The sequence below is a fragment of the Paracoccus angustae genome (genome assembly GCF_042648745.1).
Lineage (GTDB): Bacteria > Pseudomonadota > Alphaproteobacteria > Rhodobacterales > Rhodobacteraceae > Paracoccus > Paracoccus angustae.
Genome location: NZ_JBHRXY010000006.1, coordinates 110,309 through 164,148, shown reverse-complemented (window position 1 = coordinate 164,148; position 53,840 = coordinate 110,309). Strand labels below are relative to the sequence as shown.

Below are 53,840 nucleotides of genomic sequence, written 5' to 3'. Positions count from 1 at the left end.
GCGGCTTTCACCTCGGTCATGGTCTTTCTCCTCATCGCGATGATCGGGGATGCCGCCTGTCTTGGCTGCCCCTGCCTTCAGACCGCCGCAGCGATCCAAACCCTTGGGGTGGGATTCCGCCCCCACCCTTGAACCTCAAACCCGCAAGGCTTCCGCAGCCGCCACGAACAGGGCCGCCACCTCGCGCAGGTCGTCCGCCTCCTTGCGGCCCACCTTGGCCTCGGGCAGCATCGGGAACGTCACCAGCGACACCTCCCACAGCTCGACCTCGGCCAGCACCCGAAGGCCCTGCCTGTCGCGCTCCGCCCGGATCGTGCGATAGCCGATGGACAGCCCGTCGATGGCGCCCGCCCCAATCAGCGCCGCGGCCTCGCGCGCCTGCGCCACCTCGGGCAGCAGCCGCCCCTTGACCCACAAGCCCTTCTCGTCCTCGCGGATCTCGTCCCAGACGCCGATGGGCTTTGCCGGATCGTGCTGCCACAGCATTCGCACCTTGTCGCCCTTGGCCGCCAGCCGCGCCAGGGATGCCGCAAAGGCCCCCGGCGCCACCGCGTCACCGCCCTGGTCGGTCAGGCCGAACAGGCTGGCATAGCCCTCGATCGCCTGCCCGTCGGTCAGGACCGGCGCCCCGCCCGCGAATTTCACCTCAAGTCCCGGAACCATCCGTCAGCCTCCTTTCGGCGCGAATTCCAAAATGCCCTGCACCGCCTGCGTCAGGATCACCGCCACGACGCCGTAAACGGTCATCCACAGCCGCCGCTCCAGCCCCTCGATCAGCGCCTCGATCCGCTCCAGCCGCTTTTCCACGGTGCCGAATTGCAGCGCCATGATCCGTTCCTGGGCCTCGAACCGCTGGTCGTGCCAGCCGAAGCTGTCCTTGACGAAACGCGACCCCTCCATGGGATCACGCCTCGGCCAGAGGCGGCAGGCCCAGCAGCGCCCGCTTTTCCGCATCCGTCAGGAACAGCGCCTCGCCGACCCGCCTCCACTGCTGGTCCCTTTCCTCGGCAAGCGCCGGAATGCGGTCGGGATCGGGGCGCAGCTCGATCTCGGCGCCCAGATGCTCTGACAGCCACCAGGCGACCGAGGCCGCAACCCGCGTCGCCAGCGGCAGCACCGTCAGGCGATAGAACGCCCGATGCGCTTCGGCATAGTTGGCATAGGTCGCGTCCCCCGGGATCCCCAGCAGCATCGGCGGCACGCCGAAAGCCAGCGCGATCTCCCGCGCCGCGGCCATCTTCGTCTCGTGGAACTCCATGTCCGAGGGAGAGAACCCCATCGGCTTCCAGTCCAAGCCCCCTTCCAGCAGCATCGGACGCCCGGCGTTGCGCGCGCCCTGGTGGTTCATCTCGATCTCGCCCACCAGCCGGTCGTATTGCTCGGGCGACAGCACCCCCTGCCCGTCCACGCCCTTGTAGACGATCGCGCCCGAAGGCCGCGCCGCATTGTCCAGCAGCGCCTTCGACCAGGCCGAGGCGCTGTTGTGCACATCCAGCGCCACCGCCGCCGCCTGCATGGGCGACAGACCGTAATGGTCATCCTGCGGATGAAAGGATTTCACATGGCAGATCGGATCGGGACTGCCCGTCATGTCGAAGCGATGCTTGCGCCCCCCGACCGAATAATCGTAGGCCACGGGCCAGCCATCCGAGCCCGGCACGATGCTCATCCGGTCGGACCGCAGCACGTGCAGCTCCTCGGGCAACCCCTGGGCACCCAGGCCCGCCGCCTCGACATAGCCGTTCCCCGACAACAGCATCTGCCCGAACAGCGCCTCGAACAGCTCGGCCCGGCCCTGCCCCGGATTGGGCCGGCGCAGCAGATCCAGCACCGGGTGGATGTCGTAACGCCGCTCGCGATCCTCGCAGACCAGCGGCACCGCCGCCGCCGCCTCGGCGATCAGCTTGACGCAACGAAAGCCCACCGGATTGCCCACGAACCCGCCCCGCGTCAGGCTGGCGGTGTCCCGCGACGACCAGACCGCGCGGCCCGCGCCGCTGGCAAGGGCCACGACCCGGCCGGTCGCGCTGGCCTTCCTCTCTGGCGGGGGCGCGTCCTTGCCCTCCCGCGAAAACAACCGAAACGCCATTTCTCGCCTCCATGCCCATGAAAAAGGGCCGGCCCTCAGGCCAGCCCCCTTCATCTTCGTCCAAATATCCCGCGGGGGTCTGGGGGCGCGAAGCCCCCAGCCTCACAACCGACGCATCTGCGGACGACGCCAGCTCGCCCCCGGCTCGATCACCAGCTCGTGGATCGCCCAGACCAGCGCATCCAGCCGGTCGGGCGATCCCCGCCCCTCGAACCCGCGCACCGTCATCTGGCACATCTGGTCCTCCAGCGCGCCCAGCCCGCGCAGGTGCCTGACCCGCCCCTGCTCATAAAGCGCCGCCACCGGCTCCGCCCGCAGCCCCTTGCCCCGCCCGGCGCGCAGCGCCCGGAACGGCACCAGGGGATCCACCTGCCGCACCACCGTCTCGACCAGATCGCCGCCCTGGTTCACCTCGGCCACCAGCCGCTCGGCCCCATGCCGGTCCATCGCGGCGATGGCGGCACGCGCCCAGTCCAGCGGCCCGCCCTTCACGGTCGCGTCCTCCAGCACATAGGCGCGCCAGTCTCCCGGCTCGCCCTCGGCCACGACGCCCGCGACCACGATGCCGCATTCGTCGCTGGCCTTGCCCGCCGTCACCGCCGGATCGACCGCCACCACGACGCGCGACAGCTTCGGCGCGCGGTCCACCCGGCAGCCCTCCAGCATCGCCGTGGTCCACAGCGCGCCTTCCACGTCGTCCAGCAGCACGCCGTCCAGTTCCTGCCGCCCCAGCCGCGTCCCCCCATACCGAGACGCCACCTCCGCCAGAAAGCTTTCGGCCAGATAGGCGCGGTTCGCATCCGTCGGCGCATGGGTCGTGACGGTCGAGGCATTGCCCAGGATCCGCTTCAGCACGCCGACGTTGCGCGGCGTGGTCGTGACCACCTGCTGCGGATGCTCGCCCAGGCGCAGCGCGAATTGCAGCATGTCCCAGACATCCTCGGCCTTCTTCCATTTCGCCAGCTCGTCCGCCCAGGCCGCGTCGAACTGCGGCCCGCGCAAGGCCTCGGGCTCATGCGCGGAATAAACGGTCGCCGTCGCGCCATTGGCCCAGACCAGCCGCTTGCGCCCGGCCTCCCAGACCGGCCGCCGGTCCGGGGGCGAGCAGGCGAGGATCCCGCTTTCCCCGAACACCATCACCTCGCGCACCTGGTCGAAGGTCTCCCCCACCAGGGCCACGCGATGACAGCGCCCGGGTGCGGCGGCACTCGGTCCCTCGACCATCCGCCGCACCCATTCGGACCCGGCGCGGGTCTTGCCCGCGCCGCGCCCGCCCATGATCACCCAGGTCTTCCAACAGCCCTCGGGGGGCAACTGGTGGTCCAGGGCCCAGAATTCGAACAGCCAGGGCAACGCCATCAGCGCGTTTTCCGACAGCCCGCCCAGGAACGCGTCAACTTCCTCCGGCGCGGCGGAGGCAAGCCAGGCGGCGCCCGATTTCATCTCGTGCCGCGTCAAGGTCGAGGCCGCCGCCTCCGATCCCGCCGGCGATATCCTTGCGTAACTTGTCAACCCTGTTCCTTTCCGCCATCAGAAGACCGACCGCCTCGCGGACGACCTTCGCGGTTTGCATGGCTTCCTTCAGTTCGGCGGGATCGACGGCCCCGCTCTGCCGGGCCTCCAACGCGGCCTCGTGACGCTTGAGATCCTTGACATAGGACCAGAACAACCCTTCAGCGACCGCGATGGCCTCGCTGGGATCCATCGCCGCCTCCGCACTCGCAACCGGCTTCACGCCCGTCCGGGCCGGGTGATCCCCGGCCGCGAACGGTCCTTCGGGATCAGCGATCCCGCGCCATTCCATATCGTTCATGCAAACTGTCCCGCCTCGTGTCCTGTCCGCACGAGCCGAAAACTGAAAAAGCGGCCCCAAGGGTCGCCCCCCGGCCGCTTGCCCACTTTTCCCAGCATGTGAATGTTCTACTTCAGGGCGTTCGGTAAGTCAATCGCTAAACCGCAGGGCGCACGGTCAACCAGGGATAAATCATTTCGGACAATCACTTGACCTGCGCAACACCCCACGCAACACCTGCCGGAACCGGCCCGGCAGGCGCAACGGGATCCGCCGCTCACACGTCCTTGGTGCCCTTGCTCTTGCCCCGCGCCTCGGTCGCGGCGGCAATGGCGTTGGCCGCCTCGTCCTGCATCTTCTGCGCGAATCCCACCATCTGCGCGGCATAGGCCTCGGCCCATTCGGGGAAATGCCCCGACTTCATGGCCTGCGCGCGCATTTCCTCGCCCTTTTCGCGCATCTTCTGGAACTGGTCCTCCCAGGTGGACTGCATGACCTGCCACTGGTTGCGGACGTTTTCGCCCGCTTCCTCGAAATAGCCACGGATCTGGCGGTTCATCTCGTCCTGGCGCTGCATGGCGGTCTCCTGCCACTTGCGCGCGCTGGCCAGCATCTCGTCGTTGCGGGCGGTCATCTGGTCCTGCCACTCGGCCACGCGCTGTTCATAGGTGCGGGCGTTCTCGGCCAGGGTGGAAAACATATCGGACAGTTTCATGGCGCATCCTCCTGAAAGGCGACGGCCCGGCGCGGTTCACGCCATGAAAAAGCCCGCCCCTTGCCCGTCAGCCTGCGCAAGGGAACGGGCTTTGTCAAACCCCTTGAACCGCTTGCGCCTATCCGTCGCCCTGCACGGGGCTGGTCGGATCGCCGCCCTGCTGCCGCTCGATCTCGCGCCAGCGCGCCACGGCGGCGTTGTGTTCCTGAAGCGTGCGGGAAAAGGTATGCCCGCCGGTCCCGTCGGCCACGAAGAACAGGTAATCCGTGCTGTCCGGGTTCAGCGCCGCCCGGATCGCCGCGCGCCCGGGATTGGCGATCGGCGTCGGCGGCAGGCCCTCGATCCGATAGGTGTTATAGGGCGTGGGCGCCGCCAGTTCCGACCGGCGCAAGCCGCGGTCCAGAACCCCCCGGCCATTGGTGACGCCATAGATCACCGTCGGGTCGGTCTCCAGCCGCATCCCCTGCTCCAGCCGGTTGACGAAGACGCTGGCGACCTGAGGCCGCTCCTCCGGCAACCCCGTCTCCTTTTCCACGATCGAGGCCATGATCAGCGCCTCCTCGGGCGTTTCATAGGGCAGGCCGAAGGGACGCGCTTCCCATTCGGCGGCCAGGATCTCGGATTGCCGCTGCGCCATCTCGGCCAGCAGGGCGGTGCGGCTGCCGCCCTTCTCGACCTCGTAGGTGTCGGGGGCAAGGCTGCCCTCGGCCGGGATGTCCTCGACCTCGCCGGTCAGGAAGGACGCGGCCTTCAGCGCCTCGACCACCTGCCAGCTGGTCACGCCCTCGGCCATGGCCACCCGCAGCCGCGCGCCCGGCTTGTCCACGGCGGCCGCGATCGCCTCGGGCTGGTCCTCGGTCGCGGGGTTGTAGCGCGCCATTTCCTCGAAGGCGCCCGTTTCGGGGTTCATGTCGCGCAGCAGCACGGTGTTTTCCCGCACCCCCACGCGCACCAGAACCTCGGTCCCGCAGGTGGACGGCCCGCCCGCCGTGATCACGTCGACGATCTGGCTCATGCTGGCGTGCGGCGGCACCAGATAGCTGCCGAACTTCAGATCCCGCGCGCGGTCCAGGTAATCCGTCCCCGCCCGAAAGACATATGAATTGCTGATCGCGCCCTGTTCGACCAGTTGCTGGCTGACCGCGTTCAGGCTGGCGCCGGGCGCCACCTGCACGCATTGCGCCACCGCGCTCGGCCCCGGCCCGCTGAACTGGTGCTTGGCCCAGGCCACCGCCGCCGCCGCCGCGATCAGCAGAACGATCAGCAGCGTCAGGAAATTGGACGCGATGTTGCGCCAGATCATTCCCGGACCGCTCCCAACACCAGCGACGCGTTGGTGCCGCCAAAACCGAAGCTGTTCGACAGCGCCACATCCACCTTGCGCCGCACCGCCGCGTTGGCGGCCAGATCCAGTTTCGGCTCGACCGCCGGGTTGTCCAGATTGATCGTCGGCGGGCAGATCTGGTCGCGCACCGCCAGCACGCAGAAGATCGCCTCGACCGCGCCCGCCGCCCCCAGCAGATGCCCGATGCTCGATTTGGTGGACGACATCACGACATTGTTCGCATGGTCGCCCAGCAGCCGCTCGACCGCGCCCAGTTCGATGGTGTCGGCCATGGTGCTGGTGCCATGCGCGTTGATGTAATCAATCGCCGAAGGCTCCAGCCCGGCGTTCTTCAGCGCGTTCCGCATGGCCCGGAACCCGCCATCGCCATCCTCGGAAGGCGCGGTGATGTGATAGGCATCCCCCGACAAGCCGTAACCCAGCACCTCGGCATAGATCTTCGCGCCCCGCGCCTTGGCGTGCCCGTATTCCTCCAGCACCAGGCAACCCGCGCCCTCTCCCATCACGAACCCGTCGCGGTCCGCGTCATAAGGGCGGCTGGCCGCCTGCGGATCGTTGTCGCGCTTGGTGGACAAGGCCTTGCAGGCGTTGAAGCCCGCGATGCCGATCTCGCTGATCGGGCTTTCGGCCCCGCCCGCGATCATCACGTCGGCATCGCCCAGCATGATCAGCCGCGCCGCGTCCCCGATGGCGTGCGCGCCGGTAGAACAGGCCGTCACGACCGCATGGTTCGGCCCCTTGAAGCCGAACCGGATCGACACCTGCCCGGACACCAGATTGATCAGCGCGCCGGGAATGAAGAAGGGCGAAACCCGCTTGGGCCCGCGCTCCTTGATCAGCACCGCCGTTTCCGCGATCGAGGTCAGCCCGCCGATCCCCGACCCGATCATCACGCCGGTCCGCTCGCGGTCTTCCTCGGTCTGCGGCTCCCAGCCGGAATCCTTCACCGCCTGTTCGGCCGCGGCCATGCCGTACAGGATGAAATCGTCGACCTTGCGCCGGTCCTTCGGCTCCATCCAGTCGTCGGGGTTGAAGGTGCCGTCGTGGCCGTCGCCGAAAGGGATCTCGCAGGCGTATTTCGTCACCACGTCCTTGGGATCGAAGCGCGTGATCCGCCCGGCGCCGGACTGCCCGGCCAGCAGCCGCTCCCATGTGGCCTCGACGCCACAGGCCAGCGGCGTGACCATCCCCAACCCGGTGACAACAACCCTGCGCATCCGCGATGTCCTTCAAGCTGCCAATTCGTTCCGGCCCTGATACACGCGGCGCAAGAGCCGCGCAACGCCAGCGGAACCAAACCGGCAGGCATTCACCTTTGCCGAAATACCCTCGGGGGGTCCGGGGGGCGAAGCGCCCCCGGCCTTCGCGGGACGCAAAACTCAGATCAGCCCTTCGGCCCGGAAATCCGCCCGCAGATCCCGCTCCGGCCGGGGCCCGACATGGCCGATCACCTCGGCGGCCGCGATGCAGCCCATCCGGCCCGCCACCGCCAGCGGCACGCCCAAGGCCAGCCCATAGATCAGCCCCGCCGCGAACTGGTCCCCCGCCCCCGTCGCATCCACCGGCACGACGCGATGAACCGGCGCCGTCACCCGCTCGCCGTCGCGGATCAAGATCGCGTCATCGCCCGACCGCGTGCAGATCACGGTTCCGCAATCGGCGGACGCCAGACGCAGCGCCTCCTCCAGATCGGCGACCTGGTACAGCGACTGCCATTCATGGACATTGCCGATCACGTAGTCCATCGGACCGGCCACCAGCCGCCGGAAATCCGCGCGGTGCCGGTCCACGCAAAACGGATCGGACAGCGCGATCCCCGCCTGCCCGCCCGCTTCGTGACAGGACCGGGCGGCCTTCAGGAAAGCCTCTTTCCCTTTGGGCTTGTCGAACAGGTATCCTTCAAGAAACAGCCAGCCAGCCCCCTGGAAAACGGCGGGATTCACGTCGTCCGGCCCCAGTTCGGCGGAAATCCCCAGATAGGTGCTCATCGACCGCTCGCCATCGGGCGTGACCAGGATGATGCTGCGCGAGGTCGGCAGCTGGTCGCCCGCCACCGGAGGGTTGACGAAAACCGTTCCCGCCGCCTCGGTCTGCTCGGCATAGGACAGGCCCAGCGGATCGTCGGCGACCCGGCCGATGAAGGCGGTCCGCAGTCCCAGCATCCCGATCCCGGCCAGTGTGTTCGCCACCGACCCGCCCGGCACCAGCTTCGACCGCGCGCGCCCCGGCCCGTGGTCGTCCGCCTGCGCGGCCATCAGGTATTCCGACCGTTCCCGCTCGATCAGCTGCATGATCCCCTTCCGCACCCCCAACGCTTCCAGCCGTGCGTCGTCCGTGGGCGAGATCACGTCCATCACCGCATTGCCGATGCCGATCACATAGGGGGTGGTCATGCGGTCTTCTCCTCGTAGGGGCACAAGTCGTGGATGGGACACACCGCGCAGCGCGGGCGGCGGGCCTGGCAGATATAGCGGCCGTGCAGGATCAGCCAGTGATGGGCGTTCTGCTGAAAGCGCGCGGGCACGTTGTCCTCGATGGCGCGTTCCACCTCGTCCACGTCGCGGCCGGGCGCGACGCGGGTGCGGTTGCCCACGCGGAAGATATGCGTGTCGACCGCCTGCGCGGGATGGCCGAAGGCCGTGTTCAGCACCACGTTCGCCGTCTTGCGCCCCACCCCCGGCAGCGACATCAGCGCCGCGCGGCTGTCGGGAACCTCGCCGCCGAACTCCTCGACCAGGATGCGCGACAGGGCGATCACGTTCTTGGCCTTCTGGCGGAACAGGCCGATGGTCCTGATATGCCCGGTCACGCCCTCAAGCCCCAGGTCCAGCATCTTCTGCGGCGTGTCGGCCACCGCGAACAAGCCCCTGGTGGCCTTGTTCACCCCCACATCCGTGGCCTGCGCCGACAAGGCGACCGCCACAACCAGCGTGAACGGGTTGCTGAACTCAAGCTCGGTCTCGGGCTTCGGGTTCGCCTCCGCCAGGCGCGAGAAGATCGCGGCTTGCTGGACAAAGGGCAAGGGCTGCGGCAGGCGGCGGATCTGAACCATGGCCCCGTGCTTTTGACCGCCCCCGCCCGCCAATGCAAGCCCCGCCCCGGATGCGGGGTTTGTTCCGCCGGTCCAAGGACTTCCCCAAAGGCGCGGCTTCCCTTTCGCCCGAAACTGGCCCACCGTGGCGGCGTTGACCGGCGGCCGCAGAATCGCGGCCGCCACCAAGGCAAGGGGCCAAGCGCCCGCCGCAAGACCGGAAAGGACGATCCCATGAATCTTCGCGTCACCACCATCCTTGCCGCCACGGGCCTCGTGGCGCTTGGCGCCTGCGCCCCCACCACCGGCATGGACGGCACCACCACCGGCATGAGCCGCACGCAGCAGGGCGCCCTGGCCGGGGCCGCCGTCGGCGCCGTTCTTGCGGGCACGCGCGACAGCGACCGCAACAACCAGGGCCGGGACGCCGCGCGCGGCGCGATCCTGGGCGCGGCGGCGGGCGCCATCGCCGGCAATATCCTCGACCGTCAGGCGCAGGCGCTGCAACAATCCGTCAGCAGCAATGTCCAGGTCGTCAACCGCGGCGACCACCTGCAAGTGATCCTGCCCGAAGGGATCCTGTTCGCCACCGACTCGGCCGCCGTTACCGGACAGGCGCAAAGCGATCTTTACGCCGTCGCGCGCAACCTGAACCAGTATCCCAACAGCCGCGTGCAGGTCGTGGGCCACACCGACAACACCGGCTCGCAGGCCTACAACATGGATCTGTCGCAGCGCCGCGCCCAGTCCGTGGCCAGCATCTTGACCGCCGCGGGCGTGGCCCCCGCCCGGCTGGTCGCGACCGGCCAGGGCATGAACCAGCCGATCGCCTCGAACGGCACCGCCCAGGGCCGCGCCCAGAACCGCCGGGTCGAGATCCTGATCTTTCCGACCCGCTGATCGCCCGGTCGCGCCAAGCGAAACCCCCGGTCTTTCGACCGGGGGTTTTTTCTGACCACTGTCCGCCCGATGTCAGTTCAACCGGCGCGCCACGTCTTCGATGGCGTCGTCGATCCCGGCGGACCGCTGTCCGGCCGCCACCTGCTGCGCCAGCAGGGCCGAGGCCGCAGCCACCGCCGCCTGCACGGCCCGGTCGCGCACCGCGCGCACGGCATCGCTTTCGGCGCTGGCGATCTGGTCCTCGGCAGCCTTCAGGCGGCGCTCGATCGAGGTCTTGAGGTCGGCCTTCGCCTTGGCGGCCTGCGCCTCGGCCTCGCGCTTGGCATTGGCCACGATCTGCTCGGCCTGGCCCGCCACCTCGCGCTGGCGGCGTTCGAAGCTGGCATAGATCTCCTGCGCGTCCTCGCGCAGGCGCTTGGCCTCGTCCAGGTCGCGGCGGATGCCGTGGGCGCGCTGGTCCAGCAGGGCGCCGATCCGGCTGGGCACCTTGAAGTACAGCAGGATGCCCACGAAAACCAGGAACGAAACCAGGACGATGAAGTCCGTGTTCCCCAGAGAGAAGAACGGACCCGTCGCGGCGAAGGCCGGGCTCGCGGTCAGGCCGGCGGCAAGAACGGCAAGCTTCTTCATTGCAGGGCTCCCTTCATGCGGCTGTCCACCGCCCCGTCCACCGCAGCCTGATCGACCACGCCGCCAAAGGCGCGGACCAGTTCGGCGGTGACATCGCGGGCAACCTCGCGGGCGTCGTTGACGGCCGAATCGCGGATCTGCCGGATGCGCTGTTCGGATTCCGCGAGGCGCGCGGCGATCTCGGCATCGGCATGGGCGATGGCGGCGTCCAGTTCCTTCTGGATTTCCGCGCGGTTCGCCGCGACGATCTTGCCCGCCTCGGCGCGCGCGTCGGCCAAGGCCTTGTCATAGGCGGCTTCGGCCTCTTTCGCCTTCAGCTTGAATTCTTCGGCCGCCATCAGGTCGCCGGTGATGGCGCCCTGGCGGTCGGACAGGACGGCGCCGATGCGCGGCAGCGCGACCTTGGCGACGACCCAGTAAAGAACGACCATGGCGATGACCAGCCAGAAGATCTGGTTCCCGAAGGAGGTCAGATCCAGCTGGGGCAAGCCCGTGGCCGTCTCGGTCTCGCCATGCGCGACAGACGACGCCACGCTTTCGGTATGTTCGGCCGCGGTGCTGGCGGCCTCTTGCAACAGGCTGATCATATGCCAAACCCCTGGCCTTGAAAGTCACGAAGGGGCGGGGCGAAACCCCACCCCGCCGCAAGGATGGCTTGGGATCAGACCGCGAACATCAGCAGAAGCGCGACCAGGAACGAGAAGATCCCCAGGGCTTCGGCGAAAGCCATGCCGATGAACAGCGTGGCGGTCTGGCCGGCGGCGGCCGACGGATTGCGGAGCGCGCCCGCCAGGAAGTTGCCGGCGACGTTGCCCACACCGATGGCGGCCCCGCCCATGCCGATGGCGGTCAGGCCGACGCCGATGTACTGGCCCAGTTCTCCGATATTGCCTTCCATGATGATGCTCCTTGCGGTTGGAAGTGGTGAAATCAGGGTGAAGGCGGCGCGGGTCGGCGCCGCCAGGAATGCTGCGCGCCGGTTCAGTGCGACGGGTGCAGCGCGTCCTTGAGGTAAACGCAGGTCAGAATGGTGAACACGTATGCCTGGATGAAGGCCACCAGGACTTCAAAGGCATACATCCCCACAACCGCGATGATCGAGATGGGCGCCACGGCGGCAATGGCCGCGAAGCCGGCGAAGACCTTGATCACGGCGTGGCCCGCGATCATGTTGCCCGCAAGTCGGATGGAATGGCTGACGGGACGCACGAAATAGCTGATCACCTCGATCACGGCCAGCACCGGGCGGATCGCCAGGGGCGCCGAGCGGACCCAGAACAGATCCAGGAAATGCGCGCCGTTCTTGGCGAAGCCGATGGCCGTCACGGTCAGAAACACCGCCAGCGCCAGAACCCCCGTCACCGCGATATGCGAGGTCACCGTGAAGGCCATGGGCAGCAGGCCCAGGAAGTTGGCGAAAACCACGAACATGAACAGCGTCATGATGTAGGGAAAGTATTTCAGCCCGTCCTTGCCCGCGATGTCGCCCACCATTTTGTGGATCATGCCATAAGCCATCTCGGCGATGGACTGGCTGCGGTTCGGCACGATGGCGCGGCCGCGGGTGCCCAGCACCAGCAGGGCCAGGGTGGCCAGCACCACGGCGAACAGCCACAGCGTCACGTTGGTGGGCGTGTACCAGTGGACATCACCGTCGCTGAACAGCGGGCGCACGATGAACTGGTCCATCGGATGGAAAGACAGGCCGGTTGCCTCGCCTTGCGCTTCTGTCGCCACGATCAGTCCCTCTCGTCGGTGCCCGGCGGCTTGCCGGACGTGCTGCCAAGCTCGGCCGCCGTGCGCATCATCACCTTGATGCCGGCCACGAAGCCGAGAAGTATGAACAGGATCAGCATGACCGGCAACGTGCCGAACAGCCAATCCAACCCGTATCCGATCCCGGCGCCCAGCACGATGCCGGCGACGATCTCGGTGACCATGCGCCAGGCGACATGCGCCTTGTCATAGCCCGCCATCGGCGTGTCCGCCTCCGGCCTCGAGGTCATTCTGGACAGCCGCTCCTCCAGTTCGCGCAGGCGGGCGGCATCGGCCGCCTTGTCCGCGTCGTTCCGGGGCTTCTCGGCCATCTGTCACGCCCCCGTGTCGGTTGGGGGGGTGTCTAGGTTGGAACACGCCCCGAGTCAAGCAACTGAGATCGTCCGCCAAGCCTTTGTGCTGAAACGATATTCCAAAATCCGCCCTTTGCGGACCGCGGCTTGCAATCCCCGGCCCGGCTCGACATTATTCAACCGCATAGTTGACCATTCCGGCCCGCGGCGGCCCAAGGACACGGATGACCACCCCCTTGCCCGACCGGCTGGACATGATCTTCGCGGCCCTGGCCGATCCCACCCGGCGGCGCGTCCTGTCCATGCTGCTGGAGGACGACATGGCCGTCAGCGACGTGGCCGCGCCCTTCGCCATGAGCCTTGCCGCCATCTCGAAGCACCTCGCGGTGCTTGCGGCGGCGGGGCTGATCCGGCAGGAACGCCGGGGGCGGATCACCTGGTGCAAGCTGGACCCCGACGGGATGCGCGCGGCCTCGGTCTGGATGGGGGGCTTCGGGCAGTTCGATCCGGTGGACCTCGACGATTTCGAACGCTTTCTGGAAGCCGAGATGCAAAGCTGGACAGAGGAATGACCGCCCGCCCCGACATCCTGTGCATCGGCGCGATGCTGTGGGACGTGATCGGCCGCGCGCCGCACCGGATGGCGCCGGGGGCCGACGTGCCGGGCCGCATCCGCCACATTCCCGGCGGCGTGGCGCTGAACGTGGCCGTGGCGCTCGCCCGCCGGGGACTGCGCCCCGCCGTCCTGTCCGCCGTCGGCCGCGACCCGGAAGGCTGCGCCCTTGTGGCCGAGGCCGAACGGCTGGGCGTTATCACCGCGCATCTGGCCCGCGACACCGGGCTGCCCACCGACACCTATATGGGCATCGAGGACAGCGAGGGCCTGATCGCCGCCATTGCCGATGTCCACAGCCTTGAGAACGCGGGCACGGCGATCCTGACGCCGCTGGACGCCGCGCTGTCGGGCTGGACCGCCCCGGTCGTCCTGGACGGCAACCTAACCGCCGATCTGCTGGACGCCGTTGCCCGCGACCCCCGCCTTGCCGGGGCCGACCTGCGCGTGGTTCCCGCCAGCCCCGGCAAGGCCGAGCGGCTGGAGTCCCTGATCGCCGCCCGCCGCGGCTGCTTCTATCTCAACCGGCTCGAGGCCGAGATCCTCGCGGGCCGCGCCTGTTCCGACGCCGCCACCGCCGCGCAGGCCGTGGTGGCGCGCGGCGCGGCGCGCGTGCTTGTGACCGACGGTCCCCGCCCCGCGGCCGAGGCGATGGCTGGCGCGCCCGCCCTGACCTGCCCCCCGCCGCCCGTCGCCGTGGCCCGCGTGACCGGGGCCGGAGACTGTTTCCTTGCGGCCCATCTGGCCGCCGAACTGGCGGGCCGGCCGCGCGACGCGGCCCTGCGCCAGGCCGTCGAGGCCGCCGCCGCCCATGTTTCTGGAAAGGACGTCCCATGACCGCCCCCCTCACCCTTTCGCCCGAAGTCGGGGACGCGCTTGCCGCCGGCCGTCCGGTCGTGGCCCTGGAATCGACGATCATCACCCACGGTATGCCCTATCCGCAGAACCTGGACATGGCGCGCCAGGTAGAGCAGGCGATCCGCGACGGCGGCGCGGTGCCCGCCACCGTCGCCGTGATGGGCGGGCAGATCCATGCGGGGCTGACGGACGGCGCCTTGCAGGCCCTGGCGCAGACGCCCTCGGACCAGGCCATGAAGCTGTCGCGCGCCGATCTGGCCGTCTGCCTGGCGAATGGCCGCACCGGCGCCACCACTGTCGCCGCAACGATGATCTGCGCGCGTCTGGCGGGCATCCGCGTGTTTGCCACCGGCGGCATCGGCGGCGTGCATCGCGGGGCGGAAACCAGCTTCGACATTTCCGCCGACCTGCGGGAACTGGCGCAAACGCCGGTCACGGTGGTGGCTGCGGGCGCCAAGGCGATCCTGGACCTGCCCAAGACCTTGGAGGTGCTGGAAACCCTGGGCGTCCCGGTGATCGCCTATGGTCAGGACGAGCTGCCCGCCTTTTGGTCGCGGTCCAGCGGCATCAGGGCGCCCCTGCGCATGGACAGCGCGGACCAGATCGCCGCCGCCGCCGCCATGCGCGCGCGCCTTGGCCTGAAAGGCGGGCAACTGGTCGCCAACCCCATCCCGCCGGAGGCCGAGATCCCCGCCGACGTGATCGGCCCTTTCATCGAGCAGGCCCTGTCCGAGGCCGAAGCCCGGCGCATCGCCGCCAAGGAGGTCACGCCCTTTCTTCTGCAACGCATCTTCGAACTGACCGAGGGGCGGTCTCTCGCCTCCAACATCGCCCTTGTCCTGAACAACGCCCGCCTTGCGGCGCGGATCGCCGCCGCGATGACCCGTTGACCGCCCCGCCCGTCCCGGCGTAAGGCTGGGCGTGTGCGCGGCTGGCGGAATTGGTAGACGCAGTTGGTTTAGGTCCAACCGCTCCGGCGTGGGGGTTCGAGTCCCTCGCCGCGCACCAGAAATCCCCGGTGCCCAGGTCGCAGGCCGCGCCAAGCGCAGCCCGGTCCCCGTCGTGCTTCAGCGGCAGTCCAGCGTCACCTCGACCGGGTTTGGCACCAAGTCCAGCATCGCGCCGCTGCTGGCGTCCACGCCCGCGCCGATAATTCCGCCGACGAACACGTTGCCCGCCATCGCGGCGCTGCCGCCGGGGGCCACCCGGTTCGTGACGCGGATCTGCTGGTGCTTGCAGCCCTCTTTCGTGACCAGCACGTTGAGTTCGGACTTGCGCGGCACCTTGAACGAACAGGGCGTGTTGTTGCAGGTCTGCCCGTCGCTCATTTTCACCTGCGCCCCGGTGGGGGTCGAGTTGACGACAAGCGTGTCGTTCGATCCGCGCGTAATGGTTGCGCAGCCCGCCATCGACAGGATGGCGCAGGCGGCAATGATCGGTTTGAACATGAGAACCCTCAAGGATGAAACAAGCCCTGTCTGCAGAAAAGCGCCTGTTCCATCAACACCTGATATCCAGATGATTTTATGAAACTTTTTAGTCGGTCTTCAGGACTCCGGCCCTTTCCTCAGGCTGCTTTCCCGTCTTGACTTTTGACCGTCCGGTCAGCAAACTTCCCCGGTACCTATCTATCGACAGGCAGCAGGAGGGGTTATGAACATCGACCTTTCGCGCCGCGGCTTCTTACGGCTGGCGGGTGCGGGGGTTGCGGCGACGTCGCTGGGGGCCATGGGCTTCGGCGAGGCCGAGGCGGCGGAACAGGCGCATGTGCGCGCCTTCAAGCTGGCCACGACCACGGAAACGCGCAACACCTGCCCCTACTGCTCGGTCGCCTGCGGGATCATCATGTATTCCAAGGGTGACGTGAAGGCGGGCGAAACCGCCGAGCTGATCCATATCGAGGGCGACGCGGACCACCCGACGAACCGCGGCACGCTCTGCCCCAAGGGCGCGGCGCTGAAGGATTTCGTCCATGCGCCGACGCGCCTGACCAAGCCGCGCTATCGCGCCGCGGGGGCCGGCGAATTCCAGGACATCACCTGGGACGAGGCGCTGGACAAGATCGCCCGCGCGATAAAGACCGACCGCGACGCCAACTTCATCCAGACCAACGAGGCGGGCGTGCCCGTCAACCGCTGGACGACGACCGGCTTTCTGGCGGCATCGGCAACGACAAACGAAACCGCATGGCTGACCTACAAGACGGTCCGGTCCATGGGGATCGTCGGATTCGACAACCAGGCGCGCGTCTGACACGGCCCCACGGTGTCCAGTTTGGGCCCGACATTTGGCCGTGGAGCGATGACCAACTCCTGGACCGACATCAAGAACACCGACCTCGTGGTCGTCATGGGCGGCAACGCCGCCGAAGCGCATCCCTGCGGCTTCAAGTGGGTGACCGAGGCCAAGGCGCATCGCGGCGCCAAGCTGATCGTGGTCGATCCGCGCTATACCCGCACGGCCTCCGTGTCGGACTATTATGCGCCGATCCGTCCGGGCAGCGACATCGTGTTCCTGATGGGCGTGATCCGCTGGTGCATCGAAAACGACAAGGTGCAGTGGGAATACGTCCGCAACTACACCAACGCCTCGTTCCTGGTGAAGGACGAGTTCGGCTGGTCCGACGGGCTTTTCACCGGCTATGACGAGGAAAAGCGCGACTACGACAAGTCCTCCTGGGACTACAAGCTGGGACCGGACGGCTTTGTGCAGACCGACCCCACGCTTCGGGATCCCCGCTGCGTCTGGAACCTGCTCAAGGCGCATGTGGACGCCTACACCCCCGAATTCGTGGAGCGCATCTGCGGCACGCCGCGCGACAAGTTCCTCGACATCTGCGGCATGATCGGCGAATGCTCGACGCCGACGAAAAACATGACCTCGATGTATGCGCTTGGCTGGACCCAGCATTCCAAGGGCGCGCAGAACATCCGCGGCATGGCGATGCTGCAACTGATCCTGGGCAACATCGGCGTCCAGGGCGGCGGCATGAACGCGCTGCGGGGCCATTCCAATATCCAGGGCCTGACTGACATCGGGCTGATGTCGAACCTGATCCCGGGATACCTCAACATCCCGACGGAAAAGGAAGCGGACTGGGCGACCTACATGTCCACCCGCGGCTTCAAGCCGATCCTGCCGGGCCAGACCAGCTATTGGCAGAACTACAGCAAGTTCATGGTCAGCTTCATGAAGGCCATGTGGGGCGATGCCGCCACGGCCGAAAACGACTGGGCTTATCACTATCTGCCGAAGCTCGACGTGCCCGCCTATGACGGGATGCGCATGTTCGAGCTGATGGCGAACGGCAAGGTGAACCTGTATTTCTGCCAGGGCTTCAACCCGATCCTGTCCTTCCCCAACCGCGGCAAGCTGACCGAGGCCTTTTCCAAGCTGAAGATGCTGGTGGTCATGGATCCGCTGGCCACCGAAACCTCGCATTTCTGGGAAAACCACGGCGTCCACAACGACGTGGACACCGCGTCCATCCAGACCGAGGTTCTGGAACTGCCCACCACCTGCTTCGCCGAGGACGAGGGCGCGCTGGTCAACTCGGGCCGCTGGCTGCAATGGCACTGGGCGGGCGCGACCCCGCCGGGCGAGGCCAAGCACGACACCTGGATCATGGCCAACATCTTCCAGCGGGTGAGAAAGCTTTACCAGGAGGAAGGCGGGGTTTTCCCCGACCCGATCCTGAACCTGACCTGGGACTATGCCGACCCGAACGAGCCGATGCCCGACGAGTTGGCCAAGGAAATGAACGGCCGCGCGCTGGCGACCGTTTACGACACCGCCGATCCCGCCAAGGTCGTGGCCGAGGCCGGGCAGCAGCTTGCCAGCTTCGGGCATTACCGCGACGACGGCACCACCATGGGCGGCTGCTGGATCTATGCCGGCAGCTGGACCGAGGCCGGCAACATGATGGCGCGGCGGGACAACTCGGACCCCGGCGACACCGGCGCCTTTCTCAACTGGTCCTTTTCGTGGCCCGCGAACCGTCGGATCCTGTACAACCGCGCGTCCTGCGATCCGCAGGGCAGGCCCTGGGATCCGTCGCGCAAGATCATCGAATGGACGGGCGAGAAATGGGAAGGCTATGACGTGCCGGACATCCCGGTCACGGCCAAGCCGGGCGAGGTCCATCCCTTTATCATGAACCCCGAAGGCGTTTCGCGCCTGTTCAGCCGGGGCATGATGCGGGACGGCCCCTTCCCCACGCATATGGAGCCTTTCGAGGCCCCCATCGCCAACCCGTTCAACGCGCGGATGCGGGGCAACCCCGTGGCGCGGGTCTTCGAATCCGATGCCGAGAAGTTCGCGGCCATCGGGGATCCCGAATTCCCCTGCGTCGCGACCTCGTACCGCCTGACCGAGCATTTCCACTACTGGACCAAGCACAACCCGGTGAACGCCGCGTTGCAGCCCGAGTTCTTCGTGGAGATCAGCGAGGAGCTGGCGGCCGAGCGGGGCATCGAGCGGGGCGGCCGCGTCCGCGTCTGGAGCAAGCGGGGCGAGGTCTGGGCCAAGGCTCTCGTGACCAAGCGGATCCGGCCGATGCAGATCGACGGCAAGACCGTTCACGTGATCGGCATCCCGCTGCACTGGGGCTTCATGGGCGCGGCGCGCAAGGGCTTCGGCCCGAACAGCCTGTCTTCGCAGGTCGGCGACGCGAACGTGGAAACGCCTGAATTCAAGGCCTTCATGGTCAATATCGAACCCTCAGCCGAGGAGCCGGTGGCATGAGCGAAACCGCGCCCCAACCCAGAACGGCGGTTTCCAACCCGCCGGTTCAGCCCGTCGGGTCGAACCTGCTGCCTTCCGACGTGGTCCGCATCTCGGCCACCAAGGACGTGCCGCAGCCCGAACGGCAGCTGACAAAGGTCGCCAAGCTGATCGACGTGTCCAAATGCATCGGCTGCAAGGCCTGCCAGTCGGCCTGCATCGAGTGGAACGACACAAGGCCCGAGGTCGAGGAGAACGTGGGGATTTACGAGAACCCCCACGACCTGACGCCCGACATGTTCACCCTGATGCGCTTCACCGAATGGGTGAACCCGGAAACCGACAACCTGGAATGGCTGATCCGCAAGGACGGCTGCATGCATTGCGAGGATCCGGGCTGCCTCAAGGCCTGCCCGGCGCCCGGCGCCATCGTGCAGTATTCCAATGGCATCGTCGATTTCATCCACGAGAACTGCATCGGCTGCGGCTATTGCGTGACCGGCTGCCCCTTCGACATCCCCCGCATCAGCAAGGTCGATCACAAGAGCTACAAATGCACCTTGTGTTCCGACCGCGTGGCCGTGGGCCAGGGCCCGGCCTGCGCCAAGGCCTGCCCCACGCAGGCGATCGTCTTCGGCACCAAGGACGACATGATCGCGCACGCCAACGAACGGGTCGAGGATCTGAAGTCCCGCGGCTACGACAATGCCGGGATCTACGATCCCCCCGGCGTCGGCGGCACGCATGTCTTTTATGTGCTGCACCATGCGGACAAACCCTCGATCTATGACGGGCTGCCGGACAATCCGCGCATCTCGCCGGTGGTGGAAGGCTGGAAGGGGATCACCAAGACCGCCGGTCTGGCGGTGATGGGGGTGGCTGCGGTCGGCGCCGCGATCCACGGCATCTTCGCCCGCGCCAACAAGGTGGCCGAGCACGAGGAGCGCGAGGCCGAGAAGCTGGTGCGGTCCGCCGACGACGGAGAGAATGTGTGATGCCACGCCCGATCTATTCCGAACCGGGCGACCGGATCGAATCCGTCAAGCCGGTGACGGTCAGCCGCTACCGGGGCTTCATCCGGGCGAACCACTGGATCACGGCGGTCACGCTGATCCTGCTGCTGATCTCTGGCTTGGCGTTCTTCCACCCGTCGCTGTATTTCCTGACCGGGTTGTTCGGCGGCGGGCAGAACGCCCGCTGGCTGCATCCGGTCATCGGCGTGGTGCTGTTCGTCAGCTTCATGGTGATGTTCGTTCAGCTGTGGCGTCTGAACCTGCCCAAACCCGAGGATACCACCTGGGTCGCGCAGATCGGCGACGTGATGAAGGGCAACGAGGAGAACCTGCCCGAGCTTGGCAAGTACAATGCCGGGCAGAAGTTCATCTTCTGGGCCATGACGATCCTGATTGTCGTGCTGATCGTCTCGGGCGTGATGATCTGGGAACAGTTCTTCGGCGAACTGGTGACGATCCCCATCCGCCGCTGGGCGGTGCTGACCCATTCGCTGGCGGCGGTGGCGATCATCCTGGTCTTCATCCTGCATGTCTATGCGGCCTTCTGGACGCGCGGCACCCTGCGGGCGATGACGCGGGGCACCGTCACCGGCGGTTGGGCCTATCGCCACCACCGCAAATGGCTGCGCGAACTGGCTGGACGGCGTTCGAACGGCCCGGCAGAATAGCCCGAACGGCAAGTGGCCGGTCCGGCCCGGAGAAAACATGAACAGCACTCTCAATCCCGATCCTTCGGTCATCGGCGGCGTCCCCACGGCGCCGCTGGCTTTTTTGCCCGAAGCCGCGGCGCTTTTCGACAAGCGCGCCGGGCGGTTCGCCTTTCTGGCGGATCATGGCGGCAATCTGGCGCCCTTTCTGCGGTTTCTGGCGGACCTGACCGGCTTGCAGGCGCCGCTGGCGCGCGACCTGCCCGCCGTGACGCCGGTTCCCGCCGACCGCATCCGCATCGCCCGCGAAAGCCGCATGCCCCCCATCGACCGCGCGGCCCTGGCGGCGGACGAAGGAATGCACGCCACGCTGGACCGCTTCCTTGCCGAGGCGGCGTCGCTGGACATGCCCGAACCCGCGCGGCTGGCCTTGTCGGCGGTGACGGCGGCGGGGATTGCCGATCGGCACTGGCTTCTGGACAACATCCTGTCGGACCGCATCCCGGACGACAGCGCCGCCCCGCACCTGTTCGTCGCCGCGGCGGTGCAGGTGCATCTGGCGCAGCTGGCGGCCACGCTGGACGCGACGCGACTGGTCAGGATCGGGACGGGCACCTGCCCGACCTGCGGCGGGCGGCCGGCCACCTCCTCCGTGATGGGCGCGGCGGGCATCGAAAGCACCCGCTATGCGACCTGCGGCTGCTGCGCGACCCGGTGGAACGAGGTGCGCGTGGTCTGCCTTTGCTGCGGTTCCACCAAGGGCATCAGCTATCGCAGCGTCGAAACGGACGAGGCGACGGTGAAGGCGGAACTGTGCGGCGAATGCGGCAGTTGGGTGAAGATCCTCTATCAGAACAAGAACCCCAGCCTGGACCCGATTGCCGACGACGTGTCCAGCCTGGGCCTGGACATGCTGATGAAGGACACGGATTTCCGGCGCGGCGGCTTCAACCCCTTTATCGCGGGCTATTGATGACGGGCTTCCGCGCCCTGCCCTCGGTCGATCAGGTGCTGCTGTCCCCCCTGGGGCAGGCGCTGATCGACAGCCACGGCCGCGCGGCGGTGACAGGCGCCCTGCGCGCCCGGCTGGACGCCGCCCGGGCCGCGATCAAGGGCGGCGCCGACGGCGGCGCCGAGGCCGCGCGCCTGCCGCATCTGCTGGCCGCCGACCTGGCGGCCGCCGCGCAGTCCCGGCTGCGCCCGATGCTGAACCTGACCGGCACCGTTCTGCACACCAACCTGGGCCGCGCCATTCTGGCGGATGACGCCATCGCCGCCGCCAGCGCCGCCATGGCCGCGCCGCTGGCCCTGGAATTCGACCTCGACACCGGCGGGCGCGGACAGCGCGACGACCACCTGCGCGGGCTTCTTTGCGAACTGACGGGGGCCGAGGACGCCACCATCGTCAACAACAACGCCGCCGCCGTGCTGATCGCGCTGAACACCTTCGGCCAGGGCCGGCAGGCCATCGTGTCGCGCGGCGAACTGATCGAGATCGGCGGGGCGTTCCGGATGCCCGACATCATGGCGCGCGCCGGGGCGCATCTGGTCGAGGTCGGCACCACCAACCGCACCCATCCCCGCGACTACGAAGGGGCGATCACGGCCGAGACGGGACTGATCCTCAAGGTCCACACCTCGAACTACCGGATCGAGGGCTTTACCGCCGAAGTCCCCGCCCCCGACCTGGCGCAGATCGCGAAAAAGGCGGGCGTGGTGCTGCTGAACGATCTCGGCTCCGGGTCGCTGGCCGATCTGGCCGCTTACGGTCTGCGCCGCGAGCCCACCGTGGCCGAGGCGGTGGCCGAGGGCGCGGACCTGATCACCTTTTCCGGCGACAAGCTGCTGGGCGGACCGCAGGCGGGCTTTGTCGTCGGTCGCCGCGACCTGATCGCGCAGATCAACAGGAATCCGCTGAAACGCGCCGTCCGCCTGGACAAGATCCGCATCGCGGCGCTGGAGGCGACCTTGCGTCTGTACCGCGACCCCGACCGGCTGGCCGAACGCCTGCCTGTGCTGCGCCACCTGTCGCGCCCGCGACCCGACATCGCCGCCCAGGCGGCGCGGCTGGCCCCGCAGGTGGCCGCGCTGCTGCCGGATTTCGCCGTGACCGCGACCGGTTGCGCCAGCCAGATCGGGTCGGGGTCGCTGCCCACGGACACCATCCCGTCCGCCGGGCTGCGGATCACGGGCGCGGGCGGCGACGCGCCCGACCGGCTGGCGGCGCGGCTGCGCGCCCTGCCTCGGCCCGTTGTCGGCCATATCCGCGACGGCGCGCTGATCCTGGACCTGCGGACGCTGGACCGCGACAGCGACCTGCTGGACGCGTTGTCGGCATGATCGTCGGCACGGCGGGGCATATCGACCACGGCAAGACGGCCCTGGTCAAGGCGCTGACCGGCACCGACGCCGACCGCCTGGCCGAGGAAAAAGCCCGCGGCATCACCATCGACCTGGGCTTCGCCTATGCCGACCTTGGCGGCGGCGCGGTCACGGGCTTTGTCGATGTGCCGGGGCACGAACGCCTGATCCACACCATGCTGGCGGGCGCGGGCGGCATCGACCTGGCGCTGCTGGTGGTGGCCGCCGACGACGGCGTGATGCCGCAAACGCGCGAGCATGTGGCGATCCTGGACCTGCTGGGCATCACGCGCGGCATCGTGGCGCTGACCAAGGCCGATCTGGCTGACGCGCCCCGGCGGACGACGGTCGCGGCGGAAATCCGAAAGGCGCTGGCCGGTACCGCCCTGCACGACGCGCCGATCCTGCCGGTCTCCTCTCTGACGGGCGAGGGCATCGACGCCCTCCGCGCCGCCCTGACCGCGGCCGAGAGGGAAACCGCCGCCCGCCACGCCGACGGCCCCATGCGGCTGGCCGTGGACCGCAGCTTCACCCTGTCCGGCGCGGGCACCGTCGTGACCGGCACCGTCCTGACCGGGCGCGTGGCCGTGGGCGATCTCGTTGTGGTCAGCCCCACCGGGCTGGCCGCCCGCATCCGCGCCATCCATGCCCAGAACCGCCCCGCGACCGAAGGGCTGGCCGGACAGCGTTGCGCGCTGAACCTGGCCGGAGAGGCGGTCGGCAAGGACGCCATCCGGCGCGGCGACGTGGTGCTGGCCCCCGCGCTGCACGCGCCGACCGACCGCATCGACGGCTGGCTGACGGTGCTGGACTCGGAACCCAAGCCCATCGGCACCTGGTTTCCCGCCCGCCTGCATAGCCACGCGGTCGAGGCGGGCGCGCGCATCGTTCCCTTGTCGGACCCCATCCGGCCCAGCGGCGGCGGCCCGGTGCAGATCGTGCTGGACCGGGCCGTTGCCGCGGCGGTGCATGACCGCTTCATCCTGCGCGATGTCTCGGCCAGCCGGACCATCGGCGGCGGACGCTTCCTGGATCTGCGCCCGCCCGCCCGCAAGCGCCGGACACCGGACCGGCTGGCGCTGATCGACGCCGCCCGCGCCGAAAACCCCGGTGCCGCGCTGTCGGCCATGCTGGCCGTGGCCCCAGTCGATCTGCCCGCCTTCGCCCGCGACCGCAGCCTGTCCCGTCCCGCGCTGGCGCAAGCCGTCCGCGATGCCGATGCGGCCACCATCGCCGATCTGGCGATCGGCCGCGGGATGCTGGACGCGCTGCAAGCGGGGCTGACCGCCATCCTGTCGCAGTTCCACGAGGACAACCCCGACCTGCCGGGCCTTGGCCGCGAGCGCCTGCGCCTGCAACTGCAACCGCGCCTGCCGAAGGAGGCCTTTCTCGCCTTCCTGCGCGCCCAGTCCGACGCAGGCCGCGCCACCCTTGAGGGCGCCTTTGTCCGACTGCCCGGCCACGAGGTCCGCCTGACGCCCGAGGACGAGGCCCTGTGGGACCGCATCGCCCCGGCGCTGCTGGGCGACAGCCGCTTTCGTCCGCCGCGCGTGCGCGACTTTGCCACCGAGATGGGGATCGACGAACGCGAGGTCCGCCGGATCCTGCGCCTGACGCAAAAGCTGGGCCGCACCGACCAGATCGCCCACGACCATTTCTTCGCGCGCACCGTCACGGCGGAAATGGTGTCGATCATCCACGATGTCGCGGCGCAGGCCCCCGACGGCTGGTTCACCGCCCCCGCTTTCCGCGACCGGGTCCAGAACGGCCGCAAGGTCGCCATCGAGATCCTCGATTTCTTCGACCGCCACGGCCTGACCTTGCGCCGGGGCGATTTACGGCGCATCAACCCCCATCGCGCCGACCTGTTCGGCGCGTCTGGAAGGGAATCGTCCCCGGTGGGGCGGCCGGACTTCAACTCCGGTTGGGGCAGCGAGACTGTCCCGGGTGGGTTCGACTCCCATTCCCTTCCGCCACGATCCGAAGGCCAGCCATGAGCGACACCGATTTCGACGACTGGGTGCGGGCGACCTATGCCGAAACGGACGGATTCACCGTGCTGATCGTGCTGCTGGGCATCGAGGGCGGGCGCGTGGACCTGCTGAAATCCGCGCATCTGCATGTGATCGGGGACGAGATCCGCTGGCCGGACATGGCCGCCCATCTGGACGGATCCGGCGCGCCCTGGAACGGCGTCGTGATGTTCCGGGCCGGGCGCGAGGGGCTGGTGGCCGACGACATCGCCCGCGACCGGCTGGACCAGCTTGTCCGCGCCCTGAACGGCGACCGGACGCTGATCCGCGACGGGGAATTCTTCAACCGCGACGGGCTGCGCCTGCGGTTGGACGATGCCGAACCGCAGCCCCCGGTTCTGAACTGATCAGAAATCCTGAACCGATCAGCAATCCGGGGCGGCCTGCATCGCGGCAGGCTCGGCCCGGCCGGCCAGATCCAGCCCCCTTGCCGTGGGAGGCTGCCAGGTGGGCGAGGCCGGCACGGCCCCCTGCGCGTTCGTGCCGATCTGCGAACCGCCCGTGCCGCCGGTCCACCCGGTCGAGCCGGTGTTGTTGGGATCTGTCCCGCCCGCGCCCGGCTGCGGCCGAGTTGCGGGCTGCGCCACCGCGTCGGCTGTCGGACACGCGCCCTCGCCCGACTGGCCCTGCACCTCGGTCCGCGCGGCGGGCGCCTCGTTCACGGCGCGCGGCTGGTCGACGGCGGGAACCGGGGCGGTTTGCGCCCAGGCCGCACTGAACGCAAGAAGACTGGTGGCAAGGATGGCGCTGATACGGGTCATGGCGGGCCTGCGGCATGTGAAGGGACGGTCCGGCATCAACGCCCCGGCCCGCGCCGCAGTTCCGCTTGCAGCCGCGCGCCCCCGCGACTAGAAGGGCGGGAATTTTTCAGGCCGCCCCGGCTGTGGCGGCCCTTATGGCACGAGGACGATGATGCAGGTCAAGGAAACCCGGAACGAAGGTCTCAAGCGGGGCTACCAGTTCACCCTGCCGGCAGCCGATCTGGCCGCGACGGTCGATGCGAAGCTGAAGGAAGCGCAGCCCGAAGTCGAGATGAAGGGCTTTCGCAAGGGCAAGGTGCCGATGGCCATGCTGAAGAAGCAGTTCGGCCCGCGCATCCTGGGCGACGCCATGCAGGAAGCCATCGACGGCGCGCTGAAAAAGCACCTGGACGAATCCGGCGACCGCCCCGCGACCCAACCCAAGGTCGAGATGCAGAACGGCGAAAGCTGGAAGGAAGGCGACGACGTGGTTGTCAACGTCTCCTACGAGGCGCTGCCCCCGATCCCCGAGGTGGACCTGTCCAGCCTGACCCTGGAAAAGCTGACCGTGCCCGCCGAGGAGACCGCGATCAACGAGGCGCTCGAGAACCTGGCGAAATCCGCGCAGTCCTTCGAGGACCGCAAAAAGGGCAGCAAGGCCAAAAGCGGCGACCAGGTGGTGATCGACTTCAAGGGCTTTGTCGATGGCGAGGCCTTCGAGGGCGGCGCGGGCGAGGATTACCCGCTGGTTCTGGGCTCGAACAGCTTCATTCCCGGCTTCGAGGATCAGCTTGTCGGCGCCAAGGAAGGCGACAACGTGACCGTTTCCGTCAAGTTCCCCGAGGAATACGGCGCCCAGCACCTGGCGGGCAAGGAAGCCACCTTTGAATGCACCGTGAAGGCGGTGAAGGAACCCAAGGAAGCCGCCATCGACGACGAGCTGGCCAAGAAGTTCGGCGCCGAGGATCTGGAGGCTTTGAAAAAGCAGATCGCCGGCCGTCTGGAACAGGAATATGCCGGCGCCGCCCGCGCGATCCTGAAGCGGTCCCTGCTGGACCAGCTGGACGAGAAGGTGAAGTTCGACCTGCCCGAATCGCTGGTCGAGGCCGAGGCGCACCAGATCGCCCATCAGCTGTGGCACGAGGAAAACCCCGAGGTCCACGACCACAACCACGGCAGCATCGAGCCCACCGAGGAGCACAAGAAGCTGGCCGAGCGCCGCGTCCGCCTGGGCCTGTTGCTGGCCGAGATCGGCCAAAAGGCCGAAGTGACCGTCACCGACCAGGAGATGACCCAGGCCGTGCTGCGCGCCGCCCGCCAGTATCCCGGCCAGGAACGCGCCTTCTTCGAGTTCGTCCAGCAGAACCAGGCCGTGCAGCAGCAGCTGCGCGCCCCGATCTTCGAGGACAAGGTCGTCGATCACATCGCCGAGCAGGCCAAGGTCGAGGAAAAGACCGTCACCAAGGCAGAACTGGAGAAGGCCGTCGAGGCCCTGGACGAGCTCTGACCGTTCCCTTTCGCGCTTTGGAAAGGCCGCGCCGTTCCGCGCGGCCTTTTCCTTTTGCGGCGGCCTTGTGACGCCGCCGGGCACCCCTTATCTTGCGGCCATGTCAGCACAACTCCACCTTATGAAGCTTTGCGTGGGCGCCGAAGGCCCCGACGATCTGGCCGACTGGCAGCGCCGCTTCGGCGACGGACATGCCGTTCACGTCACCCGCATGTGGCCCAAGCGCGAGGAGGAACTGCTGACGGGCGGGTCGATCTTCTGGGTGTTCAAGGGCGTGATGCTGGCCCGCCAGCGGATCGTGCGGCTGGACGAACACCGCCACGACGACGGCATCCGCCGCTGCGCCCTGATCCTGGACCGCGACCTGATTTCCGTCACCGCCGTGCCCCGCCGGCCCTTCCAGGGCTGGCGCTATCTGGATGCGAAAGACGCCCCCGCCGACATGCCGCGCGGCCGCGCGGGCGACGCCGCCCTGCCGCCGCAGATGGCGGCGGCGCTGGCGGAAATGGGCCTGGTCTGACGCTTGACGCCGCGCGTCCCATGCGGTAGCGAAAGCCTCACGCGGGTGTAGCTCAATGGTAGAGCAGCAGCTTCCCAAGCTGAATACGAGGGTTCGATTCCCTTCACCCGCTCCAAACCTCGACACGCATGACTTTGTTCCTGTTGTCGGCAGCAAGGATCCTGGAACCAGGATCACAAGTCGCTTGCGATCGGGAAACCTGTCAGAGCCATCGACAAGGTGATCGGGATCCCCGAAGCGCAGCGATCGGGAACGCCGTTCCGGCAACGCAGCAAGTTCTCGGCATTGAGCCTGTTCGTTTCGGCGCGGAGCCGGTCCAGATCATCAGTGCCCGTCGCCATGCCCATGCCGGTTTATGCTATCAAGCCGCGCCGACATCTTGTCGAACAGACGATCCATACTGACCGTGCGGCCGTCCAGATCCGCCACGTCACGTCACGCCACGCCACGCCACGCCACGCCACGCCACGCCACGAAACAGTCGTTCCCGCGTGCGACCTCGTCCATAGCCATGACCTCCCGCCCCGCTTGCACGGGACATGTTCCTGATCCAAGGGCAATGCGCCGATGCAAAAGGCCGCGGTTCCCGCCGCGGCCCTTTTCGCGAACTCTGCGCGATCAGAACCCGAACGAGAACCTGCGCACGATGCCCAGCTTCAGCGAGGGCTGGTATTCGTCCTGCACGACCGGGCTGTCCGCCGCGTCGCCGATCAGCTTGCCGTATTCGACCTCGCCCAAGACGGCGAGGTTTTCGGTCAGGGCATAGCGCGCCTCGAAGGTGATCGAGGCCTTGTTGAAGCCGCCGCCGATGTCGTAGGCGGGGCGGCGGGGAAGGGCCTCGGCCGGGTCGACGCCGAAATAGGTGTCGTTGTAATCGCCGTTGCCATAACCCAGCGACAGGCCCGACCACAGCGACACCCGGTCCGACAGGTCGGTGCGGTACTTGGCCCCGATCTCTCCGGTCACGCCCTCGTGGCCGTCGAACCCCCTGCGGACCGATCCGAAGGCCGTCAACGGGCCGGTGCCGTAGCTGACCCTCAACCCCAGTTCGTAGGCGCGGTCGATGTTCTCCATCCCCGCCAGGTCGCCGTTGTCCGACGCCTCGCGTTCGCCCACCGTGTTGAAGGACGGGGAAATCGCGAAGCCTTCGCTTTCATTGGTTCCCGGCGTGCCGAAGCCCGCGTTGCGCCAGATCAGCCAGGGCCCCGCCTCGGCATCGTCGGAACCCGGATAATCGGGGCCCACATCCACGCCGACCCCCAGATCGACCGAGAATTCGCGGCCAGCAAAGCCGAAATCCTGCGCATGGGCACCCGTGGCAGCGGATGCGGCAAGAACGGCAAGGGCCAGCATGTGTTTCATGGTCGGATCCTTCAGGGAGGGTCGGCGGGATGTCCCCGCTTCCTAGGGTCGAATCGTCGATCCGCACAAGGCGCGACGCGCCGTCCCGCCGTCATCATTGCCGGGGCGGCGCATTTGGGCAACAGCTATCCGCGCTCGGCCCCGTCCAGGTTTTCAAGCGCGGCCATCCACAGATCCTCGGCCCGCGCCATGGCCTGCACCGCCTCGGCGCGCTTGGCGGACCACCGCTTCGCCTCGTGCGGGTCGTTGTAAAGCATCGGGTCGGCCAGCTTCACGTCCAGCTTTTCCAGCATGTCCGTCAGCTTCTGGACGCGCTCCTCGGCCCGGCGGACCTCGGCGCGGAGCGCCAGCAGCTCGTCGCGGGGGGCGCGCTTCGGGGCGGCCTTGGGCCTTTCCTCGACCGCCTTCGGCTCGTCCCCGCCCAGCAGGAAGCGGCGGTAATCGTCCAGGTCGCCGTCGTAAGGGGCCACCGCGCCGTCCTTGACCAGCCACAGCCGGTCCGCGACCAGCGCCAGCAGGTGCATGTCGTGGCTGACCAGCACCACCGCGCCGGTATAGTCGTTCAGCGCCTCGGTCAGCGCCTCGCGGGATTCGATGTCCAGGTGGTTGGTCGGTTCGTCCAGAATCAGCAGGTGCGGCGCGTCGATGGTGGCGATCAGCAGCGACAGCCGGGCCTTCTGCCCGCCGGAAAGCTGGCCCACCTTTGTCTCGGCCTGCGCCTCCATCAGGCCAAAGCCGGCCAGCCGGGCGCGCAGCCTGGCCTGGCCCTCGTCCGGGCGCAGGCGGCGGACATGGGTCAGCGGCGTTTCCGCCAGGTCCAGTTCGTCCACCTGATGCTGCGCGAAATAGCCGATGCGCAGTCTGGACGAGCGGGTCAGCCTGCCTTCCATCGCGGGCAGGCGTTCGGCCAGGAGCTTCGAAAGCGTGGATTTTCCCTGGCCGTTCCGGCCCAGCAGCGCGATCCGGTCGTCCTGGTCGATGCGCAGCGACAGCTTGCGCAGCACCGCGCGCCCGTCATAGCCGACGCCGACCCCCTCCATCGCGATGATGGGGGGCGACAGTTCCTCGGGCTGCGGAAAGCCGAAGCGGTGGAACTTGGCTTCCTCGGGGGCGGTGATCGGATCCATCTTGGCCAGCATCTTGACCCGGGCCTGCGCCTGGCGGGCTTTGGAGGCCTTGGCCCGGAAGCGGTCCACGAAGCTTTGCAGATGCGCGCGGCGGTCGGCCTGCTTCTTCGCCTCGGCGGCCTGCAAGGCGCGGCGTTCGGCCCGCATCCGGGCAAAGTCGTCATAGCCGCCGGTATAAAGCACCAGCTTGCGGTTCTCGAGATGCAGGATATGGCCCACCGCGCGGTTCAGCAGGTCGCGGTCGTGGCTGATGATGATAACCGTGTGCGGATAGCGCGCCAGATAGGTTTCCAGCCACAGCGCGCCTTCCAGGTCCAGATAGTTGGTCGGTTCGTCCAACAGCAGCAGGTCGGGCTGCGCGAACAGCACCCCCGCCAGCGCCACCCGCATCCGCCAGCCGCCGGAAAAGTCGGCCGTCGGCCGCATCTGGTCCGCCGTCGAGAAGCCCAGGCCGTCCAGGATCGAGGCCGCCCGCGCCTCGGCCGACCAGGCGTCGATGTCGGCCAGCCGGGTTTGGATTTCGGCGATGCGGTGGGGGTCGGTGGCGGTGTGGCTTTCCGCCAGCAGGGCGGCGCGTTCCGTGTCGGCGGCCAGCACGGTGTCCAGGACCGAACTGTCGGTGGCAGCCGACTCCTGCGCGACGCCGCCGATGCGGGCGCGGGAAGGCAGGCCGATATCCCCGCCGTCAAGGCTGAGTTCGCCCCGGATCAGGCGGAACAGCGTGGTCTTGCCCGCGCCGTTGGGACCGACCAGGCCGACCTTGTGGCCTTCGGGAATGGTGGCCGAGGCCCCCTCGAACAAGGGGCGGCCCTGGATGGAATACGAGATGTCGTCGATGCGCAGCATGGACGCGGCATGGCCGATGCGGACCGTGGCGTCAAGCGGGCATGGACCGCCCGTCCCCGGGCGCCCTGGCCGATCGTCAGGGGCGCCGCCGGGGCGTCAGTCCGCCGGTTCCGCCATGCCTTCGGTCGCCTGGGTCGGGGTCACCCCCTGCTCGGCCGCCGCCTCGGCCGCGGTTTCCGTGGTGTCCCGTCCCGACAGCACCATAAAGGCGACCATGAGAAGAAAGCCCGCCGGGATCAGGGCGTAAAGCAGCGAGCGAGGCATGCCACGGCTGGGTTTGGGTTCCTGGACCATTCGGCACTCCCTTGTCAGATGCATGTAGAACAACAGCCAAGGGGCGCAGAAGTTTCAGGGGACGGGACTCTTGTCCGCAAGGACGCCGCCGCGGCGGGACTGCCTTGCAGGGTTGATGCCCGAACCGCGCGATGTCCCGGGGGCCCGATCCGGCCCGACACGATGGGCGGCCGATGAAAAGGGGCCCCGCCGGGTGGCGAGGCCCCTTCCCTTCCTTGTCCCCCGGGATCAGTAGCGCGAGGCCATCACCGACAACGGCAGCGGGACGATCTTGTCGGCGTTGCCCGCCGTGCCGAAGGCCTCGAAGCGGTCCTTGCAGACCTGGCTCATCATCTGCATCGCGGGCTTGAGATACTTGCGCGGATCGAATTCGGAGGGTTCTTCCGAAAACACCTTGCGGATGGCGGCGGTCATCGCCAGGCGGTTGTCGGTGTCGATGTTGACCTTGCGCACGCCGTGCTTGATGCCGCGCTGGATCTCCTCGACCGGGACGCCCCAGGTGGGCTTGATGTCGCCGCCATAGCTGTTGATGATCTGTTGCAGATCCTCGGGGACCGAGGACGAGCCGTGCATCACCAGGTGAGTGTTGGGCAGGCGGGTGTGGATTTCCTCGATCACGTGCATCGCCAGGATGTCGCCGTCGGGCTTGCGCGAGAACTTGTAGGCGCCGTGCGAGGTGCCCATGGCGATCGCCAGCGCGTCCACGCCGGTGTCGTTCACGAAACGCACGGCCTCGTCCGGGTCGGTCAGAAGCTGGTCGTGGCCCAGTTGTTCCGTCGCGCCGTGGCCGTCCTCCTGGTCGCCCATGCCGGTTTCCAGCGAACCCAGGACGCCCAGCTCTCCCTCGACCGACACGCCGCAGGCATGGGCCATTTCGACCACCTTGGCGGTCACGTCGCGGTTGTAGTCGTAATCGGCGGGGGTCTTGCCGTCGGCCTTGAGGCTGCCGTCCATCATCACGCTGGTGAAGCCGTTCTGGATGGCGGTGGCGCAGGTCGCCAGCCCGTTGCCGTGGTCCAGGTGCATGCACAGCGGGATGTCGGGGAAGGCCTTGGCGAACCCCTGGATCAGCCCCGCCAGCACCAGGTCGTTGGCATAGGCCCGCGCGCCCCGGCTGGCTTGCAGGATCACCGGCGATTTCGTCGCCGCTGCTGCGGTCATGATCGCCAGACCCTGCTCCATGTTGTTGATGTTGAAGGCGGGAACCGCGTAGCCGTTCTCGGCCGCGTGGTCGAGAAGCTGGCGCAGGGTGATCATAGCCATGGGGTCTTATCCTTTGCTGGGTTCGGCCAGATAGCCGAGGATCGTCTCGACCTCGTCCTTAGCGCCGAATATCAGGGGCGTCATGTCGTGTACCGCTAACGGTTTGCGATAACGGATGGGCTGCGCGCCGTCCGACGCAAGGCCGCCCGCCTGTTCGACCAGAAAGGCGATGGGCATGGCCTCGTAGACCAGCCGCAGCTTGCCGTTGCCGTATCCGGGGCGGCGGTCGGCGGGATACAGGAACGCGCCCCCGTTCAGCAGGATGCGGTGCAATTCGCCCACCGCGGCGGCCAGCCAGCGCATGTTGTAGTTCTTGCCCAGCGGCCCGTCGCGGCCCGCGCGCAGGTCGGCGACCCAGCGTTGCAGCCCCGGTTCCCAGTGGCGTTCGTTCGACGCGTTGTAGGCGATGGTGGAGGCGGCGGGCTTCAGCGCGACGTTCTCGCGCACCATGCGGAACTCGCCCGCCTCGGCGTCCCAGCCGGCGATATGGGTGCCGTCGCCCAGCGACCAGCCGAAATCCATCGAATGGCCGAAGGAGGCATAGCCCGCCGCCACCACGCTTTCGCCGGTGCGCAGAAAGCCTTCGGGCGCGGCGGGCATGATGGAAAACAGCATCCCCAAGGGCGCGCCGATGCCGATGCTGCCGGACCCGTCGATGGGGTCCATCGCCACGTCCCATGCGCCGCCCGGGTTGAGTTCGATCACCGCCTCGGCTTCCTCGGACAGCACCCGGCGCACGCCCGCGCGGCGCAGCACGGCGATCATGTGGTGATGCGCGCCGACATCCAACGCCTTCTGCTTGTCGCCGGTGTCGTTGACGCCCACGATCTGGGTCGGATCGCCGTGCAGGCGGCCCGCGCCCAGGCGTTCCATCAGCGGCGGCTGCGCCTCGGCGATGGCGCGGACGATGGCGGCGGGGCCGTCGCCGGTCAGCACTTGGGACAAAAGGCGGCCCGTGGCCGGGCCGTCGTTCGGCAGTTTCAGCATGTCAGGCCTTGTTGTATTTCGCATCAACCGCGTCGATGGCGTCCACGTTGCCCGCCGACTTGCCCGCCTTGTCGAAGTTTTCCGTCTCGGCCAGCCACTTGTCGGCGATGGCCTTGGCCAGTTCCGGGCCGATCACGCGGGCGCCCATGGTGATGATCTGCGCGTCGTTCGACAGCGCGGCGCGTTCGGCGGAATAGGTGTCGTGGGTCAGCGCGGCGCGGATGCCCGGCACCTTGTTGGCCGCGATGCAGACGCCGATGCCGGTGCCGCAAACCAGGATTGCGCGGTCATAGGTGCCGTCCTTGACCTGGCTTGCCACCCGGTCGGACAGATTGGCATAGAAGGCGTCGGGGCCTTCGTCGGTGCGGCTGATTTCCGCGACCTGGTGCTTGTCCTTCAGGTGGTCGGCCAGGATCTTGGCCAGACCTTCGCCCGCGCTGTCGCCTGCGATCGCCAGTTTCATGATGTTCTCCTTATCACACCGTTGTTGTCGTTCAATTGCCGGATTCCCCTTGATCAACCGCTTCTTAGATCGCGGTCTGACTTTCGGTATCCGCCTCATCCTTGAATTTTTCGATGAATTCATAAATCCTCACTGCCGCTTCCTCGCCAGGACCGGTCAGTATGACAACTTGGTCAGATACGCTGCTTCGATAAACATCTCCGGCGCAGTCGGTTATTTCCTCGACTGCTTCACCATCTTGCCGAAGCCTTACGAACAAGCCGGCTTCTCCAAGGAAACTCTTCGGTTCCAAAGCCCTTATGTTATCCCGTCTCAAGGTCTTGACAGTTTTGGCCGTTTGGTTGGGGGAATAACACGGTCTGTCAAGAACCTCGACTATCTTCAGAAGTTCGCCCGAATGTTCCAGCCTGATCCGGTTGATGCCGTCCCGAAGATCATAGGACAGGTCAAGACTGCGCCGTTCGAGAGTATCCGAAACAGAGATTTCAGGAGCCGCTGCCGCAAGAAGCAGAAGGAATGCCTTTACCGAAATCGCGCGGTACTTCATAGCATCACGGTCAAATCTCGTTTGCGCAACGCGCCAGGATGTCGAGATAGCCGTCCACGGTCCAGGCGGAGCGGCCGATGAACAGCCCGTCGATATGCGGGCACTGGATCAGTTCTTCGCAGTTGCCCGGATTGACCGAGCCGCCGTAAAGGCAGGGCACGCGGCGCCCCAGGATGTTCTGCGCCACCGCGATGATCTCGGCCTGCCGCGCGTCGGCATAATCCGCCGTCGCGGGGATCCCGTTGACCCCGATGGCCCAGACGGGTTCATAGGCCAGCAGGATCGGGGCGTTCCTTTGGTCCTGGGACAGCTTCGACAGCGCGCCGCGCACCTGGGTTTCCAGCACGTCCTGGGCGCGGCCCGCCTCTCGCTCGGCCAGCGTCTCGCCGATGCAGATCAGCGGGATCAACCCGTGGCGGACGGCGGCGGCGGTCTTGAGGCCCACGGTCTCGTCCGTTTCGCCGAAATGCTCGCGGCGTTCGGAATGGCCCAGTTCCACGATGTCGAGGTTGCAGTCGCGCAGCATGACCGGGGACACTTCGCCCGTCCAGGCGCCCTCGTCCGCCCAGTGCATGTTCTGCGCGCCGACCTTGACCGATGTGTCCGCCAGCCACTCCTTGACCTGCCGCACGGCGGTGAAGGGCGGGATCACGAACCGCTGGATGCGCGGGTCGCGGTCCTTGTCCGCGGTGGCCAGCCCTTCGGCGAAGATGCGCGCCTCGGCCAGCGTCTTGTTCATCTTCCAGCTTGTGCCGATCCAGAAATCGCTCATGTCAGTCCCCAATCAGTCTCGTGCGATTGTCAGCCGCAGCCCGGCCCGGTCGATCGCGGCGCGATCGGCGGGCGCGGGCGCGGCGTCGGTGATGATGGCGTCGAAGTCGCCCAGGTCCGCCAGCGCGTGCAGCGCGGACCGGCCGAAGCGCGCATGGTTGACCAGCAGCACGGCCCGGTCGGCCGCAGCCATCATCGCGCGCTTGGCGCGGACCGCCGCGTCGTCCATGTGGAACGCCCGCAGCCCGGCGACGGCAGGGGTCGAGATGAAGGCCAGATCCGCCCGCAGCCGCGACAGCGCGTCCTCGGTCACGACCCCGAAGAAGCCGTTGAACTTGGCGCTGTAGGTGCCGCCAAGGGCGATCAGCGTCACGCGGGGGGCGTCCTTCAGACGCTCGATCACGGCGGCGTTGTTGGTGATGACCGTCAGCGGCGCCTTGTCGGTCAGGCTGGCCCCCAGCAGCGCGGCCATGGACCCGTCGTTGACCATCACCGTCATGCCGGGTTCGACCATCTCCAGCGCGGCCCGGGCCATGCGGGTCTTGGCGTCGCCGTCCTGCAACGCGCGGATGCGGAAGTCGCTTTCGAACTGCGTCCCGGCCTCGATGGTGGCGCCGCCGCGCACCTTGCGCAGCAGGCCCGCCTGCTCCAGGTCGTCGAGATCCCGGTGGATGGTCATGCGCGACACGGCGAAACGGTCGGCCAGATCGTCCAGATCCACGGCGCGCGCCCCGACCAGAAGATCCATGATCGCCTGCCTGCGTTCCTCGCGCTTCACTTGGTCCTCCTCGGTTGCCACGGTTTGTAACACCTCCGGCAGAAATCGCAACATCATTTCTGTGACATTGTTACGGCGTTTTGTGATTATCGTTGTGATCCGCGCCGCGCCGCGCTATGGACCCCCAAACCCGCCGGAGGACCACATGCCGCTCGATTCGCCCAAAGACCCCAAGATCGCCGCCAAGGCCGACCTGGATCCGCAGAACTTCGCACTGGCCAACTGCATCCGCGCGCTGTCCATCGACGCGGTGAACGCGGCGAATTCGGGCCATCCGGGCGCGCCCATGGGCATGGCGGATGCGGCCACCGTGCTGTTCCGCAACCACCTGAAGTTCGACGCCAAGAACCCCGACTGGCCGGACCGCGACCGCTTCGTGCTGTCGAACGGCCATGCCTCCATGCTGCTCTACAGCCTGCTGCACCTGACCGGCTACGAGGACATGACGCTGGAGCAGGTGAAGAACTTCCGCCAGTGGGGCTCGATCACGGCGGGCCACCCGGAATACGGCCACGCCAAGGGGATCGAGACGACGACCGGCCCGCTGGGCCAGGGCATCGCCACCGCCGTCGGCATGGCGCTGGCGGAACGCCGTCTGGCGGCCGAGTTCGGCGACGATCTGGTCGATCATCACACCTATGTCTTCGTGGGCGACGGCTGCTTGCAGGAAGGCATCGGGCAAGAGGCGATCAGCCTTGCGGGCCATCTGGGTCTGGGCAAGATGATCGTGCTTTACGACGACAACGACATCACCATCGACGGCCCGACCTCGATCAGCTTTTCCGAGGATGTCCCGGCCCGCTTCCAGGCCTGCGGCTGGCATGTCCAGAAATGCGACGGCCATGACGGCAAGGCGCTGGATGCAGCCATCGCGGCGGCCAAGGCGGAAACGGGCAAGCCCTCGCTGATCGCCATGAAGACGGTGATCGGCTTTGGCTCGCCCAACAAGGCGGGCACCTATTCGGTCCACGGCTCGCCCTTGGGCAAGGACGAGGCCGCGCTGACCCGCGAGGCCATCGGCTGGCCGCACGATCCCTTTGTCATCCCCGAGGAACTGCTGTCCGAATGGCGCCGGATCGGCGCGCGCGGCGCCGCCGACCGCGAAGCCTGGGAAGCGCGCCTTGCCGCGAAATCGGCCGAGGTCCGGGACGAGTTCAACCGCCGCCAGGCGGGCGAGCTGCCCGAGGGCTACGAGGCCGCGCTGAAGGCCGCGCGCGACGCGCTGTTTGCGGAACCCAAGAAGGCCGCGACCCGCAAGGCCAGCCAGATGGCGCTGGAGCCGCTGACCGCCGCCCTGCCCGAGATGATCGGCGGGTCCGCCGACCTGACCGGATCGAACCTGACCCGCGTCAAGGCCGTGGACAGCCAGTACACCCGCGAGGCGCCCGGCCGCTATATCGGCTATGGCGTGCGCGAGTTCGGCATGGCTGCTGCGATGAACGGCATCAACCTGCATGGCGGCTTTATCGCCTATGGCGGCACGTTCCTGGTATTTTCCGACTATGCCCGCAACGCGATCCGGCTGTCGGCGCTGATGGGGGTCGGCACGATCTTCGTGATGACCCACGACAGCATCGGGTTGGGCGAGGACGGCCCCACCCACCAGCCGATCGAGCATCTGGCCTCGCTGCGCGCCATCCCGAACCTGACGGTGCTGCGCCCCGCCGACACGGTGGAAACGCTGGAAGCCTGGGACATCGCGATCCGCAACCGCCATGTGCCGTCCTTGCTGGCCTTGTCGCGCCAGGACGTGCCGCAACTGCGGACCGAGGCAGGCGACGAGAACCTGACCGCCAAGGGCGCCTATGTGATCCGGCAGTTCGGGGAAGGCCGCGACGTGACCCTGATCGCCACGGGAACCGAGGTGCAGCTGGCCGTGCAGGCCGCCGAGGCGCTGCACGCCGACGGCCTGAACGTCGCCGTGGTGTCGATGCCCTCGTGGGAGCTGTTCGATGCCCAGCCTGATGATTACCGCAAGGCCACGCTGGGCGACGCGCCGCGCATCGCCGTCGAGGCCGCCGGCAAGTTCGGCTGGACGCGCTATGTCGCATCCGAGGACGACGTGATCGGCATGAACGGCTTTGGCGCATCCGCGCCCATCGACCGGCTGTACCAGGAGTTCGGGATCACCACCGACGCCATCGTCGCGCGAGCCAAGGCGCTGACGGGGAAATGAAACGGCTGGTGCGTTCTTTCACGCACCGTCCGGCCCGCAGGGTGGGGCTTTGCCCCACCTTTTTTCATGCCGGCGCCCGTGGCGGGGCGGAAGCCCGTCCTGCGCCGCCGTTCAGTCCGCCAGAGCCTGCGCGGTGGCCTCGTCCGTGATCAGGCCTTGCAGCCGCCCGCTGTTCAATGCCGCGCGGACCGCCTCGATCTTGTCGGCGCCGCCCGCGATCAGCACCAGGCGGCTGTCCCCCGGTTCGTCCAGCGATGCCGAGAGGGTGCGCGCCGTCAGGGTCGTGTCCAGCACCCGGCCCTTGGCGTCGAAGAAATGGCCCATCATCTCGCCCACCCCGCCCGCGGCGCGGATTTCGTCGATTTCCCGCGGCTCGATCATGCCCGAGGCGACCAGCTGCGCGCCGGGATCCACCGTGCCCATGCCCACGAATTTCAGATCCGCGCCGTTGGCCAGGTCGAAGATCTCGCGCACGCCCGGCTGGGCCAGCAGCACCGCGCGATCGCCTTCGGAATTGGCGAAGAACGGCACCGGCATCACATAGGCCTGCGCGCCGGTCTTTTCGGCCAGGCGGTGCATCACGTCGTGGCGGTTGGCCGAATAGTTGCGCGTCAACCCCCCCAAGAGCGACACGAAGCGCGTGCCGTTCGCGTCGAAGCGCGGCAATTCCCGGACCGCCGCCGCCAGGGTGCGCCCGTGGCCCAGGCCGATGACCTTGTGTTCGCCGCGCTCGATTTCCCGGCGCAGGAAGCTGGCCCCGGCCAGGCCCAGGGCGCGAAAGGGGATGCCGTCCTCGCCCAGGTCGGGGGCGACCTCGCAGAAGGCCAGGCCGTAGCGCCCGCACAACCGATCCTCCAGCACGGCGCATTCCACGATGGTGCCGTCGATGCTGACCTTGACGACGCCTTCGGCCACGGCGCGGGCGATCAGCCGGTGCGCCTTGACTCCGGTGACGCCCAGCCGTTTCGCGACCGCCGCCTGCGTCATGCCGCCCGCGTAATGCAGCCAGGCCGCGCGGATGGCGAGGCTTTCCTCGGGGTCGATTCCGCCGCGCCGCGCCATCAGCCCGCGTCCTCCATGATGCGCCGCAGGTCGCTTGCCGTCAGCGCGGCGGGGTTGGCCTTCATGGAGGACGAACCGGCGGCGGCCTCGGCTGCGGCGGCCTGCGCCTCGGGTCCGACGCCCAGGGCCGAAAGGGCGGGCAGGCCCGCGCGGTGGGACCAGTCGGCCAGGGCGCGCGCGGCCTCGGGCATCGAGGCATGGGGCGTGTCGAAGGCCGCGCCGATCCAGCGGGCGATCTGGTCGAGACGCTCGATCGTGGAGGGGTCGGTCGCGGCGCGGCGGTTCGCCCCCAGAACATGGGGCAGCAGCGCGCCGCAGATCGCCCCGTGCGGCGCGCCGGTCAGCCCGCCCAGCGGCCCGGCCAGGCCGTGAACCGCGCCAAGGCCCGCATTGGCAAGCGCCAGCCCGCCGCACAGGGAAACAAGGGCCATGTCGTCGCGCGCGGCGGGATCGTTTCGCACGTTTCCCGTGGAATGGGGTTCCGCGCCGCCGTTTTCCATCAACCGCCGCAGCGCCGCCAGCCCGCGCGGGATCGCGTCGCGGCACAGGGCGTCGGTCAGGGGATTGGCGCGGGTGCAGACGTAAGGCTCGATCACCTGCGTGATGGCGTCCAGCCCCGAGGCAAGCGTCACCGCGCGCGGGCAGCCGTCGGTCAGCGCCGGATCGACGATGGCCAGGCGCGGCAGCATCCGGGCGTCGCGCAGGCTGACCTTTCGGCGGTGTTCGGGAACGCCGATCACAGCGTTGCGCGTCGCCTCGGCCCCCGTGCCCGCGGTGGTCGGGATGGCGACAAAGGGCAGGGGCGGGTTGTCCAGCGGCAGGCCCCGCCCCACGACCTCCAGGTGATCCAGCAAGGGCCGGGTCGCGGGAACAAGCCCCGCGATGGCCTTGCCCGCGTCCATCACCGCGCCGCCGCCCAACGCCACCACCGCCTGGGCGTCCCCGGCCGTGTCCACGCCTTCCTCGATCAGCGCCACGTCCGGCTCTCGCGGAACGGAAAAGCCCGTCACCGCGCAGCCCTGCCCCGCCAGCGCATCGGCCAGCCAGACCGCCCGCCCGGCGTCGCGGCCATAGACCAGCAGCACCCGCCGGCCCAGTTCCGCCACACGCCCGGCGGCCGCCGAGGATTGGCCCCTGCCGAACAGGATCCCGGCGGCCGTGGCGAAGGCGAAGGGCGGAACCATCAGACGCGCAGGCCGCTTGCGCCGCTGTCGATATGCGGCGCCCAGAAGGCCACGCTTTCGGCGATCTGGGCGATCACCTGGCGGTCGTTCGGCTCGCGCTCCTTGAAGGACAGCTCCAGGCAGATCTCGTTGTCCACGGCCCCGCCTTCGGCAAGGGCGGCCAGCAGCGGCTCGGGCTGGACGCGGCCCTTGGCGTTGTATTCGGCGGTGAAGGGACGGTGGCCCCCCTTGTCCATCATCGACTGCTTGATGTGGATGATGGGCGAAACCCCCGGCACCGCGCGCGCCCAGGCGTAAGGGTCGGTGTCGTCGGGATTGGGGCTTGTCACGTCGCCATGGTCGATGTCGGCCATCATCCACATGGGCACCGCCATGTTTGCCGCCGTCAGCCGGTCCTGCAAGTCCATGCAGGCGGCGATGGTTTCGCCGAACTCGCGCCCCACGCTCATGGGTTCCCAGAAGACATAGGACAGGCCCGCCGCCTTGGCATGGTCCGCGACCTCGGCCCAGCAGTCGATGGCGGCGCGGATCAGATCCTCGCGCCGCCGCGGGTCGTCGTAGTCGCGATAGGTGAAGATCGCGAACTGCGTGCCGACCGACTGCCCGCCCAGGTCGCCGATGATGTCGGCGAAAGTCTTGAACCAATCGACATAGTATCGCCGCACGTCGCGATCCGGGTGGCCGAAGTGGTTGAGCCGCCCGTAAGGCCCGGTCATGCCGCTGGTCACGCGCACGCCCGTGCGCTCCAGCGCCGCCCCCATCTGCCGCGTCAGGCGGCGGATCACCGGGGCGGGCCAGGACGGGTTGATGAATTCGTGCGTCAGTTGCAGGTCGCGGATCGCCAGGTCGCGCGCCACCGTGTCGATCAGGTCGTCGGGATCGGCGAAGCGGTTGACCAGCGGGTTGGTGTTCAGCGAAAGCGTCAGGGGCATGGTGTTTCCTTACGCGGCCCGGGCCAGGTCGGACCGGGTGAACCAGTCGGCAAAGGCCTGCTGTTCGGCAGAGGTCAGGTGCAGGTAATGCTTGGTGCGGCGCATCAGGATGTCCTCGGGCGTTTGCGCCCATTCCCTTGCCGCCAGATAGCGGGCCTCGGCTTCGTAAAGGGTGCCGCCGAAGTGGCGGCCCAGGCCGTCCAGGTTCATCGCGCCGGCGACCACGTCCTTGGTCCGCGCGCCGTAAAGGCGGGCGTAGTGCACGACCAGCGGGCGCGGCATCCAGGGGTGCAACTCGCGCAGCAGGTTCAGGAAGGATTCGAAATCGGCGTTGGCGATCTCTCCGCCCGGCAGGGGGGCCTCGGCCGTCCAGTCGCCGCCCATCCCGGGAAAGATGTCCTTCAGCTTGTGCATCCCGCGTTCGGCCAGTTCGCGGAAGGTGGTGATCTTACCGCCGAAGATGTTGAGAAGCGGCGCGCCGCCGTTCGTGTCCAGGTCGAAGACGTAATCGCGCGTCACCGCCGACGGGTTGCCCTTGCCGTCGTCAAACAGCGGGCGGACGCCGGAAAAGGCGTGCAGCACGTCCGAGTGGCGCAGCTTTTCCTTGAAGTACCGGTTCACGGCGGCCAGCAGATAGTCGATCTCGTCCCGGGCCACGGCCACGTCCTCGGCCCGGCCCTCGTAGGCCACGTCGGTGGTGCCGATCAGCGCCTTGTCGCCCTCGTAGGGGTTGATGAAGATCACCCGCTTGTCGGTGTTCTGCACCAGATAGGCATGGCTGCCCGACCACCATTTCGGGACAATGATGTGGCTGCCCTTGACCAGCCGCACGTTGCGGGTCGAATTGGATCCCGCCACGTTGTTGATGATGTCGCTGACCCACGGCCCCGCGCAGTTGACGATGCAGCGGGCGCGGAAGGTGCGGATCTCTCCGGTCGCAGTGCTGCGGGTCTGGACGGTCCAGGCGCCGTTTTCGCGGCGCGCGGAAATGCAGGGGCTGCGGGTCAGCACGGTGGCGCCCTTTTCGGCGGCGCCCACGGCGTTCAGCACGACAAGGCGGGCGTCGTCCACCCAGCAGTCGCTGTATTCGAAGCCCTTGTGGTATCGGTCCAGGATCGGCGCGCCCTCGGGGTCGCGGCGCAGGTCCAGGGTGCGGGTGCCGGGCAGTTTCTTTCTGCCGCCCAGGTGGTCGTAAAGGAACAGGCCCAGCCGGACCAGCCAGGCGGGACGGTCCTGCGGCGAATGGGGCAGCACGAAGCGCATCGGCCAGATGATGTGCGGGGCGGCGGCCAGCAGCACCTCGCGTTCGATCAGCGCCTCGCGGACCAGGCGGAATTCGTAGTATTCGAGGTAGCGCAGGCCCCCGTGGACCAGCTTGCCCGACCGGGACGAAGTGCCCTGCGCCAGGTCGTCCTTTTCGCACAAGACGACCTTGAGGCCCCGGCCCGCCGCATCGCGGGCCACGCCCGCGCCGTTGATGCCGCCGCCAATGACGAAAAGGTCGATGGTGTCGGGTTCAGGGGTCATCCGTGTTGTCCTTTCAGGGATCGGGCCGCGGCCAGCGCGTCCCAGGCGGGCGGCAGGGCCCCGCGCGAGGCGGCGAAGGCGGGAAACAGCGCGTCATAGGCGGCGACAAGCGTGGGGTCCGGCCGTTCGGCCTGGCCCAGCAGCGGCGTCACCCATTCGGCGATGCAGGATTCCATGTCCGGGTAGGCGCCGATGGCGACGGCGGCCATCATCGCGGCGCCCGCCGCGCCCGCCTCGTCGCGGCCGGACACGCGGACGGGGGCGTTCAGGCTGGCCCCCAGGATGCCGCGCAGGCCCCGCGACCGCGCCGCGCCGCCGGTCAGGCGCAACTCGGCGGGCAACGGCCCCATGGCGGCGTAGCAGTCGCGCATGGCCATGCCCAGGCCCTCGGCCACGGCGCGGAGGAGGTCAGGGTAGCGGTGTCCCGCCGACAGGCCGACAAAGCCCGCCCGCGCGTCGGCATTGACGAACGGCCCGCGTTCGCCCGCGTCCGAGATGTAGGGGTGATACACGATCTGGCCGGGGCGCGACTGCGCCAGCCAGCCCTCGATATGGGCGACCAGATCGCGATGGGTCACGGCATGGCCCATGTCGGACAGGACGCCCGCCGCCAGCCCCAGCACCCAGTCGAGGTTCAGCGTCGCCGCCATGTTGGTCTGCACCTGCGTGACGATGCCGGGGATCGGCAGACAGATGACATAGCCGGTGCCCTCGGCGTTCAGACGCACGTTTTCCGCCCGCACCGCCCGCAGGTGGACCCCGGTGGATCCCACCGTCGAGCAGGCCACGTCGCCCCCGGCCCCGCCATAGACCCCCGCGCCAAGCGCGGTCATCACCATGTCCACATAGCCCAGGCTGACCGGCGTTCCCGCCAGCAGTCCGGTCTGGCGCGCGGCGTCGGCCGTCAGAGGATGCGTGACCTGCGCGCCGTCGATGATCGGCGGCAGCAGGTTGCGGCGATGGGTCAGGCCAAGCGCCCCGATCACCGCGTCGTCGTATCGGCGGGTGCGGAAGTCGCCAAAGGTGAAGCTGGCTTCCGACGGGTCGGTCGCCCGCACGCCGGTCAGGTTCAGATACAGCCAGTCCTTGCAATGCAGCGCGACCTCGGCCCCGTCCAGCAGGCCGGGCGCGTGGGCGTCCATATGGGCCATCTGCGCGCCCTGCTGGCAGGTGTTCAGCCCGGTGCCCGTCGCCTCGAACCGGGCGCGGTCCGCCGCGCCGTCCGCCAGCCGCGCCACCGTCGGCGCGGCGCGGGCGTCCAGCCACAGCCAGGCATCGCCCACCGGGCCGTCGCGGCCGACCAGCCACGTCCCGTCCCCCTGCGCCGTCACCGCCAGCGCCGCCGTGCGGCTTGCCAGCCCGTCCACCTTGGCGCCAAGCCCGCGCAAGGCGGCGGCGCAATCGTCCCAGGTCTGGCGCAGCGATTGCGTGGCCGATCCGTCCGCGCCATGATGATAGCGGTTGGGCACCGACGCCGCCGCAATCTGCCGCCCGCCTCCGTCGAATGCCACCGCCTTGACAACCGAGGTGCCCGCGTCGATGCCGATCAGGATGTCACGGCCCGACATGATCAAGGCCCCCGCGCAACAGGCCGAATGGGTCGGCAGTCATTCCAAATCCCTCCCGCGCGGGTCCGTCGCAGGACAGCGCCCCGTCCGTAGCCCCGTCCAAGGCCCCGCCCGAAATCCATACACGAAAGAACAGGCATCGTGAATGCATTTTTTTGCAGACACAGAAATTAATTTCAGATAAGGTCGGGTTCAAGAGCAGGGATTGCCGGAGGAGGCACCCTGCCCGTCCAGCCGTCGCGACGCAAGGTCGCAGCCGGGCGACAGGAACGCAAAGGGGGGGATCGGACATGCCCGGCAAGCAGGCCGCAAAGGCGCGGCACCAGCGCAAAACGGCGTGCGGCGGCGCATGGCCCGGCACCCGCTGACCCCACCAGACATGCAGGGCCTTTATCCATGACGCAAAGCATCGCCCCAACTTCTTCTGCGCCCAAGGCCCCCGGGCCGTCGCGGCGCGGGCTGCTGATCGGCGCCGCGGTTGCCGTTCTTCTGGTCGGCGCCATCGCGCTGGACACCACCGTGGTTCCCATCGGCTCCGAAGGGGATCTCCGCGCCCAGGCCTTTTCCCCCGATGCCTACGGCCAGGCGGAATTTCCGCGCATTCAGGCCCTGGTCAAGGAACGGGCCGTGGACGCCGCGACCCTTGCGTCCGCCGTGCTGGCCGACAAGGACGCGGCGGCCGAGCAATACGGCACCCCTTCCTCGACCGGCGCGATCATGTTCGTGACGCTGACCGGCGTGGCGGGGGAACCCCGATCGGGCGTTTATCCGCTGACGGTCGAGGGCGTGCCCGCCGACATCACCGTGCGCGTCCAGACCGGCCCCGCGATCAACGGCACCGATCTGCGCGACGCGCCGGGCGACATCGCCTTCGGCAGCTTCAAGAACCAGATCGAATACCAGGACGCCGGGTCCGGCATCAACCGCGCCATGAAGGCCGCCGTGCTGGACGGGATCGACACCGCCAGCCTGACCGGCAAGACCGTCACCGTTACCGGCGCCTTCCGCCTGATCAACCCCCGGAACTGGATGATCACCCCCGTCGAGGTCGCCGTCCAATGAGCCGGCAAACCCAAGGCGGATCCGACGCCCGCGAAGTGGTGCTGGCCGCGCGCAACGTCGCCAAGTCCTATGGCAGCGTCCATGCGCTGAAGGGGGTGAACTTCGACATCCATCGCGGCCAGGTCACGACCCTGTTCGGCGAAAACGGCGCCGGCAAATCGACGCTGATGAAGATCCTGTCGGGCGTGATCCAGCCGACCAGCGGCCAGATCGTCCTGGACGGCCGGCCGGTCGTCTTCGCCAACGCCAACGAGGCCCGCGACCGGGGCATTTCCATCATCCACCAGGAACTGTCGCTCGCCCCCAACCTGTCGGTGCGCGACAACATCTTCATGGGGCGCGAACTGCGCGGCCCGATGGGCGTGGACTTCGCCGAGGAGGAACGCCAGGTCCGCGCCCTGATGGAGGAGCTGGAGGAGGAGATCGACCCCCTCACCCCCGTCGAGGAACTGCGGCTGGGCCAGCAGCAGATCGTCGAGATCGCCCGCGCCCTGTCCGTGGACAGCCGCATCCTGATCATGGACGAACCCACCAGCGCGCTGTCGGCCAGCGAGGTCGAGGTGCTGTTCAAGGTCATCCGCGACCTGACCGCCAAGGGCGTCAGCATCGTCTATATCTCGCATCACCTGGAAGAAGCCCTGACCATCACCGACCACGCGGTCGTGCTGCGCGACGGGACGATGACGGCCTATGCGCCGCGCGCGGACATCGACCTCGACTGGATCGTGCGCAACATGGTGGGCGAGAACTACGACCTGGGCAGTCCGCCCGACAGCGACAAGCGCGGGGTCGCGCTGTCGATCCGCAATCTGTCGGTGCCGGACGCCACCGGCAAGGATCTGGTGCGCGACCTGTCCCTGGACCTGCGCGCGGGCGAGATCGTCTGCATCTACGGCCTGATGGGCGCGGGGCGCACGGAACTGCTGGAAACCTGCGCGGGCCGCCTGCGCGCCTCGGGCGGCGAGATCGTGCTGGAGGGGCAGGAGATCAGCCATCTGTCCATCGCCGAACGCATCGCCCGCGGCCTGGCCCTGGTCCCCGAGGACCGGCAGCGCGACGGACTGGTCCAGACCATGAGCGTGGGCCAGAACCTGTCGCTGGCATCCATCCGCAACTTCACGCGCGGGCTGTTCACCAGCAGCCGGGCCGAAAGAACGCTGATCGAGGACAGCATCCGCAGCGTCACGGTCAAGACCTCGGGCGGGGGGGCGCCCATCGGATCGTTGTCGGGCGGCAACCAGCAGAAGGTCGTGATCGGCAAGATGCTGGCGACCAGGCCCAAGGTGATCATGCTGGACGAACCCTCGCGCGGCATCGACATCGGCGCCAAGGCCGAGGTGTTCCGCCTGCTGGCCGAGGGCGCGCGCCAGGGATTGGCCGTTCTTTATTCCACGTCCGAGGTCAGCGAATGCCTGTCCATCGCGCATCGGATCATCGTCATGCACAAGGGCCGCATCTCGGCCGAATTCGATTCCACCGTCACCAAGGAAAAGATCATGGCCGCCTCGGGCGAGTCCGTGGCTGCCTGATGGGCCGTTGAGCGAGGAAAACCAATGTCTGCAACCACCACCGCGCCCAAGCAAGACGGCTTCAGCATCGGCCGCCTGCTGCTGGAAGGCCGCGCCTTTTTCGCGCTGATCGCCATTATCGCGGTCTTTTCGTTCCTGTCGCCGAATTATTTCACCGTCTCGAACTTTCTGATCATGTCGTCGCAGGTCGCGATCTACGGCATCTTGTCGGTGGGGATGCTGCTGGTGATCCTGAACGGCGGCATCGACCTGTCGGTCGGATCCATCCTGGCGCTATGCGGGGTCTGCGCGGGGGCGATGATGCAGGGCATCACGCTGGACTGGGCGGGGGTGATCCTTTACCCGCCGGTCTGGGCCGTGGTGGTGCTGACCGTCGCCGTCGGCGCGCTTGTGGGGGCGCTGAACGGCGTGCTGATCGCCTTTTTCAAGGTGCCGCCCTTTGTGGCCACGCTGGGCGTGATGTATGTGGCCCGCGGTGTCGCGCTGCTGATGACGAACGGGCTGACCTACAACAACCTGCGCGGCCAGGAGGCCCTGGGCAACACGGGCTTCAACTGGCTGGGCTTCAACCGGCTGTGGGGAATTCCGATCAGCGTGATCGTGCTGGCGGTGGTGGCGGTCCTGGCGGGGCTGATGCTGTCGCGCTCGGCCTTTGGCCGCTGGCTTTACGCCTCGGGCGGAAACGAACGCGCCGCCGAACTGTCGGGCGTGCCGACGCGGCTGGTCAAGATCACCGTGTACACGGTGTCGGGCGCGCTGGCGGCGGTGGCGGGGCTGGTGCTGGCCTCTCAGCTGACCTCCGCGGGCCCCACGGCGGGCACCACCTACGAACTGACCGCCATCGCGGCGGTGGTGATCGGCGGCGCGGCCCTGACCGGCGGGCGCGGCGGCGTGCGCGGCACCATGCTGGGGGCCTTCGTGATCGGCTTTCTGTCGGCGGGCCTGGTGATCATCGGGGTGTCGTCCTACTGGCAGACGGTGTTCACCGGCGCGGTGATCGTGCTGGCCGTGCTGATGAACTCGATCCAATACGGGCGCGGCGGGCGCAAGTCCTGACGAGCCCCATCCTTCCCGTCCGGGGTTTCGGACGGATCGTCCTGCCACGAGCGGCAGTTGTTAACCAAAAGGGAGAGAGAGTAATGCTGAACCTGACCCGCCGCGCGCTGCTTGCCGCCGCCGTCGCCATGCCGATGATGGCAGGCGCCGCCTCGGCCGAGGGGCTGATCACCATCATCGTCAACGACCCCGCGAACCCTTACTGGTTCACAGAAGGCGAGGTCGCGAAGCGGACCGCCGAGGAACTGGGCTATACCGCCAACGTCGCCGCCCACCGGGGCGACACCAACACCGAAAGCACCCTGGTCGATACCGCGATCACCAACCAGTCGGTGGCGCTGATCCTGGATCCGGCCAATGCCGACGGGTCCGTGGGCGCGGTCCAGAAGGCGGTGGATGCGGGCATCCCGGTTTTCCTGGTCAACGCCGAGATCAACCAGGAGGGTCTGGCCAAGGCGCAGCTGGTGTCGAACAACGCGCAGGGCGCGGCCCTTGGCGCGCAGGCCTGGGTCGAGGCCGTGGGCGACGCCGGCAACTATGTCGAGCTGTTCGGCGCGCCGTCCGACAACAACGCCCAGACCCGCTCGAACGGGTTCGAGACCGTGCTGACGCAGTATCCCGACCTGGTGAAGGTCGGCCAGGAGGTCGCCAACTGGGACCGCACCCAGGGCTATCAGAAGATGCAGTCGCTGTTGCAGGCCAACCCCGACATCATCGGCGTGATCTCGGGCAACGACGAGATGGCGCTTGGCGCGATCGCCGCGCTGAAGGAGGCCGGCAAGCTGGAGCAGGTCAAGGTCGGCGGCTTCGACGGATCGCCCGACGCGGTGGCGGCGGTCAAAGCGGGCGAGATGCAGTACACCGTGTTGCAGCCGGTCGCGGTCTTCGCCGAGGAAGCCGTGCGCCAGGCCGACAACTTCATCAAGAACGGCTCGACCGGCGTCGATACCGAGAAACAGTTGTTCGACTGCATCCTGATCAACGCCGACAACGTGGATCAGATGACGGAACCGTTCACCCTGGCGCAGTAAGGGTTCGCGACAAGAATAGGGGGGCGCGGATCACCGCGCCCCTTTGCGTTTCACTGCGCCATCTCGTCTTCCCGCCAGGCATGGCCGGGATCGGGCTGGCCCGCGTCGTCGTGCTCGGCCAGCCAGGTTTCCGCATCCAGCGCCGCCATGCAGCCCATGCCCGCGCTTGTCACCGCCTGGCGATAAACGTGGTCGGTCAGGTCGCCCGCCGCGAACACGCCGGGGATCGAGGTGCGGGTGCTGCCCGGTTCAACCTTCACGTAGCCGCCGTTGTGCAGTTCCAGCTGGTCGCGCACCAATTCGCTGGAGGGCGCATGGCCGATGGCCACGAAGATGCCGTCCGCCGGGATCGTCCGCGTGCCGCCGTCCACCGTGGAAGCCAGCACCGCGCCGGTGACGCCCAGCGGCGTGTCGGTGCCCGTGACCTCGGTCAGGGCGTGGTTCCAGATCACCTCGACCTTGGGGTTCCTGAACAGGCGCTGTTGCAGGATCTTCTCGGCCCGCAGGCTGTCGCGGCGGTGAACAAGGGTCACCTTGCTGGCGAACTTGGTCAGGAACAGGGCTTCCTCAACGGCGGTGTTGCCGCCGCCGATCACCACCACCTCGCGGTTGCGATAAAAGAAGCCGTCGCAGGTGGCGCAGGCGGAAACGCCGAAGCCCTTGAACTTCTCCTCGGACGGCAGGCCCAGCCAGCGGGCTTGCGCGCCGGTGGCCAGGATCACCGCGTCCGCCGTGACCACCCGGCCGCTGTCGCAGGTGGCCGTGAAGGGCCGGCGTTGCAGATCCAGCGACGTGACCAGATCGACCACGATGTCCGCCCCCATGGCGCGGGCGTGCTCCTCCATCCTCACCATCAGGTCGGGGCCCTGGACCTCGGTGTCGCCGGGCCAGTTCTCGACCTCGGTGGTGATGGTCAGTTGCCCGCCGGGCTGCATCCCCTGGATCAGCATCGGCTTCAGCATGGCGCGCGACGCGTAGATCGCGGCGGTATAGCCCGCCGGGCCCGAGCCGATGATCAGAAGTTTGACGTGGCTTGTATCGGTCATCTTGCGTCCCATCCGGTGTTTGTGCATGAGGTAGTCCTTCCGGCCGGAAATCGCAACGCGGGTCGCGCGCAGAAAGAATGTTGCGCGCGAGGTGCCCCCATTGTAGTTTCCGGCAACGCCAAAGACCCGATCAAGAAAGAGCAGCATGGCCGGCGCGAAACTGGACCCCATCGACCGCAAGATCCTGGCCGAGTTGCAGGCCGACGGCCGGATGACCAATGTGGAACTCGCCCGCCGCGTCGGCATCTCCGCGCCCCCCTGCCTGCGCCGCGTCCGCGCGCTGGAGGAAACGGGCTTCATCCGCGGCTATCACGCCGACATCGACGCGCGCGAACTGGGGTTCGAGGTGCAGGTCTTCGCCATGGTGCGCCTGGCCAGCCAATCCGAACGCGACCTGTCCGCCTTCGAGGCGTTGGTGCAGGAATGGCCCCTGGTCCGCGAATGCCACATGCTGAACGGCGAGATCGACTTTATCCTGAAATGCGTCTCGCCCGATCTGTCGACATTCCAGCGGTTCCTGACGCAATCGCTGACGGCGGCGCCGAACGTGGCCAGCGTCAAGACCAGCCTCGTGATCCGGGCCGCGAAGGACCAGCCGGGGGTGCCGTTCGAGGTGGTCGAGGAACGGGTGCGCGAGGCGGGGTGAGCCACCGGGGGGCGACATGGAAGCGCGTGCCAGAGATCTGAGAAGGTCCATGCGGTCGTCGTGGAACGCATCTCCAGTCTGGATCGCCGCGTGGAAGACGGCTTCAAGGCGGCTGCCGGCCGCTTTGATGATGCAAACAGGCGGTTTGACGGCATAGGCAAGCGTTTCGACGGTCTTGGCCGGAAGATCGACAAGCTGCCCGACGAACGGGCGATGGCCCGTGTCGTGTTTTACGTGGCTGGCGCGCTCATGGCGGCGGTGATCTTTGGCCCGCGGCTGATGTCCATGATCGGCAATTAAGCCGAGGCTTGGCTGTCCCGGCGCCCAGGCGCCGTCCGATCCTTGCCGAGCAAAGGCGGGAAAGGGGTTTTACCCCACCGTTGCCGCGCCCGAAGGATGGCGGGGCGCAACCCCGCCTTGCGCGGCCAGCCGCCGTTCGATCGCCTGCCAGATCGCCTCTGCCGCGTTGATCCCGTCGAAGCGTTCCAGTTCCTGGATGCCGGTGGGAGAGGTCACGTTGATTTCCGTCAGCCAGCCGTCGATCACGTCGATGCCGGTGAAGATCAGGCCCTTTTCGCGCAACACCGGACCGATCCGCTTGCAGATCTCGTATTCCCGCTCGGTCAGGCCGATCTTTTCGGCGCGGCCGCCCACATGCATGTTCGACCGGGCCTCGCCGGTCTGGGGGACGCGGTTGATCGCGCCGACGGGTTCGCCATCGACCAGGATGATGCGCTTGTCGCCCTTGCTGACGGCATGGATGTATTTCTGCGCGATCATCGGCTCGCGGCTGATGCCTGCGAACAGTTCCAGCAGCGCGGACAGGTTGCGGTCCTCGGGATCCAGGTGGAACACCCCTGCCCCGCCGTTTCCGTAAAGGGGCTTCACGATGATGTCGCCGTGCCGGTCGCGGAAGGCGCGGATCGCGGCGGCGTCGCGGGCGATCATCGTGGGCGGCGTCAGGTCGGGAAAATCCAGCACCATCAGCTTTTCGGGGCAATTGCGGACCCAGAACGGGTCGTTGACCACCAGCGTCCCCGGATGCACCCGGTCCAGAAGATGCGTCGAGGTGACATAGGCCATGTCGAAGGGCGGATCCTGGCGCAGCCAGACCACGTCGAATTCGGACAGGTCGGCCTCGGCCCAGGCGCCGAAGGACACGTGGTTGCCCTGTTCGCGCCGCAGGGTGACGGGGCGGCCCCGCGCGATCACCCGGCCCTCGTCGTAGCGCAGCTGATCGACCGTGTACTGGAACAGCCTGTGACCGCGGACCTGCGCCTCCAGCCCGATGCGGAAGGTGCTGTCGGCGGTGATCGAGACATGCTCGATCGGGTCCATCTGCAACGCGACATACAGGCTCATCGGATCCTCCATCGGATTTGGGATGTTTGTCGCGCGCCGTCCGGCGGGATGCAAGCGGCCCCGTTGCATTGACTTGCACGCGCGTTGCCCCAAGTGATAGACGAAGCGTCGATTTGGACGGGCCGACAGGCCGGCAGAAAGGCAAGACCGCATGGCGATGGACAAGACGAGCTTTGACCGCGACGACCTTCTGGCCTGCGCGCGGGGCGAGCTGTTCGGCCCGGGCAATGCGCAGCTGCCCGAACCGCCGATGCTGATGATGGACCGCATCACCGACATCTCGGAAGACGGCGGGGAACACGGCAAGGGTCACGTGGTGGCCGAGTTCGACATCACCCCCGACCTGTGGTTCTTCGCCTGCCACTTTCCCGGCAACCCGATCATGCCGGGCTGCCTGGGCCTGGACGGGCTGTGGCAGCTGACCGGCTTCAACCTGGGCTGGCGCGGCTGGCAGGGCCGCGGCTATGCCCTGGGCGTGGGCGAGGTCAAGCTGACCGGCATGGTCCGCCCCGACCGCAAGCTGCTGCGCTATCACGTCGATTTCACCAAGGCCGTGCAGACACGGCGCCTGACCATGGGCGTGGCCGACGGCCGCGTCGAGGCGGATGGCGAGACCATCTACCAGGTCAAGGACATGAAGGTCGCGCTGTCGTCCAACTGATGGCGGCCAACTGATCAAAAAGGAGGAGGCGCAATGCGACGCGTCGTTATCACCGGCCTTGGCATCGTCTCGCCCATCGGCAACAATGCCGACGAGGTCACGGAAAGCCTGAAAACGGGCCGTTCGGGCATCGTTTTCGCCCCCGAATATGCCGAACACGGCTTTCGCAGCCAGGTCCACGGCATGCCGCAGATCGTGCTGGAGGACCATATCGACAAGCGCAACCTGCGCTTCATGGGTCCGGGCGCGGCCTACAACTTCATCGCCATGGAACAGGCGATCAAGGACAGCGGCCTTGAGGAAAGCGACGTGTCGAACCCGCGCACCGGCCTGATCATGGGATCGGGCGGGCCGTCCACGTCGAACTTCTTCGAGGCGCACCAGACCGTGATCGAAAAGGGCAGCCCCAAGCGGATGGGCCCGTTCATGGTCACGCGCTGCATGTCCTCGACCAATTCCGCGACGCTTGCCACGCCCTTCAAGATCAAGGGCGTGAACTATTCCATCACCTCGGCCTGTTCGACATCGGCCCATTGCATCGGCAATGGGGTCGAGCAGATCCAGATGGGCAAGCAGGACATCGTTTTCGCGGGCGGCGGCGAGGAACTGGACTGGACGCTGTCCTGCCTATTCGACGCCATGGGCGCCATGTCGTCGAAATACAACGACGCCCCGGAAACCGCGTCCCGCCCTTATGACGCGACCCGCGACGGATTCGTCATCGCGGGCGGCGGCGGCGTCGTCGTGCTGGAGGAACTGGAGCACGCCAAGGCGCGCGGCGCGAAGATCTATGCCGAAGTCACCGGCTACGGCGCGACCAGCGACGGCTACGACATGGTGGCCCCTTCGGGCGAGGGCGGCGAGCGGTCGATGCGGCTGGCCCTGGCCACCCTGCCCGAAGGCCGGACCGTCAGCTACATCAACGCGCATGGCACCTCGACCCCTGTGGGCGACATCGGCGAGGTCAAGGCCATC

The 53,840-nt window shown here is 67.8% G+C and carries 56 protein-coding genes, 3 tRNA genes and 1 pseudogene (2 of these 60 running past the window's edge); 25 read left to right on the top strand and 35 right to left on the bottom strand.

Annotated features, from left to right (window positions below):
* From ACFOM8_RS10285 to nth, 11 genes are all read right to left on the bottom strand, one after another.
* Positions 1-20, bottom strand: partial view of a phage major capsid protein gene (locus ACFOM8_RS10285; RefSeq protein ID WP_377761261.1) — the 5' end (the start) only. Its footprint begins 1,144 nt before the window's first position; only the first 20 of its 1,164 coding nucleotides appear in the window; the start codon lies at positions 18-20; its stop codon lies off the left edge, out of view.
* A 115-nt stretch (positions 21-135) separates the two neighbouring features.
* On the bottom strand, positions 136-663 hold the full coding sequence (locus ACFOM8_RS10280; protein ID WP_377761260.1) for an HK97 family phage prohead protease: 528 nt from the start codon (positions 661-663) through the stop codon (positions 136-138).
* A 3-nt stretch (positions 664-666) separates the two neighbouring features.
* Positions 667-900 carry a GTA head formation protein, RCAP_rcc01685 family gene (locus tag ACFOM8_RS10275; RefSeq protein ID WP_130989394.1) on the bottom strand — a complete coding sequence of 78 codons (234 nt, stop codon included), beginning with the start codon at positions 898-900 and terminating at the stop codon, positions 667-669.
* A 4-nt stretch (positions 901-904) separates the two neighbouring features.
* Positions 905-2,089 carry a phage portal protein gene (locus ACFOM8_RS10270; protein ID WP_377761259.1) on the bottom strand — a complete coding sequence of 395 codons (1,185 nt, stop codon included), beginning with the start codon at positions 2,087-2,089 and terminating at the stop codon, positions 905-907.
* 102 nt (positions 2,090-2,191) lie between these two features.
* A complete protein-coding gene (locus ACFOM8_RS10265; protein ID WP_377761258.1) occupies positions 2,192-3,532 on the bottom strand; it encodes a DNA-packaging protein in 1,341 nt (446 codons plus the stop codon).
* A complete protein-coding gene (locus ACFOM8_RS10260) occupies positions 3,483-3,902 on the bottom strand; it encodes a permease (protein WP_377761257.1) in 420 nt (139 codons plus the stop codon). The genes ACFOM8_RS10265 and ACFOM8_RS10260 overlap by 50 nt, the downstream gene beginning before the upstream one ends.
* 256 nt (positions 3,903-4,158) lie before the next feature.
* Complete coding sequence (locus ACFOM8_RS10255; RefSeq protein WP_377761256.1) at positions 4,159-4,596, bottom strand: hypothetical protein; 438 nt, start codon at positions 4,594-4,596, stop codon at positions 4,159-4,161.
* Between the two features lie 118 nt (positions 4,597-4,714).
* Positions 4,715-5,899: an endolytic transglycosylase MltG gene (gene mltG / locus ACFOM8_RS10250; RefSeq protein ID WP_377761255.1), complete on the bottom strand. Its 1,185-nt coding sequence runs from the start codon at positions 5,897-5,899 to the stop codon at positions 4,715-4,717.
* Positions 5,896-7,158 (bottom strand): beta-ketoacyl-ACP synthase II, encoded by a 1,263-nt coding sequence (gene fabF, locus ACFOM8_RS10245; protein WP_377761254.1) that lies wholly within the window; start codon positions 7,156-7,158, stop codon positions 5,896-5,898. The genes mltG and fabF overlap by 4 nt, the downstream gene beginning before the upstream one ends.
* 162 nt (positions 7,159-7,320) lie before the next feature.
* Entirely contained in the window at positions 7,321-8,334 is a 1,014-nt protein-coding gene (locus ACFOM8_RS10240; protein WP_377761253.1) for an adenosine kinase, read from the bottom strand.
* Positions 8,331-8,993: an endonuclease III gene (gene nth, locus ACFOM8_RS10235; RefSeq protein ID WP_377761252.1), complete on the bottom strand. Its 663-nt coding sequence runs from the start codon at positions 8,991-8,993 to the stop codon at positions 8,331-8,333. The genes ACFOM8_RS10240 and nth overlap by 4 nt, the downstream gene beginning before the upstream one ends.
* A gap of 213 nt (positions 8,994-9,206) precedes the next feature.
* On the opposite strand from nth, the gene ACFOM8_RS10230 reads away from it, so the two are divergent.
* On the top strand, positions 9,207-9,872 hold the full coding sequence (locus ACFOM8_RS10230) for an OmpA family protein (RefSeq protein ID WP_377761251.1): 666 nt from the start codon (positions 9,207-9,209) through the stop codon (positions 9,870-9,872).
* A gap of 72 nt (positions 9,873-9,944) precedes the next feature.
* Here the strand turns inward: ACFOM8_RS10230 and ACFOM8_RS10225 are convergent, their stop codons facing one another.
* From ACFOM8_RS10225 to ACFOM8_RS10205, 5 genes are all read right to left on the bottom strand, one after another.
* The gene (locus ACFOM8_RS10225) at positions 9,945-10,502 is read right to left on the bottom strand and encodes a F0F1 ATP synthase subunit B (RefSeq protein ID WP_377761250.1); all 558 of its coding nucleotides are present in this window, start codon (positions 10,500-10,502) and stop codon (positions 9,945-9,947) included.
* Positions 10,499-11,089, bottom strand: a complete 591-nt coding sequence (locus ACFOM8_RS10220) for a F0F1 ATP synthase subunit B' (protein ID WP_377761249.1) — start codon at positions 11,087-11,089, stop codon at positions 10,499-10,501. Before ACFOM8_RS10220 ends, ACFOM8_RS10225 begins: the two co-directional genes overlap by 4 nt.
* Before the next feature lie 74 nt (positions 11,090-11,163).
* Positions 11,164-11,400: a F0F1 ATP synthase subunit C gene (locus ACFOM8_RS10215; protein WP_090611015.1), complete on the bottom strand. Its 237-nt coding sequence runs from the start codon at positions 11,398-11,400 to the stop codon at positions 11,164-11,166.
* A gap of 83 nt (positions 11,401-11,483) precedes the next feature.
* Positions 11,484-12,239, bottom strand: coding sequence for a F0F1 ATP synthase subunit A (locus tag ACFOM8_RS10210; RefSeq protein ID WP_377761248.1), 756 nt, complete (start codon positions 12,237-12,239; stop codon positions 11,484-11,486).
* Between the two features lie 2 nt (positions 12,240-12,241).
* Positions 12,242-12,589, bottom strand: a complete 348-nt coding sequence (locus ACFOM8_RS10205; RefSeq protein WP_377761247.1) for an AtpZ/AtpI family protein — start codon at positions 12,587-12,589, stop codon at positions 12,242-12,244.
* 206 nt (positions 12,590-12,795) lie between these two features.
* On the opposite strand from ACFOM8_RS10205, the gene ACFOM8_RS10200 reads away from it, so the two are divergent.
* The 4 genes from ACFOM8_RS10200 (at position 12,796) to ACFOM8_RS10185 (ending at position 15,050) form a co-directional block, all read left to right on the top strand.
* On the top strand, positions 12,796-13,143 hold the full coding sequence (locus ACFOM8_RS10200; RefSeq protein ID WP_377761246.1) for an ArsR/SmtB family transcription factor: 348 nt from the start codon (positions 12,796-12,798) through the stop codon (positions 13,141-13,143).
* Positions 13,140-14,021 carry a PfkB family carbohydrate kinase gene (locus ACFOM8_RS10195; RefSeq protein ID WP_377761245.1) on the top strand — a complete coding sequence of 294 codons (882 nt, stop codon included), beginning with the start codon at positions 13,140-13,142 and terminating at the stop codon, positions 14,019-14,021. Before ACFOM8_RS10200 ends, ACFOM8_RS10195 begins: the two co-directional genes overlap by 4 nt.
* On the top strand, positions 14,018-14,932 hold the full coding sequence (locus tag ACFOM8_RS10190) for a pseudouridine-5'-phosphate glycosidase (RefSeq protein WP_377761244.1): 915 nt from the start codon (positions 14,018-14,020) through the stop codon (positions 14,930-14,932). The genes ACFOM8_RS10195 and ACFOM8_RS10190 overlap by 4 nt, the downstream gene beginning before the upstream one ends.
* Positions 14,933-14,967: 35 nt before the next feature.
* A tRNA-Leu gene (locus ACFOM8_RS10185) sits at positions 14,968-15,050 on the top strand.
* A gap of 59 nt (positions 15,051-15,109) precedes the next feature.
* Here the strand turns inward: ACFOM8_RS10185 and ACFOM8_RS10180 are convergent.
* A complete protein-coding gene (locus tag ACFOM8_RS10180) occupies positions 15,110-15,490 on the bottom strand; it encodes a translation initiation factor 2 (RefSeq protein ID WP_377761243.1) in 381 nt (126 codons plus the stop codon).
* Positions 15,491-15,695: 205 nt separating this feature from the next.
* Here ACFOM8_RS10180 and fdnG point away from each other — a divergent pair, with 205 nt between their 5' ends.
* The 8 genes and pseudogenes from fdnG to ACFOM8_RS10140 all read left to right on the top strand — a co-directional run bounded on the left by fdnG (position 15,696) and on the right by ACFOM8_RS10140 (position 25,165).
* A complete protein-coding gene (gene fdnG, locus ACFOM8_RS10175) occupies positions 15,696-18,785 on the top strand; it encodes a formate dehydrogenase-N subunit alpha (RefSeq protein WP_377761242.1) in 3,090 nt (1,029 codons plus the stop codon).
* Positions 18,782-19,759, top strand: a complete 978-nt coding sequence (gene fdxH / locus ACFOM8_RS10170) for a formate dehydrogenase subunit beta (RefSeq protein ID WP_377761241.1) — start codon at positions 18,782-18,784, stop codon at positions 19,757-19,759. Before fdnG ends, fdxH begins: the two co-directional genes overlap by 4 nt.
* The gene (locus tag ACFOM8_RS10165) at positions 19,759-20,445 is read left to right on the top strand and encodes a formate dehydrogenase subunit gamma (protein ID WP_377761240.1); all 687 of its coding nucleotides are present in this window, start codon (positions 19,759-19,761) and stop codon (positions 20,443-20,445) included. Before fdxH ends, ACFOM8_RS10165 begins: the two co-directional genes overlap by 1 nt.
* A 37-nt stretch (positions 20,446-20,482) precedes the next feature.
* Positions 20,483-21,397 (top strand): formate dehydrogenase accessory protein FdhE, encoded by a 915-nt coding sequence (gene fdhE, locus ACFOM8_RS10160; RefSeq protein WP_377761239.1) that lies wholly within the window; start codon positions 20,483-20,485, stop codon positions 21,395-21,397.
* Complete coding sequence (gene selA / locus ACFOM8_RS10155; RefSeq protein WP_377761238.1) at positions 21,397-22,764, top strand: L-seryl-tRNA(Sec) selenium transferase; 1,368 nt, start codon at positions 21,397-21,399, stop codon at positions 22,762-22,764. The genes fdhE and selA overlap by 1 nt, the downstream gene beginning before the upstream one ends.
* A pseudogene (selB, locus tag ACFOM8_RS10150) lies at positions 22,761-24,617 on the top strand (selenocysteine-specific translation elongation factor); the annotation flags it as partial. The gene selA and the pseudogene selB, both read left to right, overlap by 4 nt.
* 48 nt (positions 24,618-24,665) lie before the next feature.
* A tRNA-Sec gene (locus tag ACFOM8_RS10145) sits at positions 24,666-24,761 on the top strand.
* 17 nt (positions 24,762-24,778) lie between these two features.
* A complete protein-coding gene (locus tag ACFOM8_RS10140; protein ID WP_377761237.1) occupies positions 24,779-25,165 on the top strand; it encodes a hypothetical protein in 387 nt (128 codons plus the stop codon).
* A gap of 18 nt (positions 25,166-25,183) precedes the next feature.
* Here the strand turns inward: ACFOM8_RS10140 and ACFOM8_RS10135 are convergent, their stop codons facing one another.
* Positions 25,184-25,579 carry a hypothetical protein gene (locus tag ACFOM8_RS10135; RefSeq protein WP_377761236.1) on the bottom strand — a complete coding sequence of 132 codons (396 nt, stop codon included), beginning with the start codon at positions 25,577-25,579 and terminating at the stop codon, positions 25,184-25,186.
* A 151-nt stretch (positions 25,580-25,730) separates the two neighbouring features.
* On the opposite strand from ACFOM8_RS10135, the gene tig reads away from it, so the two are divergent.
* From tig to ACFOM8_RS10120, 3 genes are all read left to right on the top strand, one after another.
* Positions 25,731-27,065, top strand: a complete 1,335-nt coding sequence (gene tig / locus ACFOM8_RS10130; protein ID WP_377761303.1) for a trigger factor — start codon at positions 25,731-25,733, stop codon at positions 27,063-27,065.
* A 100-nt stretch (positions 27,066-27,165) separates the two neighbouring features.
* Positions 27,166-27,585: a DUF1489 family protein gene (locus tag ACFOM8_RS10125; RefSeq protein ID WP_377761235.1), complete on the top strand. Its 420-nt coding sequence runs from the start codon at positions 27,166-27,168 to the stop codon at positions 27,583-27,585.
* 41 nt (positions 27,586-27,626) lie between these two features.
* Positions 27,627-27,700: transfer RNA gene (locus ACFOM8_RS10120), tRNA-Gly, on the top strand.
* 58 nt (positions 27,701-27,758) lie between these two features.
* Here the strand turns inward: ACFOM8_RS10120 and ACFOM8_RS10115 are convergent.
* From ACFOM8_RS10115 to ACFOM8_RS10070, 10 genes are all read right to left on the bottom strand, one after another.
* Positions 27,759-27,932: a hypothetical protein gene (locus ACFOM8_RS10115; protein ID WP_377761234.1), complete on the bottom strand. Its 174-nt coding sequence runs from the start codon at positions 27,930-27,932 to the stop codon at positions 27,759-27,761.
* Positions 27,933-28,203: 271 nt separating this feature from the next.
* Positions 28,204-28,947 carry a MipA/OmpV family protein gene (locus ACFOM8_RS10110; RefSeq protein ID WP_377761233.1) on the bottom strand — a complete coding sequence of 248 codons (744 nt, stop codon included), beginning with the start codon at positions 28,945-28,947 and terminating at the stop codon, positions 28,204-28,206.
* A 125-nt stretch (positions 28,948-29,072) separates the two neighbouring features.
* A complete protein-coding gene (locus tag ACFOM8_RS10105; RefSeq protein ID WP_377761232.1) occupies positions 29,073-30,920 on the bottom strand; it encodes an ABC-F family ATP-binding cassette domain-containing protein in 1,848 nt (615 codons plus the stop codon).
* 96 nt (positions 30,921-31,016) lie between these two features.
* Complete coding sequence (locus ACFOM8_RS10100) at positions 31,017-31,184, bottom strand: hypothetical protein (protein ID WP_377761231.1); 168 nt, start codon at positions 31,182-31,184, stop codon at positions 31,017-31,019.
* A 258-nt stretch (positions 31,185-31,442) separates the two neighbouring features.
* The gene (gene fba / locus ACFOM8_RS10095; RefSeq protein ID WP_377761230.1) at positions 31,443-32,477 is read right to left on the bottom strand and encodes a class II fructose-bisphosphate aldolase; all 1,035 of its coding nucleotides are present in this window, start codon (positions 32,475-32,477) and stop codon (positions 31,443-31,445) included.
* A 6-nt stretch (positions 32,478-32,483) separates the two neighbouring features.
* Positions 32,484-33,464, bottom strand: a complete 981-nt coding sequence (locus tag ACFOM8_RS10090; RefSeq protein ID WP_377761229.1) for a class 1 fructose-bisphosphatase — start codon at positions 33,462-33,464, stop codon at positions 32,484-32,486.
* A gap of 1 nt (position 33,465) precedes the next feature.
* Positions 33,466-33,927 carry a D-erythrulose-4-phosphate isomerase gene (gene derI, locus ACFOM8_RS10085; protein WP_377761228.1) on the bottom strand — a complete coding sequence of 154 codons (462 nt, stop codon included), beginning with the start codon at positions 33,925-33,927 and terminating at the stop codon, positions 33,466-33,468.
* A 64-nt stretch (positions 33,928-33,991) separates the two neighbouring features.
* Positions 33,992-34,474: a hypothetical protein gene (locus ACFOM8_RS10080; protein ID WP_377761227.1), complete on the bottom strand. Its 483-nt coding sequence runs from the start codon at positions 34,472-34,474 to the stop codon at positions 33,992-33,994.
* Positions 34,475-34,484: 10 nt separating this feature from the next.
* A complete protein-coding gene (locus ACFOM8_RS10075) occupies positions 34,485-35,246 on the bottom strand; it encodes a triose-phosphate isomerase (protein WP_377761226.1) in 762 nt (253 codons plus the stop codon).
* Between the two features lie 12 nt (positions 35,247-35,258).
* Complete coding sequence (locus tag ACFOM8_RS10070; RefSeq protein WP_377761225.1) at positions 35,259-36,080, bottom strand: DeoR/GlpR family DNA-binding transcription regulator; 822 nt, start codon at positions 36,078-36,080, stop codon at positions 35,259-35,261.
* A gap of 88 nt (positions 36,081-36,168) precedes the next feature.
* Here ACFOM8_RS10070 and tkt point away from each other — a divergent pair, with 88 nt between their 5' ends.
* Complete coding sequence (gene tkt / locus ACFOM8_RS10065; RefSeq protein ID WP_377761224.1) at positions 36,169-38,199, top strand: transketolase; 2,031 nt, start codon at positions 36,169-36,171, stop codon at positions 38,197-38,199.
* Positions 38,200-38,310: 111 nt separating this feature from the next.
* Here tkt and ACFOM8_RS10060 read toward each other — a convergent pair whose 3' ends face one another.
* Genes ACFOM8_RS10060 through ACFOM8_RS10040 form a run of 5 tightly spaced genes read right to left on the bottom strand, consistent with a single transcriptional unit; the run spans position 38,311 to position 44,472 of the window.
* The gene (locus tag ACFOM8_RS10060) at positions 38,311-39,261 is read right to left on the bottom strand and encodes a sugar-binding transcriptional regulator (protein WP_377761223.1); all 951 of its coding nucleotides are present in this window, start codon (positions 39,259-39,261) and stop codon (positions 38,311-38,313) included.
* Positions 39,261-40,445: an iron-containing alcohol dehydrogenase gene (locus tag ACFOM8_RS10055; protein WP_377761222.1), complete on the bottom strand. Its 1,185-nt coding sequence runs from the start codon at positions 40,443-40,445 to the stop codon at positions 39,261-39,263. Before ACFOM8_RS10055 ends, ACFOM8_RS10060 begins: the two co-directional genes overlap by 1 nt.
* Positions 40,445-41,377, bottom strand: a complete 933-nt coding sequence (locus ACFOM8_RS10050; protein WP_377761221.1) for a sugar phosphate isomerase/epimerase family protein — start codon at positions 41,375-41,377, stop codon at positions 40,445-40,447. The genes ACFOM8_RS10055 and ACFOM8_RS10050 overlap by 1 nt, the downstream gene beginning before the upstream one ends.
* Positions 41,378-41,386: 9 nt before the next feature.
* The gene (locus tag ACFOM8_RS10045; protein WP_377761220.1) at positions 41,387-42,904 is read right to left on the bottom strand and encodes a glycerol-3-phosphate dehydrogenase; all 1,518 of its coding nucleotides are present in this window, start codon (positions 42,902-42,904) and stop codon (positions 41,387-41,389) included.
* Entirely contained in the window at positions 42,901-44,472 is a 1,572-nt protein-coding gene (locus ACFOM8_RS10040) for an FGGY-family carbohydrate kinase (protein ID WP_377761219.1), read from the bottom strand. The genes ACFOM8_RS10045 and ACFOM8_RS10040 overlap by 4 nt, the downstream gene beginning before the upstream one ends.
* A 396-nt stretch (positions 44,473-44,868) precedes the next feature.
* Here ACFOM8_RS10040 and ACFOM8_RS10035 point away from each other — a divergent pair, with 396 nt between their 5' ends.
* The 4 genes from ACFOM8_RS10035 to ACFOM8_RS10020 all read left to right on the top strand — a co-directional run bounded on the left by ACFOM8_RS10035 (position 44,869) and on the right by ACFOM8_RS10020 (position 49,150).
* Positions 44,869-45,534 (top strand): DUF2291 family protein, encoded by a 666-nt coding sequence (locus ACFOM8_RS10035; protein ID WP_377761218.1) that lies wholly within the window; start codon positions 44,869-44,871, stop codon positions 45,532-45,534.
* Complete coding sequence (locus ACFOM8_RS10030) at positions 45,531-47,063, top strand: sugar ABC transporter ATP-binding protein (protein ID WP_377761217.1); 1,533 nt, start codon at positions 45,531-45,533, stop codon at positions 47,061-47,063. Before ACFOM8_RS10035 ends, ACFOM8_RS10030 begins: the two co-directional genes overlap by 4 nt.
* Positions 47,064-47,087: 24 nt before the next feature.
* Positions 47,088-48,119 carry an ABC transporter permease gene (locus tag ACFOM8_RS10025; RefSeq protein ID WP_377761216.1) on the top strand — a complete coding sequence of 344 codons (1,032 nt, stop codon included), beginning with the start codon at positions 47,088-47,090 and terminating at the stop codon, positions 48,117-48,119.
* An 83-nt stretch (positions 48,120-48,202) separates the two neighbouring features.
* Complete coding sequence (locus ACFOM8_RS10020; protein ID WP_377761215.1) at positions 48,203-49,150, top strand: D-ribose ABC transporter substrate-binding protein; 948 nt, start codon at positions 48,203-48,205, stop codon at positions 49,148-49,150.
* A 50-nt stretch (positions 49,151-49,200) separates the two neighbouring features.
* On the opposite strand, the gene trxB is transcribed toward ACFOM8_RS10020, so the two are convergent.
* Positions 49,201-50,223, bottom strand: coding sequence for a thioredoxin-disulfide reductase (gene trxB / locus ACFOM8_RS10015; protein WP_377761214.1), 1,023 nt, complete (start codon positions 50,221-50,223; stop codon positions 49,201-49,203).
* Positions 50,224-50,341: 118 nt separating this feature from the next.
* Here trxB and ACFOM8_RS10010 point away from each other — a divergent pair, with 118 nt between their 5' ends.
* A complete protein-coding gene (locus tag ACFOM8_RS10010) occupies positions 50,342-50,842 on the top strand; it encodes an Lrp/AsnC family transcriptional regulator (protein WP_377761213.1) in 501 nt (166 codons plus the stop codon).
* Positions 50,843-50,902: 60 nt separating this feature from the next.
* Positions 50,903-51,142: a hypothetical protein gene (locus ACFOM8_RS10005; RefSeq protein ID WP_377761212.1), complete on the top strand. Its 240-nt coding sequence runs from the start codon at positions 50,903-50,905 to the stop codon at positions 51,140-51,142.
* Positions 51,143-51,211: 69 nt separating this feature from the next.
* Here the strand turns inward: ACFOM8_RS10005 and gshB are convergent, their stop codons facing one another.
* Positions 51,212-52,204: a glutathione synthase gene (gshB, locus tag ACFOM8_RS10000; protein WP_377761211.1), complete on the bottom strand. Its 993-nt coding sequence runs from the start codon at positions 52,202-52,204 to the stop codon at positions 51,212-51,214.
* Positions 52,205-52,355: 151 nt separating this feature from the next.
* On the opposite strand from gshB, the gene fabA reads away from it, so the two are divergent.
* On the top strand, positions 52,356-52,865 hold the full coding sequence (gene fabA / locus ACFOM8_RS09995; protein ID WP_167622409.1) for a bifunctional 3-hydroxydecanoyl-ACP dehydratase/trans-2-decenoyl-ACP isomerase: 510 nt from the start codon (positions 52,356-52,358) through the stop codon (positions 52,863-52,865).
* Between the two features lie 33 nt (positions 52,866-52,898).
* Positions 52,899-53,840, top strand: partial view of a beta-ketoacyl-ACP synthase I gene (gene fabB / locus ACFOM8_RS09990; protein ID WP_377761210.1) — the 5' portion only. It continues 288 nt past the right edge of the window; only the first 942 of its 1,230 coding nucleotides appear in the window; it begins with the start codon at positions 52,899-52,901; the stop codon falls past the right edge of the window.

Coding starts and splice junctions, on each gene's coding strand:
- ACFOM8_RS10280 (WP_377761260.1), bottom strand. CDS start 663: ATGGTTCCGGGACTTGAGGTGAAATTCGCGGGCGGGGCGCCGGTCCTG.
- ACFOM8_RS10275 (WP_130989394.1), bottom strand. CDS start 900: ATGGAGGGGTCGCGTTTCGTCAAGGACAGCTTCGGCTGGCACGACCAG.
- ACFOM8_RS10270 (WP_377761259.1), bottom strand. CDS start 2,089: ATGGCGTTTCGGTTGTTTTCGCGGGAGGGCAAGGACGCGCCCCCGCCA.
- ACFOM8_RS10265 (WP_377761258.1), bottom strand. CDS start 3,532: ATGAAATCGGGCGCCGCCTGGCTTGCCTCCGCCGCGCCGGAGGAAGTT.
- ACFOM8_RS10260 (WP_377761257.1), bottom strand. CDS start 3,902: ATGAACGATATGGAATGGCGCGGGATCGCTGATCCCGAAGGACCGTTC.
- ACFOM8_RS10255 (WP_377761256.1), bottom strand. CDS start 4,596: ATGAAACTGTCCGATATGTTTTCCACCCTGGCCGAGAACGCCCGCACC.
- mltG (WP_377761255.1), bottom strand. CDS start 5,899: ATGATCTGGCGCAACATCGCGTCCAATTTCCTGACGCTGCTGATCGTT.
- fabF (WP_377761254.1), bottom strand. CDS start 7,158: ATGCGCAGGGTTGTTGTCACCGGGTTGGGGATGGTCACGCCGCTGGCC.
- ACFOM8_RS10240 (WP_377761253.1), bottom strand. CDS start 8,334: ATGACCACCCCCTATGTGATCGGCATCGGCAATGCGGTGATGGACGTG.
- nth (WP_377761252.1), bottom strand. CDS start 8,993: ATGGTTCAGATCCGCCGCCTGCCGCAGCCCTTGCCCTTTGTCCAGCAA.
- ACFOM8_RS10230 (WP_377761251.1), top strand. CDS start 9,207: ATGAATCTTCGCGTCACCACCATCCTTGCCGCCACGGGCCTCGTGGCG.
- ACFOM8_RS10225 (WP_377761250.1), bottom strand. CDS start 10,502: ATGAAGAAGCTTGCCGTTCTTGCCGCCGGCCTGACCGCGAGCCCGGCC.
- ACFOM8_RS10220 (WP_377761249.1), bottom strand. CDS start 11,089: ATGATCAGCCTGTTGCAAGAGGCCGCCAGCACCGCGGCCGAACATACC.
- ACFOM8_RS10215 (WP_090611015.1), bottom strand. CDS start 11,400: ATGGAAGGCAATATCGGAGAACTGGGCCAGTACATCGGCGTCGGCCTG.
- ACFOM8_RS10205 (WP_377761247.1), bottom strand. CDS start 12,589: ATGGCCGAGAAGCCCCGGAACGACGCGGACAAGGCGGCCGATGCCGCC.
- ACFOM8_RS10200 (WP_377761246.1), top strand. CDS start 12,796: ATGACCACCCCCTTGCCCGACCGGCTGGACATGATCTTCGCGGCCCTG.
- ACFOM8_RS10195 (WP_377761245.1), top strand. CDS start 13,140: ATGACCGCCCGCCCCGACATCCTGTGCATCGGCGCGATGCTGTGGGAC.
- ACFOM8_RS10190 (WP_377761244.1), top strand. CDS start 14,018: ATGACCGCCCCCCTCACCCTTTCGCCCGAAGTCGGGGACGCGCTTGCC.
- ACFOM8_RS10180 (WP_377761243.1), bottom strand. CDS start 15,490: ATGTTCAAACCGATCATTGCCGCCTGCGCCATCCTGTCGATGGCGGGC.
- fdxH (WP_377761241.1), top strand. CDS start 18,782: ATGAGCGAAACCGCGCCCCAACCCAGAACGGCGGTTTCCAACCCGCCG.
- ACFOM8_RS10165 (WP_377761240.1), top strand. CDS start 19,759: ATGCCACGCCCGATCTATTCCGAACCGGGCGACCGGATCGAATCCGTC.
- fdhE (WP_377761239.1), top strand. CDS start 20,483: ATGAACAGCACTCTCAATCCCGATCCTTCGGTCATCGGCGGCGTCCCC.
- selA (WP_377761238.1), top strand. CDS start 21,397: ATGACGGGCTTCCGCGCCCTGCCCTCGGTCGATCAGGTGCTGCTGTCC.
- ACFOM8_RS10140 (WP_377761237.1), top strand. CDS start 24,779: ATGAGCGACACCGATTTCGACGACTGGGTGCGGGCGACCTATGCCGAA.
- ACFOM8_RS10135 (WP_377761236.1), bottom strand. CDS start 25,579: ATGACCCGTATCAGCGCCATCCTTGCCACCAGTCTTCTTGCGTTCAGT.
- tig (WP_377761303.1), top strand. CDS start 25,731: ATGCAGGTCAAGGAAACCCGGAACGAAGGTCTCAAGCGGGGCTACCAG.
- ACFOM8_RS10125 (WP_377761235.1), top strand. CDS start 27,166: ATGTCAGCACAACTCCACCTTATGAAGCTTTGCGTGGGCGCCGAAGGC.
- ACFOM8_RS10115 (WP_377761234.1), bottom strand. CDS start 27,932: ATGGGCATGGCGACGGGCACTGATGATCTGGACCGGCTCCGCGCCGAA.
- ACFOM8_RS10110 (WP_377761233.1), bottom strand. CDS start 28,947: ATGAAACACATGCTGGCCCTTGCCGTTCTTGCCGCATCCGCTGCCACG.
- ACFOM8_RS10105 (WP_377761232.1), bottom strand. CDS start 30,920: ATGCTGCGCATCGACGACATCTCGTATTCCATCCAGGGCCGCCCCTTG.
- ACFOM8_RS10100 (WP_377761231.1), bottom strand. CDS start 31,184: ATGCCTCGCTCGCTGCTTTACGCCCTGATCCCGGCGGGCTTTCTTCTC.
- fba (WP_377761230.1), bottom strand. CDS start 32,477: ATGGCTATGATCACCCTGCGCCAGCTTCTCGACCACGCGGCCGAGAAC.
- ACFOM8_RS10090 (WP_377761229.1), bottom strand. CDS start 33,464: ATGCTGAAACTGCCGAACGACGGCCCGGCCACGGGCCGCCTTTTGTCC.
- derI (WP_377761228.1), bottom strand. CDS start 33,927: ATGAAACTGGCGATCGCAGGCGACAGCGCGGGCGAAGGTCTGGCCAAG.
- ACFOM8_RS10080 (WP_377761227.1), bottom strand. CDS start 34,474: ATGAAGTACCGCGCGATTTCGGTAAAGGCATTCCTTCTGCTTCTTGCG.
- ACFOM8_RS10075 (WP_377761226.1), bottom strand. CDS start 35,246: ATGAGCGATTTCTGGATCGGCACAAGCTGGAAGATGAACAAGACGCTG.
- ACFOM8_RS10070 (WP_377761225.1), bottom strand. CDS start 36,080: ATGATGTTGCGATTTCTGCCGGAGGTGTTACAAACCGTGGCAACCGAG.
- tkt (WP_377761224.1), top strand. CDS start 36,169: ATGCCGCTCGATTCGCCCAAAGACCCCAAGATCGCCGCCAAGGCCGAC.
- ACFOM8_RS10060 (WP_377761223.1), bottom strand. CDS start 39,261: ATGGCGCGGCGCGGCGGAATCGACCCCGAGGAAAGCCTCGCCATCCGC.
- ACFOM8_RS10055 (WP_377761222.1), bottom strand. CDS start 40,445: ATGGTTCCGCCCTTCGCCTTCGCCACGGCCGCCGGGATCCTGTTCGGC.
- ACFOM8_RS10050 (WP_377761221.1), bottom strand. CDS start 41,377: ATGCCCCTGACGCTTTCGCTGAACACCAACCCGCTGGTCAACCGCTTC.
- ACFOM8_RS10045 (WP_377761220.1), bottom strand. CDS start 42,904: ATGACCCCTGAACCCGACACCATCGACCTTTTCGTCATTGGCGGCGGC.
- ACFOM8_RS10040 (WP_377761219.1), bottom strand. CDS start 44,472: ATGTCGGGCCGTGACATCCTGATCGGCATCGACGCGGGCACCTCGGTT.
- ACFOM8_RS10035 (WP_377761218.1), top strand. CDS start 44,869: ATGACGCAAAGCATCGCCCCAACTTCTTCTGCGCCCAAGGCCCCCGGG.
- ACFOM8_RS10030 (WP_377761217.1), top strand. CDS start 45,531: ATGAGCCGGCAAACCCAAGGCGGATCCGACGCCCGCGAAGTGGTGCTG.
- ACFOM8_RS10025 (WP_377761216.1), top strand. CDS start 47,088: ATGTCTGCAACCACCACCGCGCCCAAGCAAGACGGCTTCAGCATCGGC.
- ACFOM8_RS10020 (WP_377761215.1), top strand. CDS start 48,203: ATGCTGAACCTGACCCGCCGCGCGCTGCTTGCCGCCGCCGTCGCCATG.
- trxB (WP_377761214.1), bottom strand. CDS start 50,223: ATGCACAAACACCGGATGGGACGCAAGATGACCGATACAAGCCACGTC.
- ACFOM8_RS10010 (WP_377761213.1), top strand. CDS start 50,342: ATGGCCGGCGCGAAACTGGACCCCATCGACCGCAAGATCCTGGCCGAG.
- gshB (WP_377761211.1), bottom strand. CDS start 52,204: ATGAGCCTGTATGTCGCGTTGCAGATGGACCCGATCGAGCATGTCTCG.
- fabA (WP_167622409.1), top strand. CDS start 52,356: ATGGCGATGGACAAGACGAGCTTTGACCGCGACGACCTTCTGGCCTGC.